General features: G+C 71.0%; 56 protein-coding genes and 1 pseudogene (1 of these 57 only partly in view). 32 read left to right on the top strand and 25 right to left on the bottom strand.

Annotation, left to right across the window (positions count from 1 at the left end; translation table 11 throughout):
• Positions 1–725, bottom strand: the 5' portion of a protein-coding gene (locus ACI2LY_RS07310; protein WP_404706289.1) for an arginine deiminase. 499 nt of this gene lie to the left of the window's left edge; only the first 725 of its 1224 coding nucleotides appear in the window; it begins with the start codon at positions 723–725; its stop codon lies beyond the left edge, outside the window.
• A 214-nt stretch (positions 726–939) separates the two neighbouring features.
• Here ACI2LY_RS07310 and ACI2LY_RS07315 point away from each other — a divergent pair, with 214 nt between their 5' ends.
• Positions 940–2307 (top strand): PhoX family protein, encoded by a 1368-nt coding sequence (locus tag ACI2LY_RS07315; RefSeq protein WP_404706290.1) that lies wholly within the window; start codon positions 940–942, stop codon positions 2305–2307.
• A gap of 25 nt (positions 2308–2332) precedes the next feature.
• Here the strand turns inward: ACI2LY_RS07315 and ACI2LY_RS07320 are convergent, their stop codons facing one another.
• The 7 genes from ACI2LY_RS07320 to ACI2LY_RS07350 all read right to left on the bottom strand — a co-directional run bounded on the left by ACI2LY_RS07320 (position 2333) and on the right by ACI2LY_RS07350 (position 10133).
• Positions 2333–4876, bottom strand: a complete 2544-nt coding sequence (locus ACI2LY_RS07320) for a polynucleotide kinase-phosphatase (RefSeq protein WP_404706291.1) — start codon at positions 4874–4876, stop codon at positions 2333–2335.
• A complete protein-coding gene (locus ACI2LY_RS07325; protein ID WP_404706292.1) occupies positions 4873–6348 on the bottom strand; it encodes a 3' terminal RNA ribose 2'-O-methyltransferase Hen1 in 1476 nt (491 codons plus the stop codon). The genes ACI2LY_RS07320 and ACI2LY_RS07325 overlap by 4 nt, the downstream gene beginning before the upstream one ends.
• Positions 6349–6443: 95 nt before the next feature.
• The gene (locus tag ACI2LY_RS07330; RefSeq protein ID WP_404706293.1) at positions 6444–7367 is read right to left on the bottom strand and encodes an LLM class F420-dependent oxidoreductase; all 924 of its coding nucleotides are present in this window, start codon (positions 7365–7367) and stop codon (positions 6444–6446) included.
• 91 nt (positions 7368–7458) lie between these two features.
• The gene (locus tag ACI2LY_RS07335; RefSeq protein WP_389002863.1) at positions 7459–7929 is read right to left on the bottom strand and encodes a DUF6099 family protein; all 471 of its coding nucleotides are present in this window, start codon (positions 7927–7929) and stop codon (positions 7459–7461) included.
• 174 nt (positions 7930–8103) lie between these two features.
• On the bottom strand, positions 8104–8448 hold the full coding sequence (locus ACI2LY_RS07340; protein ID WP_404706294.1) for a nucleotide pyrophosphohydrolase: 345 nt from the start codon (positions 8446–8448) through the stop codon (positions 8104–8106).
• Positions 8445–9611, bottom strand: coding sequence for an ATP-binding protein (locus ACI2LY_RS07345; RefSeq protein ID WP_404706295.1), 1167 nt, complete (start codon positions 9609–9611; stop codon positions 8445–8447). Before ACI2LY_RS07345 ends, ACI2LY_RS07340 begins: the two co-directional genes overlap by 4 nt.
• A gap of 138 nt (positions 9612–9749) precedes the next feature.
• A complete protein-coding gene (locus tag ACI2LY_RS07350) occupies positions 9750–10133 on the bottom strand; it encodes a cell division protein SepF (protein ID WP_393592327.1) in 384 nt (127 codons plus the stop codon).
• Between the two features lie 239 nt (positions 10134–10372).
• Here ACI2LY_RS07350 and ACI2LY_RS07355 point away from each other — a divergent pair, with 239 nt between their 5' ends.
• From ACI2LY_RS07355 to ACI2LY_RS07375, 5 genes are all read left to right on the top strand, one after another.
• Positions 10373–12178 carry a methylmalonyl-CoA mutase family protein gene (locus ACI2LY_RS07355; protein WP_404706296.1) on the top strand — a complete coding sequence of 602 codons (1806 nt, stop codon included), beginning with the start codon at positions 10373–10375 and terminating at the stop codon, positions 12176–12178.
• Positions 12178–14352, top strand: coding sequence for a methylmalonyl-CoA mutase (gene scpA, locus ACI2LY_RS07360; RefSeq protein ID WP_404706297.1), 2175 nt, complete (start codon positions 12178–12180; stop codon positions 14350–14352). The genes ACI2LY_RS07355 and scpA overlap by 1 nt, the downstream gene beginning before the upstream one ends.
• 7 nt (positions 14353–14359) lie before the next feature.
• The gene (meaB, locus tag ACI2LY_RS07365; RefSeq protein WP_404706298.1) at positions 14360–15355 is read left to right on the top strand and encodes a methylmalonyl Co-A mutase-associated GTPase MeaB; all 996 of its coding nucleotides are present in this window, start codon (positions 14360–14362) and stop codon (positions 15353–15355) included.
• Between the two features lie 88 nt (positions 15356–15443).
• A complete protein-coding gene (locus tag ACI2LY_RS07370) occupies positions 15444–16376 on the top strand; it encodes a DUF4232 domain-containing protein (protein WP_404706299.1) in 933 nt (310 codons plus the stop codon).
• The gene (locus tag ACI2LY_RS07375) at positions 16373–16885 is read left to right on the top strand and encodes an NUDIX hydrolase (protein WP_404706300.1); all 513 of its coding nucleotides are present in this window, start codon (positions 16373–16375) and stop codon (positions 16883–16885) included. Before ACI2LY_RS07370 ends, ACI2LY_RS07375 begins: the two co-directional genes overlap by 4 nt.
• A 14-nt stretch (positions 16886–16899) precedes the next feature.
• On the opposite strand, the gene ACI2LY_RS07380 is transcribed toward ACI2LY_RS07375, so the two are convergent.
• The gene (locus tag ACI2LY_RS07380; protein ID WP_389002890.1) at positions 16900–17247 is read right to left on the bottom strand and encodes an SCO4225 family membrane protein; all 348 of its coding nucleotides are present in this window, start codon (positions 17245–17247) and stop codon (positions 16900–16902) included.
• Between the two features lie 162 nt (positions 17248–17409).
• Between ACI2LY_RS07380 and ACI2LY_RS07385 the strand changes: the two genes are divergently transcribed.
• Positions 17410–18642, top strand: coding sequence for a cytochrome P450 (locus ACI2LY_RS07385; protein ID WP_404706301.1), 1233 nt, complete (start codon positions 17410–17412; stop codon positions 18640–18642).
• 79 nt (positions 18643–18721) lie between these two features.
• Here ACI2LY_RS07385 and ACI2LY_RS07390 read toward each other — a convergent pair whose 3' ends face one another.
• A complete protein-coding gene (locus ACI2LY_RS07390; RefSeq protein ID WP_404706302.1) occupies positions 18722–19486 on the bottom strand; it encodes a hypothetical protein in 765 nt (254 codons plus the stop codon).
• 183 nt (positions 19487–19669) lie between these two features.
• Positions 19670–20149: a diadenosine tetraphosphate hydrolase gene (locus tag ACI2LY_RS07395; protein ID WP_404706303.1), complete on the bottom strand. Its 480-nt coding sequence runs from the start codon at positions 20147–20149 to the stop codon at positions 19670–19672.
• A 744-nt stretch (positions 20150–20893) separates the two neighbouring features.
• Between ACI2LY_RS07395 and ACI2LY_RS07400 the strand changes: the two genes are divergently transcribed.
• From ACI2LY_RS07400 to ACI2LY_RS07440, 9 genes and pseudogenes are all read left to right on the top strand, one after another.
• Positions 20894–21388: a DNA-methyltransferase gene (locus ACI2LY_RS07400; RefSeq protein WP_404706304.1), complete on the top strand. Its 495-nt coding sequence runs from the start codon at positions 20894–20896 to the stop codon at positions 21386–21388.
• 309 nt (positions 21389–21697) lie between these two features.
• Positions 21698–22072: a PASTA domain-containing protein gene (locus ACI2LY_RS07405; protein WP_404706305.1), complete on the top strand. Its 375-nt coding sequence runs from the start codon at positions 21698–21700 to the stop codon at positions 22070–22072.
• 61 nt (positions 22073–22133) lie between these two features.
• Positions 22134–22316 carry a hypothetical protein gene (locus ACI2LY_RS07410; RefSeq protein ID WP_404706306.1) on the top strand — a complete coding sequence of 61 codons (183 nt, stop codon included), beginning with the start codon at positions 22134–22136 and terminating at the stop codon, positions 22314–22316.
• A gap of 1050 nt (positions 22317–23366) precedes the next feature.
• A complete protein-coding gene (locus ACI2LY_RS07415) occupies positions 23367–24047 on the top strand; it encodes a hypothetical protein (RefSeq protein WP_404706307.1) in 681 nt (226 codons plus the stop codon).
• Between the two features lie 852 nt (positions 24048–24899).
• On the top strand, positions 24900–25283 hold the full coding sequence (locus ACI2LY_RS07420; RefSeq protein WP_404706308.1) for a hypothetical protein: 384 nt from the start codon (positions 24900–24902) through the stop codon (positions 25281–25283).
• 403 nt (positions 25284–25686) lie between these two features.
• The gene (locus ACI2LY_RS07425; RefSeq protein WP_404706309.1) at positions 25687–25944 is read left to right on the top strand and encodes a MerR family transcriptional regulator; all 258 of its coding nucleotides are present in this window, start codon (positions 25687–25689) and stop codon (positions 25942–25944) included.
• A gap of 482 nt (positions 25945–26426) precedes the next feature.
• Entirely contained in the window at positions 26427–26597 is a 171-nt protein-coding gene (locus tag ACI2LY_RS07430; protein WP_404706310.1) for a hypothetical protein, read from the top strand.
• A gap of 11 nt (positions 26598–26608) precedes the next feature.
• The gene (locus tag ACI2LY_RS07435) at positions 26609–27034 is read left to right on the top strand and encodes a hypothetical protein (RefSeq protein ID WP_404706311.1); all 426 of its coding nucleotides are present in this window, start codon (positions 26609–26611) and stop codon (positions 27032–27034) included.
• Positions 27035–27658: 624 nt separating this feature from the next.
• Positions 27659–27838: pseudogene (locus ACI2LY_RS07440) on the top strand (VOC family protein); the annotation flags it as partial.
• 121 nt (positions 27839–27959) lie between these two features.
• On the opposite strand, the gene ACI2LY_RS07445 reads toward ACI2LY_RS07440, so the two are convergent.
• Positions 27960–28421, bottom strand: a complete 462-nt coding sequence (locus ACI2LY_RS07445; protein WP_404706312.1) for an ATP-binding protein — start codon at positions 28419–28421, stop codon at positions 27960–27962.
• Between the two features lie 147 nt (positions 28422–28568).
• Here ACI2LY_RS07445 and ACI2LY_RS07450 point away from each other — a divergent pair, with 147 nt between their 5' ends.
• Both ACI2LY_RS07450 and ACI2LY_RS07455 read left to right on the top strand, forming a co-directional pair.
• Positions 28569–29438 carry a helix-turn-helix domain-containing protein gene (locus ACI2LY_RS07450; RefSeq protein ID WP_404706313.1) on the top strand — a complete coding sequence of 290 codons (870 nt, stop codon included), beginning with the start codon at positions 28569–28571 and terminating at the stop codon, positions 29436–29438.
• Entirely contained in the window at positions 29435–29623 is a 189-nt protein-coding gene (locus tag ACI2LY_RS07455; protein WP_404706314.1) for a DUF397 domain-containing protein, read from the top strand. The genes ACI2LY_RS07450 and ACI2LY_RS07455 overlap by 4 nt, the downstream gene beginning before the upstream one ends.
• 75 nt (positions 29624–29698) lie before the next feature.
• On the opposite strand, the gene ACI2LY_RS07460 is transcribed toward ACI2LY_RS07455, so the two are convergent.
• Positions 29699–30634, bottom strand: coding sequence for an NADP-dependent oxidoreductase (locus ACI2LY_RS07460; protein WP_404706497.1), 936 nt, complete (start codon positions 30632–30634; stop codon positions 29699–29701).
• Between the two features lie 87 nt (positions 30635–30721).
• Here ACI2LY_RS07460 and ACI2LY_RS07465 point away from each other — a divergent pair, with 87 nt between their 5' ends.
• Both ACI2LY_RS07465 and ACI2LY_RS07470 read left to right on the top strand, forming a co-directional pair.
• Positions 30722–31693 carry a GlxA family transcriptional regulator gene (locus ACI2LY_RS07465; protein WP_404706315.1) on the top strand — a complete coding sequence of 324 codons (972 nt, stop codon included), beginning with the start codon at positions 30722–30724 and terminating at the stop codon, positions 31691–31693.
• Between the two features lie 160 nt (positions 31694–31853).
• Positions 31854–32549: a type 1 glutamine amidotransferase domain-containing protein gene (locus tag ACI2LY_RS07470; RefSeq protein ID WP_404706316.1), complete on the top strand. Its 696-nt coding sequence runs from the start codon at positions 31854–31856 to the stop codon at positions 32547–32549.
• A 9-nt stretch (positions 32550–32558) separates the two neighbouring features.
• Here ACI2LY_RS07470 and ACI2LY_RS07475 read toward each other — a convergent pair whose 3' ends face one another.
• Positions 32559–32951, bottom strand: a complete 393-nt coding sequence (locus ACI2LY_RS07475; RefSeq protein WP_350907724.1) for a nuclear transport factor 2 family protein — start codon at positions 32949–32951, stop codon at positions 32559–32561.
• A gap of 55 nt (positions 32952–33006) precedes the next feature.
• On the opposite strand from ACI2LY_RS07475, the gene ACI2LY_RS07480 reads away from it, so the two are divergent.
• Complete coding sequence (locus ACI2LY_RS07480; RefSeq protein WP_404706317.1) at positions 33007–33564, top strand: PadR family transcriptional regulator; 558 nt, start codon at positions 33007–33009, stop codon at positions 33562–33564.
• A complete protein-coding gene (locus ACI2LY_RS07485; protein ID WP_404706318.1) occupies positions 33561–34454 on the top strand; it encodes a LysR family transcriptional regulator in 894 nt (297 codons plus the stop codon). Before ACI2LY_RS07480 ends, ACI2LY_RS07485 begins: the two co-directional genes overlap by 4 nt.
• A 23-nt stretch (positions 34455–34477) precedes the next feature.
• On the opposite strand, the gene ACI2LY_RS07490 is transcribed toward ACI2LY_RS07485, so the two are convergent.
• Both ACI2LY_RS07490 and ACI2LY_RS07495 read right to left on the bottom strand, forming a co-directional pair.
• Entirely contained in the window at positions 34478–35512 is a 1035-nt protein-coding gene (locus ACI2LY_RS07490; protein ID WP_404706319.1) for a tetratricopeptide repeat protein, read from the bottom strand.
• A 137-nt stretch (positions 35513–35649) separates the two neighbouring features.
• Positions 35650–36096, bottom strand: a complete 447-nt coding sequence (locus ACI2LY_RS07495; protein ID WP_404706320.1) for an anthrone oxygenase family protein — start codon at positions 36094–36096, stop codon at positions 35650–35652.
• A gap of 90 nt (positions 36097–36186) precedes the next feature.
• Here ACI2LY_RS07495 and ACI2LY_RS07500 point away from each other — a divergent pair, with 90 nt between their 5' ends.
• The gene (locus tag ACI2LY_RS07500) at positions 36187–36765 is read left to right on the top strand and encodes a TetR/AcrR family transcriptional regulator (protein ID WP_404706321.1); all 579 of its coding nucleotides are present in this window, start codon (positions 36187–36189) and stop codon (positions 36763–36765) included.
• Between the two features lie 37 nt (positions 36766–36802).
• A complete protein-coding gene (locus ACI2LY_RS07505; protein WP_404706322.1) occupies positions 36803–37156 on the top strand; it encodes a VOC family protein in 354 nt (117 codons plus the stop codon).
• 25 nt (positions 37157–37181) lie between these two features.
• Here ACI2LY_RS07505 and ACI2LY_RS07510 read toward each other — a convergent pair whose 3' ends face one another.
• Together ACI2LY_RS07510 and ACI2LY_RS07515 are read right to left on the bottom strand one after the other, a co-directional pair.
• Positions 37182–38795 carry a cation acetate symporter gene (locus tag ACI2LY_RS07510; RefSeq protein ID WP_404706323.1) on the bottom strand — a complete coding sequence of 538 codons (1614 nt, stop codon included), beginning with the start codon at positions 38793–38795 and terminating at the stop codon, positions 37182–37184.
• Positions 38792–39187 carry a DUF485 domain-containing protein gene (locus ACI2LY_RS07515; protein WP_393911859.1) on the bottom strand — a complete coding sequence of 132 codons (396 nt, stop codon included), beginning with the start codon at positions 39185–39187 and terminating at the stop codon, positions 38792–38794. Before ACI2LY_RS07515 ends, ACI2LY_RS07510 begins: the two co-directional genes overlap by 4 nt.
• Before the next feature lie 177 nt (positions 39188–39364).
• On the opposite strand from ACI2LY_RS07515, the gene ACI2LY_RS07520 reads away from it, so the two are divergent.
• The 5 genes from ACI2LY_RS07520 (at position 39365) to ACI2LY_RS07540 (ending at position 44804) form a co-directional block, all read left to right on the top strand.
• Positions 39365–39847, top strand: a complete 483-nt coding sequence (locus tag ACI2LY_RS07520; RefSeq protein ID WP_393911860.1) for an RrF2 family transcriptional regulator — start codon at positions 39365–39367, stop codon at positions 39845–39847.
• 68 nt (positions 39848–39915) lie between these two features.
• Complete coding sequence (locus ACI2LY_RS07525; protein ID WP_404706324.1) at positions 39916–41139, top strand: NAD(P)/FAD-dependent oxidoreductase; 1224 nt, start codon at positions 39916–39918, stop codon at positions 41137–41139.
• Between the two features lie 281 nt (positions 41140–41420).
• On the top strand, positions 41421–42173 hold the full coding sequence (locus ACI2LY_RS07530; protein ID WP_404706325.1) for an ABC transporter ATP-binding protein: 753 nt from the start codon (positions 41421–41423) through the stop codon (positions 42171–42173).
• Between the two features lie 5 nt (positions 42174–42178).
• Positions 42179–43549 carry an FtsX-like permease family protein gene (locus tag ACI2LY_RS07535; RefSeq protein WP_404706498.1) on the top strand — a complete coding sequence of 457 codons (1371 nt, stop codon included), beginning with the start codon at positions 42179–42181 and terminating at the stop codon, positions 43547–43549.
• A complete protein-coding gene (locus ACI2LY_RS07540; protein WP_404706326.1) occupies positions 43536–44804 on the top strand; it encodes a sensor histidine kinase in 1269 nt (422 codons plus the stop codon). The genes ACI2LY_RS07535 and ACI2LY_RS07540 overlap by 14 nt, the downstream gene beginning before the upstream one ends.
• 24 nt (positions 44805–44828) lie before the next feature.
• Here the strand turns inward: ACI2LY_RS07540 and ACI2LY_RS07545 are convergent, their stop codons facing one another.
• The 6 genes from ACI2LY_RS07545 to ACI2LY_RS07570 all read right to left on the bottom strand — a co-directional run bounded on the left by ACI2LY_RS07545 (position 44829) and on the right by ACI2LY_RS07570 (position 50688).
• Positions 44829–45473, bottom strand: coding sequence for a response regulator (locus ACI2LY_RS07545; protein WP_404706327.1), 645 nt, complete (start codon positions 45471–45473; stop codon positions 44829–44831).
• Between the two features lie 23 nt (positions 45474–45496).
• Positions 45497–46189, bottom strand: coding sequence for a hypothetical protein (locus tag ACI2LY_RS07550; RefSeq protein ID WP_404706328.1), 693 nt, complete (start codon positions 46187–46189; stop codon positions 45497–45499).
• A 29-nt stretch (positions 46190–46218) separates the two neighbouring features.
• The gene (locus tag ACI2LY_RS07555; protein WP_404706329.1) at positions 46219–48579 is read right to left on the bottom strand and encodes a hypothetical protein; all 2361 of its coding nucleotides are present in this window, start codon (positions 48577–48579) and stop codon (positions 46219–46221) included.
• A gap of 20 nt (positions 48580–48599) precedes the next feature.
• Positions 48600–49028 (bottom strand): hypothetical protein, encoded by a 429-nt coding sequence (locus ACI2LY_RS07560; protein ID WP_404706330.1) that lies wholly within the window; start codon positions 49026–49028, stop codon positions 48600–48602.
• A gap of 119 nt (positions 49029–49147) precedes the next feature.
• The gene (locus ACI2LY_RS07565) at positions 49148–49864 is read right to left on the bottom strand and encodes a DUF4839 domain-containing protein (protein WP_404706331.1); all 717 of its coding nucleotides are present in this window, start codon (positions 49862–49864) and stop codon (positions 49148–49150) included.
• A gap of 377 nt (positions 49865–50241) precedes the next feature.
• Entirely contained in the window at positions 50242–50688 is a 447-nt protein-coding gene (locus ACI2LY_RS07570) for a hypothetical protein (protein WP_404706332.1), read from the bottom strand.
• 495 nt (positions 50689–51183) lie between these two features.
• Between ACI2LY_RS07570 and ACI2LY_RS07575 the strand changes: the two genes are divergently transcribed.
• The 3 genes from ACI2LY_RS07575 (at position 51184) to ACI2LY_RS07585 (ending at position 54358) form a co-directional block, all read left to right on the top strand.
• Positions 51184–52647, top strand: coding sequence for an MFS transporter (locus ACI2LY_RS07575; protein WP_404706333.1), 1464 nt, complete (start codon positions 51184–51186; stop codon positions 52645–52647).
• Positions 52648–52727: 80 nt separating this feature from the next.
• Positions 52728–53426 (top strand): hypothetical protein, encoded by a 699-nt coding sequence (locus ACI2LY_RS07580; protein WP_404706334.1) that lies wholly within the window; start codon positions 52728–52730, stop codon positions 53424–53426.
• 113 nt (positions 53427–53539) lie between these two features.
• On the top strand, positions 53540–54358 hold the full coding sequence (locus ACI2LY_RS07585) for a helix-turn-helix domain-containing protein (RefSeq protein ID WP_404706335.1): 819 nt from the start codon (positions 53540–53542) through the stop codon (positions 54356–54358).
• Between the two features lie 83 nt (positions 54359–54441).
• Here the strand turns inward: ACI2LY_RS07585 and ACI2LY_RS07590 are convergent, their stop codons facing one another.
• A complete protein-coding gene (locus ACI2LY_RS07590) occupies positions 54442–55770 on the bottom strand; it encodes a class I SAM-dependent RNA methyltransferase (RefSeq protein WP_404706336.1) in 1329 nt (442 codons plus the stop codon).
• Positions 55771–55863 lie beyond the last annotated feature (93 nt).

A 55863-nucleotide genomic window follows, 5' to 3' on the forward strand; every position in this document is an offset into this window, starting at 1 on the left:
TCCACGGCCTGCGGGGTGGTCCGCTCGCTCATCCCGATCAGCACGGCGCCGTTGCCGATCACCAGCACGTCGCCGCCCTCGATGGTGGAGGGGTAGTCGGCCTGGCCGCGCGACCAGATGTTGGGGTTCTCCTTGGTGAACAGCGGGTGGTGGCGGTAGATCGCCTCGAAGTGGACGGTCTCGCGCTGCCGGGCGGGCCAGCGCATGGCGTTGATGGAGACACCGTCGTAGATCCACGCCGAGGTGTCGCGGGTGAAGAGGTGGTTGGGCAGCGGGCCCAGCAGGAAGTCGTCCAGCTCCATGACGTGGAAGCGGACCGACGCGGGCTCGGGGTGGCCGGTCAGGAACTCCCGCTTGGTCATGCCGCCGACCAGCGCCTCGGCCAGCTCGCCGGGGGCCATCGCGTCGAAGGCGGTGCGCAGATGGTCGGTGGCGAGGGGGCCGTACTCCTTCTCGTCGAAGACCCGGTCCAGGACCAGGCTCCGGGCCTCCGGGACGGCCAGGGTCTCGGTGAGCAGGTCGCCGAAGAGGTGCACCTCGACCCCCCGGTCGCGCAGGACGTCGGCGAACCCGTCGTGCTCGGCGCGCGCCCGGCGCACCCACAGCACGTCGTCGAAGAGGAGGGCGTCCTTGTTGCTGGGGGTGAGGCGTTTGAGTTCGAGGTCCGGTCTGTGCAGGATCACCCGGCGCAGCCGCCCGGCCTCGGAGTCGACGTGGAATGCCATGCCTTCATCCTGGCCGCCCGCGCCCGTGTTCACGCGCCTTCCGACCGTTTCCGCGCCCCCTGTTTTCGTCGTGCCGACGAGAAGCGGGGGCGGTCCTGCGTGGCCCGTGCTCGGGGAGTGACCGGTGGCGCACGCGTGGTTCCCGTGGTCCGCGCCGGGTGGTACACACGGCGGACGCACATGTCCTGTCCGCCAGCAGGAAGGTCGCTCCCCCATGTCCGCTTCACGACGTCAGGTCCTCGCCTCCGCGAGCGCGGTGGGGGCGGGTATCGCCTTCACCGGAGCGTTGTCCGAGCTGTTCGCGGGCACCGCCGCCGCGCAGCCGCTGGGCCGCACCGGTTACGGCCCGCTCGTCCCCGACCCCGACGGCCTGCTCGATCTGCCCAAGGGGTTCCGCTACCGGGTGCTGTCCCGCGAGGGCGACCCCCTGCGCTCCGGTGAGGGCCCGGTGCCGTCCAACCACGACGGCATGGCCGCCTTCGCGGGCCGCGACGGCCGTACCCACCTCGTCCGCAACCACGAGAACCGCCCCACCGCCAAGATCCGCGTCCCGGCCGTCGAGGGCCTGACCTACGACCCGGAGGGGCACGGCGGCTGTACGGCGCTGACGCTGGACTCGCGCGACAGGGTCCTGTCCGAGCGGGTCGCCATCGCCGGTACCGCCGTCAACTGCGCGGGCGGCCGGACCCCTTGGGGCACCTGGCTGACTTGCGAGGAGACCGAGGACCGGGCGGGCGACAACGGCCACACCAAGGACCACGGCTTCATCTTCGAGGTCCACCCCACCGACCCGCACCGCACCGGCGCCGTCCCGCTGACCGCGATGGGCCGCTTCCAGCACGAGGCCATCGCCATCGACCCCCGGCGCGGTGTGGTCTACGAGACCGAGGACGCCTTCCTCAAGCCGTTCGGCCTGTTCTACCGGTTCCTGCCCGAGAAGCCGCTCGGCGGTGTCGGGTCGCTCCGCGCGGGCGGCCGTCTCCAGGCGATGCGGGTGCCGGGGGTGCCGGATCTGTCCACGGTCCAGGAGACGGGCGCGTCCTTCGACGGCGTCGAGTGGGTGGACGTCCCCGACCCGCTGGCCGCGACCACCCCGACCCGCCTCCAGGACTACGGCCCGCGCGGCATCACCCACGCCCAGAAGCTGGAGGGCTGCTACTGGGGCGGGTCCTGCGTGTACTTCGTGTCGTCCTTCGCCCACAGCGCGGAGGGCTCGGCCGCCGACCACTTCGGCCAGATCTGGCGGTACGACCCCGAGCGCCGCCGCCTCACCCTGGTGATCGTGTTCGGCCCGGACACCGACGTCCAGCTGCCCGGCGAGTCACCGGACAACATCTGCCTCGCCCCCAGCGGCGGCCTGATGGTGTGCGAGGACGGCAACGGCGCACAGCACGTCTTCGGCGTCACCCGCGGCGGCGAGGTGTACGCGATGGCACGCGGCCGCCAGAACCTCGGCACCCCCGAGGAGCCGGAGTGGGGCGAGTTCGCGGGCGTCACCTTCTCCCCCGACGGCGACACGATGTACGTCAACTGCTACACCCCGGGCACCACTTTCGCGGTGACCGGGCCCTGGCGGAGGTAGGCCCCCGCCAGGGTGAGCCGGTGGATCACAGGCGCGGGTCCACCGGCTCCGACTCCAGCGCGAGTACGCCGAACACCGCCTCGTGCACCCGCCACAGCGGTTCCCCGTCGGCGAGCCGGTCCAGGGCCTCCAGGCCGAGGGCGTACTCGCGCAGCGCCAGCGACCGCTTGTGGTTCAGGAACCGGTGGCGCAGCTTGGCCAGGTTGTCGGGGCGCGTGTACTCGGGTCCGTAGATGATCCGCAGGTACTCGCGGCCCCGGCACTTGATGCCCGGCTGCACCGGCCGTCCCTGTCCGTCGCGGACGAGCGCGCCGAGCGGTTTGACGACCATGCCCTCGCCGCCCCGGCCGGTCATCTCCAGCCACCAGTCGATGCCCGCCCGCACCGACTCCGGGTCGCCGGTGTCGACGTACAGGCGCCGGGTGGTCTGGAGCAGGCCGGACGCGTCGTGCTCCACCAGGCGGTCCAGCAGGGCGAGTTGCTCGTCATGCGGGAGTCCGGCGAGGCTGCGGCCGCGTACCGCGAGCAGCTGGAAGGGGGCGAGGCGGACGCCGTCCAGGCCGTCGGTGGTCCAGCAGTAGCGGCGGTAGGCGTCGGTGAACGCGGCCGCGTCGGCGGCGCGTTCACGCTGCCGGGCCAGGAGCGCGGACACGTCGGCGCCCCGGGCCCCGGCCGCCTCCAGCGCGGCGAGCGCGGGCGGGAACACGGCACCGGAGGCGGCGCCCACGGCGGCGTACTGGCGGCGCAGCAGCCCCTGCGACTTCAGCGACCACGGCATCAACTCGGCGTCCAGCAGCAGCCAGTCGGTGTCGAGCCGCTCCCACAGGTCCGCCTCGGTGACCGCCGCGCGGAGCCGCCCGAGGATCTCCTCGGTCACCGTGCCGTCGTCGAAGAACGGCCGTCCGGTACGGGTGTAGAGCGCGCCCGTGGGCCCCTCGCCCACGCCGAACCGCTTGGCGGCGGTCTCCGCGTCCCGGCAGACCAGGGCCACGGCCCGCGATCCCATGTGCTTCTCCTCGCACACGACCCGCTCGACGCCGTCCCGCGCGTACTGCGCGAACGCCTCGGCCGGGTGCTCCAGGTAGCCGTCCTCCCGGGAGGTGGGCGTCGGTGCCATGGTGGGCGGGAGGTACGGCAGCAGGCAGGGGTCGACCGCGAAGCGGCTCATGACCTCCAGGGCGGCGGCCGCGTTCTCCTCGCGCACCGCGACCCGGCCCAGGTACCGCGTGTCGACACCGCCGCGCCCGGTGACGTCGGCCAGGTCCAGCGGTCGTCCGTCCTGGCCGCCGGGCGCGTCGACGCGCAGCGGCCGGACCGGCTCGTACCAGGTCCGCTCGGCGGGGACGTCCACGATCTCGCGCTCCGGCCAGCGCAGCGCGGTCAGCTTGCCGCCGAAGACGGCGCCGGTGTCCAGGCAGATGGTGTTGTTGAGCCATGTGGCTTCCGGCACCGGAGTGTGGCCGTACACCACAGCCGCGCGGCCCCGGTAGTCCTCGGCCCACGGGTAGCGCACGGGCAGCCCGAACTCGTCGGTCTCGCCGGTGGTCTCGCCGTACAGGGCGTGCGAGCGGACGCGGCCGGAGGTGCGGCCGTGGTACTTCTCCGGCAGCCCGGCGTGGCAGACCACGAGGCGGCCGCCGTCCAGGACGTAGTGGCTGACCAGCCCGTCCAGGAAGCGTCGTACCTCGTCCTTGAACTCCTCGCTCTCGCCGTCCATCTGGGCCACGGTCTCGGCGAGGCCGTGGGTGTGCTGGACGGTGCGGCCCTTGAGGTAGCGGCCGAACTTGTTCTCGTGGTTGCCGGGCACGCACAGCGCGTTCCCGGACGCGACCATGCCCATCACACGCCGCAGCACGGCCGGGCTGTCCGGGCCCCGGTCGACCAGGTCGCCGACGAACACGGCGGTACGGCCCTCGGGGTGGACGCCGTCGGTGTAGTCCAACTTGGCGAGCAGCGACTCCAGTTCGGCGGAGCAGCCGTGGATGTCGCCAATGATGTCGAAGGGGCCGGTGAGGTGGGTGAGGTCGTTGTACCGCTTCTCGGTGACGACCGTGGCGCCCTCGACCTCGGCCACGCCGCGCAGCACATGCACCTTGCGGAAGCCCTCGCGTTCCAAGTGCCGTATGGAACGGCGCAGTTCGCGGGTGTGCCGCTGGATCACCCGGCGGGGCATGCCCGCACGGTCGGACCGGGCCGCGTTGCGCTCGGCGCACACCTCCTCGGGCACGTCCAGCACGATGGCGATGGGCAGCACGTCGTACTTCCTGGCCAGCTCGATCAGCTGCTTCCGGGCGTCCGGCTGGACGCTGGTGGCGTCGACGACCGTACGGCGTCCGGCGGCGAGGCGCTTGCCCGCGATGTAGTGCAGGACGTCGAAGGCGTCCTTGGTCGCGCTCTGGTCGTTCTCGTCGTCGGCGACCAGGCCCCGGCAGAAGTCGGAGGAGATCACCTCGGTGGGCGCGAAGTGCCTGCGGGCGAAGGTCGACTTGCCGGAGCCGGTGGCGCCGACGAGGACGACGAGGGAGAGGTCGGTGACGGGCAGCGCCCGCCCTGTGCTGGTCCCGGTCATGCGGCCTTCGCCTCCTTCTTGTCCTGCTCGGTGGTGTCGCGGTGGAAGACGGCCAGTTGGGTGGGCGGGCCGACCTCGGGGTCGTCGGGGCCGACGGGGCGGAAGTCGACGCGGTAGCCGTACCGTTCGGCGACGGCTGCCGCCCAGGTGCCGAACTCCGCGCGGGTCCACTCGAAGCGGTGGTCGCCGTGCCGTACGTGTCCGGCGGGCAGGGTCTCCCAGCGGACGTTGTACTCGACGTTCGGCGTGGTGACGAGGACGGTGCGCGGGCGGGCCGCGCCGAACACGGCGTACTCCAGCGCGGGCAGCCGGGGCAGGTCGAGGTGTTCGATCACCTCGCTGAGCACGGCCGCGTCGTAGCCGGTGAGCCGCTTGTCGGTGTAGGTGAGCGAGCCCTGGAGCAGTTGGACGCGGGACGCCTGCCGCTCGCCCATCCGGTCCAGGTGGAGACGGCGGGCGGCGATGGCGAGGGCGCGTGCGGACACGTCGACGCCGGTGATCTCGGTGAACCGCACGTCCCGCAGCAGCTCCCGCACGAGGTGGCCCTCGCCGCAGCCGAGGTCGAGCACGCGTGCGGCGCCCGCCTCGCGCAGCCCGGCGAGGATGGCCTCCCGGCGCTGGACCGCGAGCGGGGTGGGCCGGGGTTCGGCCTCGGCCTCCGCCTCGACGGCGTTGTCGATGTCCTCGACCTCGCTGTCGTCGGTCTCGGCGAGGCGCAGCAGCTCCAGCCGCTCCATCGCCTGCCGGGTCAGCGACCAGCGGCGGGAGAGGTAGCGGTTGGTGATCAGCCGCTGCTCGGGGTGGCCGGGCAGCCAGCCCTCACCGGCGCGCAGCAGCTTGTCGACCTCGTCGGGCGAGACCCAGTAGTGCTTGGCGTCGTCCAGCACCGGCAGCAGGACGTAGAGGTGGCGCAGCGCCTCGGCGAGGGTGAGCCGCTCCGACTCCAGCACCAGGCGGACGTAGCGGGAGTCGCCCCAGTCGGGGAACTCGGTGTCCAGGGCGACCGGTTCGGCGGTGACGTCCCAGCCGAGCGGGGCGAACAGGGCGCGCACCAGGTCCGGACCGCCCTTCGCGGCGACGGCGGGCACCTCGATACGCAGCGGCAGCGGGGCGGCGGCGCGCTCCGGGCGGGCCTTGCACACCCCGCGCAGGGCGGTGGAGAAGACGGAGCTGAGCGCCACGGCGAGGAGCGAGGAGGCCGCGTAGGGGCGGTCGTTGACGTACTGGCCGAGGGCGGCGTCGGGGGCACCGCCGCGGCCCTTGCCCTTGCCGCGCCGGATCAGCGCGATGGGATCGACCTCCAGCAGCAGCGCGGCCGTGCAGCGCTCCACCTCCGCCTCGGGGTAGAAGACGTGCGCGGTCCCGTGGGACGTGCTGAACGTCTGCGCGTTGCCGGGGTTCTTGTGCAGCAGGAACCCGAGGTCGGTGGCGGGGGTGGCGGCCGTGCCGCGTGTGGAGATCGTCAGGAACACATGTCCGAGTCTCGCGGTACGGAGGCCGCGTTGACCACCCGTTTTACGGAGTCGGGGCCCGCCTCGTGCTCGATGGCGGGCCCCGACTGCGGGCGTCAGGACAGTTGGGGCATGACCTCGGCGGAGATCAGCTCGAGCTGGTCCAGGTCGTCGAGGTCGAGCATCTGGAGGTAGACGCGCTCGGAGCCGACCTCCTGGAAGCGGCCGATCTTCTCGACCACCTCGGCCGGGGTGCCGGCCAGGCCGTTGGCCTTCAGCTCGTCGACCTCGCGGCCGATGACGGCGGCGCGACGGGCCACCTCGGCGTCGTCCCGGCCGACGCAGGCGACCAGGGCGTTGGAGTAGACGAGGGAGTCGGGGGCGCGCCCGGCCTCCTCGGCGGCGGCGCGGACCCGCCCGAACTGGCGCTCGGTGTCCTCCAGGGACGCGAAGGGGATGTTGAACTCGTCGGCGTAGCGGGCCGCGAGGCGCGGGGTGCGCTTGGCGCCGTGGCCGCCGATGAGCACCGGGATCTTGTGCTGCGCGGGCTTGGGCAGCGCGGGCGACTCGGTGAGGTCGTAGTAGGTGCCGTGGAAGTCGTAGGTCTTGTCGGCATCGGTGGCCCACAGGCCGGTGACGACCTCCAGCTGCTCCTCCAGGCGGGCGAACTTCTCCTTCGGGAAGGGGATGCCGTACGCCTTGTGCTCCTCCTCGAACCAGCCCGCGCCGAGGCCGAGTTCGACCCGGCCGCCGGACATCTGGTCGACCTGGGCGACCTGGATGGCGAGCACGCCGGGCAGCCGGAAGGTACCGGCGGTCATGAGGGTGCCGAGCCGGATGCGGCTGGTCTCGCGGGCGAGTCCGGCCAGCGTGATCCAGGCGTCGGTGGGTCCGGGCAGACCGCTCCCGCCGCCCATGCGCAGATAATGATCGGAGCGAAAGAAGGCGTCGAAGCCGAGATCCTCGGTGGCCTTCGCCACGGTGAGCAAGGTGTCGTAGGTGGCCCCCTGCTGGGGCTCGGTGAAGATACGAAGGTCCATGGCCTCCATCCTGCACGTCATCGGCCCGCCGGACCGCATCGGCACCACGGCCCCTCCCCGCCACCGCCCCCCTCCCCGCCACCGGCACCGCTCAGCCCGGCTCCCGCTCCGGCAGCAGCTCCTCCCTGGCCGCCAGCTTGCGCAGCATCTCCAGGACGCGGTCGCGGGACTCGTCCGCCGCGTCGATGGCCTCCATGCACTGCCAGTACACCGCCTCGTCGGACGCGGCGCTGGCTATGCCGACCAGGGCCATGCCCACCTCGCCGAGCAGCCCGCACAGGGACAGCAGGGTCCGGCGGGGGTCGGCCAGCTCGGTGAGCCGGGCGGCGAGCAGGTCCCCGGTGTCCAGCTCGGGGCGGTCCAGCACGCCGCAGCCCCGGCCCGCCAGCTCCATCAGCCCGAGCGCCTCCCCGCGCAGCTCGGGCGGCCCGGACACCGCCAGTCTGCTGCCGATCGCCTGCGACAGGGCCTGCGCCTGCCACACCTCCCTGAGCGTCCCCGGCGCGTCGGCACCCGCCACCAACGCCTCTCTGCCGATCTCGATGAGCCGTAACGCGTCCATCCGCCGCCCCGTCCCCGTCCGTCCGTTCGCCGCACACACGTCTTCACTACCCAGAGTGATGGCACTTGGGGCGAAAAGCCAGAGGAAGACGGAAATCTGTGGACAACAATTCGGAATCGGCAGGGAAATTGACTCCATAGAGTGATAGCGGAGTCCGTGAGTCCACCCGTCGGGTCAGGGCGCGTCGCCCGCTCCCGGCACCGGGAACCGCCCCTCGTTGCGCTCGATCTTCGCCGCCAGCGCGGCCAACGGGTCGACGCCCAGCACCTCGCACAGCTGGAGGAGGTAGGCGAGGACGTCGGCCACCTCGTCGGTGACGCGGTGCGCGGTGCCGGGGTCGTCCATGACGCGGGCCGACTCCTCGGGGGTCAACCACTGGAAGATCTCGACCAGTTCGGCGGCCTCCACGCTGAGCGCGGAGACGAGGTTCTTCGGGGTGTGGAACCGCTGCCAGTCGCGGGCGGCGGCGAACTCGGCCAGCCTGCGCTGGAGTCCGGCCAGATCGGGGTGTTCGGTCACGGCTCCAGGTGTACCACCGTGACGCCCGGTGTCCCGACGGCCCAGGCCGCGTCGCTGACCGCCCCCACCCAGCGAATATGGCCGCGCTCCCCCATCCGGGCCGCCGTGGCGAGGAGTTGGGACCGCTGGCCGGGGTCGAGGCAGCGGTCGAAACCGTCGGCGAGCACGGTGAGGGTGCGCAGCGCGTCCGGCACCTCCCCCGGCGCGTCCACGTCCAGCACCCCGGGCCCGGTCAGCAGCACCAGGGCCAGCGCGACGTAGCGCAGCTCGCCGTCGCCCAGCCGGGCCAGCTCGGTGCGGTGCCCGTCGCCCCGGTCGAGCAACGCCCGTACCGTGCCGTCCCGCAGCCGTTCGGCGGCCAGGTCGGCCACCGGGCCAGCGCACCCGGCGCGCACCACCTCGACCAGTCGGGCGTGCCGACGCCCGCACTCGGCCCGCGTACGGATCAGAACGTCGGCGAGGTTGTCGCAGCCGGGCAGCAGCCGCCCGGAGCCGGTGGGCACCGGGACCCGCATCCGGGCGGGCGCGGGGTCGCAGGGGAAGACGGAGCGCAGCGCGACGACCATCTGCTCGGCGGCGGCCAGCACCCGGCGCTGTCCGTCCGTCTTCCCGGCCACCCGCAGCGGCAGCAGGGTGGTGCCCAGCACGTCGTCGGGGAGCGGGGCGCGGGTCACCGGGGCGGCGCCCGCGGTGTGCCAGGCGGCCTGCACGGTCCGGCGTCCCGGGTCGCGCAGGGCGGTCTCCAGCAGGACGACCCCGCCCGCGCTGAGCCGCTCGCCCACGACGCGCAGCCGGGGTTCGGCCTGCACGGCCACGTCCAGCTGGACCGGGCCCTCGACGCCGTCCGCGGTGCAGCCGATCCGGAAGCCGCGCCGCCCCTCGGCGTCGGGCCGGGCCCGGTCGGGCACCCAGGCCGTCGGGTCCGGGAACACCTCGCCGAGTTCGGCCCCGCCGCCGAGCCGGGCGAGCGCCTCGTAGGCGGCGAGCGCGGTCGACTTTCCGGAGCCGCTCGGCCCGGCGAACAGGGTGACGGCGCCCAGCGGGAACGAGGCCCGGCGGTGTCCGGCGAACGCGGACAGCCGCAACTCGGTGATCCGGGCGCGCACGTCGTAGCCGTCGGGGAACGGGGCCGGAGGGGCGGTGGGGAGCGAGGTGACCGACATGAGCGGACCGTAGGACCGGCCGCGCGGGGCGAACCGTTTTCTCCCCGGACCTTCCTACGATCGGGCGACCGGTCCGGCCCCCGCCGCGCCACCCGCTCGGCCGAACCGTCTGAAGAACCTACGAGCGGGAAGCGCCGCTCAGCCGGACGCCTCCATGTCCATCAGTCCGCTGACCTCGGTGCCGGGCGGCGTGAGCAGGAAGACATTGCGGTCCACCCGGTGCATCCCGCTGCCCAGCCCGAACACCACGCCGGTACTGAAGTCCAGGACGCGCTTGGCGACATCGCCCTCCGCGCTGGACAGGTCCAGCAGCACCGGCACCCCCGACATCAGGGTCTCGGCGACGTCGCGCGCGTCCGCGAAGATGTTGACCCGCAGGACGACGAACCGGCGGCGCGCCTCGGTGTCCGCCTCCGGGAGCGCCCGGTGGCCGACCGCGGACGGCCACGCGTCCCGGCCTCGCAGCGGCACGACCTGGGCGAGCCCTTCCCACTGTTCATCGGTGACGTCGTAACGGCTCACCGGCTCCCCCTGACCTGACTCGCTTTCGATGCCTGCACCAGCCAATTCTTACGCCAAGTCACCCGTTCAGCCCAACAACGACACACTGTGCGACACAGCCCTGATCCGGCGTCCGGCCCATCTGCCGTGCACAGGGCGCCGGTAGGGCCCCCGGGAGGCCCGGATCACCATCGCAACGAGGGGAACGTCACAGGCCATCGTTCTGCTGTCACCTGAGCACCCTGTCCTAACATCCGAGCATGACGGTCCTGCCTGACGACGGGCTCCCCCTGGCCGCCGAGTTCCCTGACGCGACGCACGAGCAGTGGCAACGCCTGGTCGAGGGTGTACTGCGCAAGTCCGGCAAGGAAGTCTCGGGCGAGGCAGCTGAGGACGCCCTGTCCACGACGCTCGAGGACGGGCTGCGCACCCGGCCGCTGTACACCGCGCGCGACGCCGCGCCCGACCCCGGCCTGCCCGGCTTCGCGCCGTTCACCCGCGGCGGCCGCCCGGTGGGCAACACCCCCGGCGGCTGGGACGTACGGCAGCGGCACGCGGCCCTGTCCGACGGCTCGGTGCTGGCCGACCTGGAGAACGGCGTCACCTCGCTCTGGCTGGTGCTCGGCGAGGGCGGCTTCCCGGTCGCGGACCTCGGCCGGGCGCTGGACGGCGTCTACCTGGACCTCGCCCCCGTGGTCCTGGACGCGGGCGCCGACACCGAGGCGGCCGCGGACGCGCTGCTGAAGCTGTACGAGGAGCGGGGCATCGCCTCCGAGGACGTACGCGGCAGCCTGGGCGCCGACCCGCTGGGCCACGAGGCCCGCACCGGCACCCCGCTGGACTTCGCCCCCGTGGCCGCGCTCGCGGCCCGTGCCGCCGCGTACCCGGGGCTGCGCACGCTGACCGTGGACGCGCTGCCGTACCACGAGGCGGGCGGCTCGGCCGCGCAGGAGCTGGGCGCCTCGCTCGCCACCGCGGTGGCGTATCTGCGGGAGCTGACCGAGGCCGGGCTGAGCGCCGAACAGGCCGCCACTCAGCTGGAGTTCCGGTACGCGGCGACCGCCGACCAGTTCCTCACCATCGCCAAGCTCCGCGCGGCACGCCGCCTTTGGGCGCGAGTCGCCGAGGTGTGCGGGGCGCCGGGGGCGGGCGCGCAGGTCCAGCACGCGGTGACCTCGCCGGTGATGATGTCCCGACGCGACCCGTGGGTGAACATGCTGCGCACGACGGTCGCCACGCTGGCCGCCGGGGTGGGCGGCGCCGACTCCGTGACGGTGCTGCCGTTCGACCACGCGCTGGGCCTCCCCGACGCGTTCGCCCGCCGTATCGCCCGCAACACCTCCACGATCCTGGTCGAGGAGTCGCATCTGGCGCGGGTCGTCGACCCGGCGGGCGGCTCCTGGTACGTGGAGCAGCTGACCGACGAACTGGCGCACGCCGCCTGGGAGTTCTTCCGGTCGATCGAGCAGGAGGGCGGCCAGGCGGCCGTGTTGCGCTCCGGCCGACTCCGTGACGACCTCGCGCGCACCTGGGCGGAGCGGTCCGCGAAGCTCGCGAAGCGCCGTGAACCCATCACCGGGGTCAGCGAGTTCCCCTTCCTGGACGAGAAGCCGGTGCACCGCGAGCCCGCACCCGAGCCCGCGCCCGGCGGACTCCCGCGCGTGCGCCGGGACGAGGCGTACGAGGTGCTGCGGGCCCGCTCCGACGCCCACCTGGCGGCGACGGGCGCCCGCCCCCGGATCTTCCTCGCCACGCTCGGCCCGGCCGCCGAGCACACCGCCCGCGCCTCCTTCGCCGCCAACCTCTTCCAGGCGGGCGGCATCGAGCCGGTCATCGCCGGGAACTTCGAGGAGAGCGGCGCCGCCGAGGCCGTGCTCTGCTCCAGCGACGCCCGCTACGCCGAGGAGGCCGAGCAGGCCGCCGAAGCGCTCCGCGCGGCGGGCGCCCGGCAGGTGCACCTGGCGGGCCGCCCCGCCGAGTACGCGGGCGTCGACCGTTATGTCTTCGCGGGCTGCGACGCCGTCGCCGTACTGTCCGCGACCTTGGACCGAATCGGAGTGTCCTGATGGGAATCCCCGACTTCTCCGGCATCGAGCTGGGCACCCCGGCCGTCGACGGTGGCGCCGAGGAGTGGCGCGCCGCCGTCAAGCGGGACACCGGGGGCGCCGAGCCGCTGTGGGAGACCCCCGAGGGCATCGAGGTCAAGGCGCTGTACACCGGCCGTGACCTGGAGGGCCTGGACTTCCTGGACACGTATCCGGGCATGGCGCCGTACCTGCGCGGCCCCTACCCGACGATGTACGTGAACCAGCCCTGGACGATCCGGCAGTACGCGGGCTTCTCCACGGCCCAGGAGTCCAACGCGTTCTACCGGCGCAACCTCGCGGCCGGTCAGAAGGGCCTGTCGGTCGCCTTCGACCTGCCCACGCACCGGGGTTACGACAGCGACCACCCGCGCGTGACGGGCGACGTCGGCATGGCGGGCGTCGCCATCGACTCGATCCTCGACATGCGGCAGCTCTTCGACGGCATCCCGCTGGACAAGATGACCGTGTCGATGACGATGAACGGTGCGGTGCTGCCGGTGCTGGCGCTGTACATCGTGGCGGCGGAGGAGCAGGGCGTACCACCGGAGAAGCTGGCCGGGACCATTCAGAACGACATCCTCAAGGAGTTCATGGTCCGCAACACCTACATCTATCCGCCGAAGCCGTCGATGCGGATCATCTCCGACATCTTCGCGTACACCTCGCAGCGGATGCCGCGCTACAACTCCATCTCCATCTCCGGCTACCACATCCAAGAGGCCGGTGCCACGGCCGACTTGGAGCTGGCGTACACCCTCGCGGACGGTGTGGAGTACATCCGGGCGGGCCGGGAGGCGGGGCTGGACGTGGACGCGTTCGCGCCCCGGCTGTCGTTCTTCTGGGCGATCGGCATGAACTTCTTCATGGAGGTCGCCAAGCTGCGCGCGGCCCGGCTGCTGTGGGCCAAGCTGGTCAAGCAGTTCGACCCTCAGAACGCCAAGTCCCTGTCCCTGCGCACCCATTCGCAGACGTCGGGCTGGTCGCTGACCGCGCAGGACGTGTTCAACAACGTCACGCGCACCTGCGTGGAGGCGATGGCGGCGACCCAGGGCCACACCCAGTCGCTGCACACCAACGCCCTGGACGAGGCACTGGCGTTGCCCACCGACTTCTCCGCGCGGATCGCCCGCAACACCCAGCTGCTGATCCAGCAGGAGTCGGGCACCACGCGCGTCATCGACCCGTGGGGCGGCAGCGCGTACGTGGAGCGGCTGACGTACGACCTCGCGCGCAAGGCGTGGCAGCACATCCAGGAGGTCGAGGCGGCGGGCGGCATGGCGCAGGCCATCGACGCGGGCATCCCGAAGCTCCGGGTGGAGGAGGCGGCGGCGCGCACCCAGGCCCGGATCGACTCCGGGCGGCAGCCGGTGATCGGCGTCAACAAGTACCGCGTGGACACCGACGAGCAGATCGACGTGCTCAAGGTCGACAACTCCTCGGTGCGTACCCAGCAGATCGAGAAGCTGCGGCGGCTCCGCGCGGAGCGGGACGACACCGCGTGCCGGGACGCGCTGGACGCGCTGACCCGCGCGGCGGACGGCGAGGGCAACCTGCTGGAGCTGGCGGTGAACGCGGCCCGCGCCAAGGCGACGGTGGGCGAGATCTCGGACGCGCTGGAGAAGGTGTACGGCCGCCATGCGAGCCAGATCCGTACCATCTCCGGGGTGTACCGCAACGAAGCAGGCGAGTCCCCGTCGGTGGACCGCACCCGTGCCCTGGTGGACGCCTTCGAGGAGGCCGAGGGGCGCCGCCCGCGCATCCTGGTCGCCAAGATGGGCCAGGACGGGCACGACCGGGGCCAGAAGGTGATCGCCACCGCCTTCGCCGACCTCGGCTTCGACGTCGACGTCGGCCCGCTGTTCCAGACGCCGGACGAGGTCGCCCGGCAGGCGGTCGAGGCGGACGTGCACGTGGTCGGGGTGTCCTCGCTGGCCGCCGGTCACCTCACGCTGGTCCCGGCGCTGCGCGAGAAGCTGGCCGAGGAGGGGCGCGAGGACATCATGGTCGTGGTGGGCGGGGTGATCCCGCCGCAGGACGTGCCGACGCTGCTGGAGATGGGCGCCACGGCGGTGTTCCCGCCGGGCACGGTCATCCCGGACGCGGCGCACGACCTGGTGAAGCGGCTCGCGGCCGACCTCGGCCACGACCTCTGAGCCCGGCATGGCCGCGATCGATCTCGACACCTATGTGAAGGGCGTGCTGGACGGCAAGCGCGCCCTGGTGGCCCGCGCCATCACCCTGGTCGAGTCCACCCGCCCGCAACACCGCGCGCTGGCACAGGAGTTGCTGACCGAGCTGCTGCCGCACAGCGGGCGAGCGCGGCGGATCGGGGTGAGCGGGGTGCCGGGCGTGGGCAAGTCCACGTTCATCGACGCGTTCGGCACCATGCTGACCTCGCTCGGGCACCGCGTCGCGGTGCTCGCGGTGGACCCGTCCTCCACCCGCACCGGCGGCTCGATCCTGGGCGACAAGACCCGGATGGAGCGCCTCGCGGTGGACCCGCACGCGTTCGTCCGCCCCTCCCCCAGCGCGGGCACGCTGGGCGGGGTGGCGAAGGCGACCCGCGAGTCCATGGTGGTCATGGAGGCGGCCGGGTACGACGTGGTCCTGGTGGAGACGGTCGGCGTCGGCCAGTCGGAGACCGCGGTCGCCGACATGGTGGACTCCTTCCTGCTGCTCACCCTGGCCCGCACCGGCGACCAGCTCCAGGGCATCAAGAAGGGCGTGCTGGAGCTGGCCGACGTGATCGCCGTCAACAAGGCGGACGGCCCGCACGAGCGGGACGCGAAGGCGGCAGCACGTGAACTCGCGGGCGCGCTAAGGCTGATGCACGGTAAGGACGCCGTCTGGACCCCGCCCGTGCTGCACTGCAGCGCCCGCGAGACGAGCGGCCTGGACACGGTGTGGGAGCGCCTGGAGCAGCACCGCACCCTGCTGGACTCCACGGGCCGCCTCACCGCCAAACGGCGTGACCAGCAAGTGCGTTGGACCTGGTCGATGGTGCGCGACGAGCTGCTGGGCAGGCTGCACGCGGACCCCGAGGTCAGGCGGCTCGCACCGGACCTCGAACAGGAGGTCAGGGACGGCTCGTTGACGGCGACGCTGGCGGCGGACCGGATTCTGCGGGCGTTCGAGAAGCGGGACGGCACGCTGTGACAGCCCTGTGACCGGAGGAGTGGCTTCCACCACAGCCGGTGGGGGCCGCTCCTGATCGACTCACCGGATGCGCAGATCATTCGCAGGTATGGGCGTGCTCCTGGCTCTCGCCGGGTGCGGCACCGTCGAGCCCGGAGCGGGCGGGGGCGGGGTGCGCGCGGAGGCCCTGTGTCCATCGAAGGCCCCGCCCTACGGCGAGGTCCCTCGGGCCCGCCCCACGGACACCGCCGACGCCCCGCTCCCACCGGGCACGCCCAGCCCGGTGCCGTCCACCACGGGAACCGTCCGGGACGGGGTACGGATCACCCGCCTGTACGCCGGTGCGATCGACGAGGACGGCGCCTGCCGTTCGAGCTCGCTGACGGTGGAGTTCGAGGTGACCAACCCGGCCGCGCACGACATGACGTACACCATCGTCTTCGACGCCCGGGGCTACACCGGGGCGAGCCGGATCATGGGCCCGGTCGGCCCGGGCAGGACCGTACGCGGCAGGGTGGCGATGAGCCGGGGCCAGGGCGACCTCGCGGGCGGCACCAGCGTGTCGATCATGTCCGTGCGCAGTATCCCCAGCGCCGAGGCCCCGGCCCCCGGCGGCCCCTGCCCCGCCTCCGGTGTGCGCGTGTACGCCGACCAGGGGGACGCGGCGATGGGGCTGCGCGTGGTGGGCCTGCACCTGCAGAACTGCGGCACGAAGCCGTACACGGTCGAGGGCCGCCCCGAGCTGGAGATCATCGACGCCGATCACGAGCGGGTGCGGGGGATACGGATACTGCCCTCCGCCCAGGTCGCCCAGCTCGGCGGCCCGCCGGACGTGGTCCGGCCCGTCACCCTGCGCCCCGGCGAGCGCGCCCTGTCCGGCATCACCTGGCGCAACACGGTGCAGGCCGTCGGCGGCGCCGTGAACGCCCCCTACCTCCGCGTCCGCGCCAAGGCGGGCGCCGCGCCGGTGACGCTGACCCCGGAACTGGACCTCGGCACGACGGGCAGACTGGGGGTCGAGGCATGGCGGAAGGAGGAGTGACGCACCCTTCCGCCCGACAGGAAGGGGACGTGGTGGAGGACATCGCCTACGCCGACAAGGGGCGGCCCTCGCCGCACGCGCTCACCGGTGCCGGGGTCGCCGTGACCGACGCGGCGGGCCGGGTGCTGCTGGGCTGGTCGAAGAAGCGCGGGGTGTGGGAGCTGCCGGGCGGCAAGAACGACGCCGGGGAGGGCTTCGCGGAGGCGGCCGTGCGGGAGCTGGCGGAGGAGACGGGGCTACGGGCCGAGGCGGAGGACGCGCGGCTGCTGGCGCTGCTGATGGACTCCGTGCACGGCATCCCACGGGTCACGGCTGCGGTACGGGTGACCGCGTACAAGGGTGAACCGAGCGTGCGCGAGCCGGAGTTGATCGACCGCTGGGAGTGGCACGACCCGGCGACCCTGCCCCGGCCGCTGTTCACGCCGAGCGCGCATGTGATCGACACGGTGTGGCCGGGGTTGCTGACGGGGTTGCCGGTGGTGCATCGGTATCCGGTGGGGGGTTACTAGACGGCTCGGAGCTTTTAGGCGGCGGACCGGGTGCGGAACGCGCGTACCGCCATCCCGAGCAGCCCCGCGTTGACCAGCGCGCACAGCGTCACCCAGGCGGCGAAGAGCAGCGGGCTGAGCCAGTCCAGCGCGGGGTCCAGCTCGGGCGAGGGGGCGAGGTAGGCGACCGCACTGAAGGGGAGGGTGGCGCCGAAGGGCCAGATCGCGGCGAAGCCGGGGTCGGGCGTCAGGTAGACGGCGTACAGGAAGAACCCGAGCGCGGACCCGGCCACCACGAGGTAGCCGCGGGAGAGCCAGTTGTCGGTGGCGAGAGTCAGCCAGGCCCGAAGTCGGCCGGAACGGGGCCGTGTTGTGGATGCCATGCGCTTTCCCTTCCGCTGGGCGGGGTGGGGTACGGGTACCCAGGTGAGCGGCGCCTCAGACGGTGACGGTGCGCTCGCACGCACCGTTGCGCGAGCAGGAGCCGCACTCCTACGGTTGACCGTGGGGTGCCCCGCCTCCCCTCCCCCCACCTAGGAGCCCTCGTGCCCGAGCAGCCTCCCCTGGTCCTCGATCCCACCGGCGCCGATCATCACGCCGAGCACCGGGCGCTGCATGCCCGGGGCCCGGCCACGCAGGTGGACATCCTCGGGGTCACGGCCTGGTCGGTGAGCGACCCGGCCTTACTGAAATCCCTCCTGACCAGCCCGGACGTCTCGAAGGACCCCCGTGCCCACTGGCCTGCCTTCGCCGAGACGGCCCCGACCTGGCCGCTGGCGCTCTGGGTGGCGGTGACCAACATGTTCACGGCGTACGGCGGCGATCACCGCAGGTTGCGCCGCATGGTCGCCCCGGCGTTCAGCGCCCGCCGGATCGCGGCACTCCAGCCGGTGATCGAGTCGCTCGTGACGGACCTGCTGGACGCGCTGGCGGCCCGCCCTCCCGGCGAGACCGTGGACCTGCGCGAGCACCTCGCCTACCCCCTGCCCATCACGGTGATCAGCAGACTGATGGGCGTACCGGAGGTGCACACGCCGGAGTTCCGCGCGGCGGTGGACGGCGTCTTCGACACGACGCTGACCGTGGAGCAGGCGACGCAGAACACGAGGTCGCTGTACAAGTGGCTGGACGCGCTGATCGAAGCGAAGCGAGTGACTCCGGCCGACGACCTGACCTCCACCCTCCTCATGACCCGCGACGAGGAGGGCGCGGGCGACGCCCTCACCCACGAGGAACTGCGCGACACCCTGCTCCTGGTGATCAGCGCGGGCTACGAGACGACGGTGAACGTCATCGACCAGGCGATCACCACCCTCCTGACGACCCCCGCGCAACTGGCCCACGTCCGCGAGGGCCGCGCGAGCTGGAGTGACGTGGTCGAGGAAACCCTCCGCCACGAACCGGCCGTAAAACACCTCCCCCTCCGCTACGCGGTCCGCGACATCCCCCTCCCAGACGGCCGCCGCATCCTGGCCGGCGACCCGATCCTCGCCTCCTACGCGGCCGCCAACCGCCACCCGTCCTGGCACGGCCCGTCGGCCGACGACTTCGACGCGACCCGCCCGACCAAGGACCACCTGGCCTTCGGCCACGGAATCCACTTCTGCCTGGGCGCTCCGCTGGCTCGGCTGGAGGTGGGGACGGTGTTGCGGGGGTTGTTCGAACGGTTTCCGGGGGTGGAACTCGCGGTGCCGGTGACGGAGTTGCGGCCGGTGCCGTCACTGATCAGTAACGGGCACAGGGAGGTGCCGGTGCGGCTGAGGCGACGCCGGAGGTGAGTGGAGGGTCACGCCCCTTACAGCAGAGCCGAGCTGACACCTCGGCGCTCAGCAGCCATGAACCTGGCTCACCTCGCGGTCAGGCCCGTCTCCGCCATGCCCACACCGAGGCCGCACCCGCGGCGTAGGCCGTGATGGTGACGAGCCACGCGGCCGTGTCCGGGGCGGGCCAGCCCCACAGGGGGACGGACGCGCTGTCGACCGCCGCGATGAGCGCCACCGCGCCGCACGTGAGCGCCACGCTCCGGCGGATTTCCCACCCGTTCGCCCGCAGCGCCCAGCCGAGGCCATGGGCCGCCGCCAGCGCGAGCACGGCCGAGACGACGCGGGCGAGCCATGCTTCGCCGGAGGCGACCGCCTCGAGCACGAAGCCTGACAGGGCGGCGGCACCGGCCACCAGGATCGGCACGAGGAACGACCGGACGGTGCGCGGCAGGTCACCATGAGCGGCACCCGCCACGAGTGCGGCCCCCGCCAGTATCAGCACCGCGCCGCTCAGCCAGCTGGTCGGCCACAGCCCGGCGAAACCGTCCGGGTCGGGCTCGTGCGTGAGGAACGAGACCAGCAGCAGCACGGCCGACACCCCGCCCACCACCAGCACGGCCGCCCCGGTCCGGCCCCAGCGCCCAACGACCCAGGCCAGCGCGGCCAGTACGAGGACGAACAGGGCGGTGCCCCACCAGGTGTAGCCGGTGGTGAGGGTGTCCGAGCCGGGGCTCACCGGCACGTTGCTGCGCGGGTCCCACGACAGGAGCAGCAACTGAGCCGCGGCGACCAGGACAGCCGCGCCCGGCAACAGGACCGTGGGCAAGAGGCGGGGCGCGAAAGGAGCGGTGCCGTTCATATGGTGCTCCAGATGAGAGAGATGACGGGTCGAACTCGGCCGGGTCGGGCGGTAAGGCTGGCAGAAGAAGCTGTCGCCCCACTCGCGGACTCCGGCTCGAAGATCCTTTTGTAATGTCGTACCGCACCGGTCGCCGATACTGTCGACGCGTAACCGATTCGTGTCGCGGTGCTGCCGCAACAGTCAGGTCAGTGAGCGCAGTTGGTCCAGCTCGCTGCTGATCGCATCCCGCAGCACGTCATGCCGCGGACCGAGCCTGAAGCGCTCGTCGCTCCACCGGTCAGGCGGGTAGAGCCACACGGGCTTGCCCACCAGCTCGGCCGGCTCCCACTCGAACCGCGGCCAGACATGCGCATGCAAGAACGGGTCCGTGTTCCCCAGGATCTCCAGGTTGACCCGGCGGAAGGCCGGGTCCAGCCGCCGACAAGCACGCTCGACCGCTTCACCAAGCTGTTCCATGTCCGACAGGAACGACAGCCGCTTCGCCCTCGGCAGGTCCGACAGCCGCTGTACATCCGGCTCGTCAACGAGCAGAACCGAGTAGCCAGGCAGGAACTGAACGTCCCCGATCACCGCGAACCCCGCCGTCAACCGTCTCAGCACGGTCGGATTCCCGCCCCTCAGCGCAGTCCCGATCCGGTCCATCCGCCAGTCATCAGCCATGGCCAAAAGCTACATTCTGGTGATCAAGAACCACTTGCGCGCGACCCTCCTGGACCGTTCGACCACCTGGTCCACCACTCCGACTGCGAGGGCTACTACGTCCCCGTCGACTTCGACCACGTCATCGTCGACGAAACGGCGCCGGGCGGCTACCTGGGCTCCTCAGTGCGGCTGCTGGCGGAAACCCGTCGACTCGCTGAAGCCCTCGGCCTTCCGGAGGACCTCGATCCGGACTCGGAAGACGTCTTCGACGCCGCCGACGCCGAGGAGTCGGCCGCCGAGGGTGGCAGCGCTACGGCGTCGAGTCCTACGTATGCCTGCAGCTCCTCCACGCTGCGCAACTCTCGGTCTCCACCGGAGCAGCCATCGTCTTCACCTGAGAGGGGCAAGGTTGCCGCCGGGCCGTGCTGAAGCCGACCAAGGGGCGCCCTTGCAGCCCCGGACGGCAATCGCCACACGCACTTCAGAGGCAGCGAACTCGGCGCTCAGGTCGTAGACGCGATCCCCGGGCCGTGACCGCGGCGACCGCACGGTCTGATGACTGACGCGCGTGTCCATGCCAGGATCTTCCTCCCTCGCCGTACCGGTGGCGATCCCGTCTAGGCCGCCTGCCCCGTACGGACATCCCCCTACTGCCCCGCACCCACCCCACACTCCGCCCAAACCACCTTCCCCGGCCCCTCCCCCCTCACATGCCAGTCCCAGGCCGACGCCAGCCGGGAGCGCGGCACCAGCGGCAGCGCCGTGTCAGCTTGGGGTGCCGGGCCCCGCCCCGGCGCCGCCACCCTTGCCTTCACCGACTGGCGCCAGCTCCCCGCCACCAGCGACGCTCTCCAGGCCGCCGGCTACACCTGGCGCGGTGTCGCCGTCTGGCACAAGCCGATCGCTCGCCCCCAGCCCGGCCGCCTCCGCCAGGAGTGCGAGTTCATCGTCTGGGGCTCCAACGGCGCCATGGTCCCCGGCAACGACCCCGTCTTCCTTCCGGGGCACTCCACCGGGAGCCAGCCGCGCGGCCGCGCCCGGCTGCACATCACTCAGAAGCCCGAGGACGTCCTCCGTCAGCTCGTCCGTATCATTCCCGAGGGCGGGACCGTCCTCGACCCGTTCACCGGCAGCGGTACCACGGGGGCCGCCGCGCTGCTGGAGGGTCGGAACTTCATCGGCGTCGAGCAGTCCCGCACCTACGCGTCGACGAGCGAGGCCCGGCTCGCCGACTCTGCCCGGAAGTCCGTCGTGTAGCTCTCTCGGGTGAATCGTGGCGAAACGTTCCTGCATGGTTCGGGCCTCTGCCATTCTGAACACCCCTCACGGAGCCCAGTGTCCGGGAACCGTCACACCGGACACGGCGCAGGGGAGGGGATTTGGCCCCGACCACCCCGGCGACCAGCCGACGGACTCCGCAGCCCCCGAACGCGGAGTGCGTGCGCCCCCACCGTGCAGGGCCCGTGACAGCCGTCGCCCCCCCGGCAGCCGTCACGGGCCCTCACCACGCCCGAGAGGCGCCCGCGTGGCATGATTCCGCCCTCAACGCACCACGCCTGGGGGGCCATGCGCACCTACACCCTTGCCGCCTGCACGCTCGCCGCTCTCGCGGCCATAGCAGGCTGTTCCAGCAGCAACACAACGGCCACGGCCAGCAAACCGACGCACTCCTATGCCCCGGACAGCGCGTACGCCAAGTGCCGCGCCCAGCAATGGCCGCAGACCATGCCCGACGTCAGGGGGAAGACGTTCGATCCGCTCGGCGAAGACCTGCAGTGCTTCGAGAACCTTGAGGCCCTCGCCCCTGACGGCCACGACGTGCTGGACGACTACGCGCCGGACGTCCACGAGTGGACCGTCACCAGCAGCACACCGGCCCCTGGCGCCAAGGTTCAACTGACCACGCACATCACGTTGAAGCTCCGCGATCCGCGACCGTAACTCCTGAACTCCACGGCCACGCCACAAGCGTTCGCAAGCGCCTGCCACGATACTGAGCGGCATGCCCGAATTGCACCCGCGGTACCAGGCGCTCGCCGACGCGATCTCGGCCATCAGCATGCGCGTTCACCGCACCTCCTGGGCCTGGGGCATCGAGCACGAGGTCTGGCACCTTCGTGAGGGGTCCAGCGCTGGCTGGGATCTCGTTGGCGACGGAGACCTGCGCCCCATCCGGAAGCTGTAGAAACGGCCTTCCGAACGGCGCAGTGCTGGATCTATTGGGACCCCCATGCGGCTATCAGCGGCCCATCGGGCTGCCGCACTGGAAGACGATGTACCGGGAGTGGGTCACGCGGCGCAGCCAAGCGTTGGCGGTCGGGATGGCCCAACTCATCGAGGCGCTCCAGACCCATGCCTCCTCTGCGCAGCATGCCGCCGAGGAGGCCGCCCTCGCCTTCCCCGCGCCGACCGCAGTCCGGAAGTCCCCGTCGGCGGCACTGCACCGGGCGCGCGCACAACGGGCGCTCCTCGATGACCTCCTGGCTGAGCCGCACCACATCGACGACGAGCGCACCCAGTTCACTGGCCTCCGCCACCGACCCCGATGAGGTCGCAGACGATGCCCAGGGAAGCATCTGCGGGTGCGGCCGGGACGAGCGCGTCTTCCGGCGCCTGCTGCTCCTCGCCCAAGCGAGCGGCGTAGGCCACCTGACGCCGAAAGGAGCGGCGCAGCCGTGACGGAGCACAAGACCCTGACCGTCCGCCTGGTCCTCGAGGACCACTGGCCGGCGCGCGAGCAGGACCTCAGCCGCGGGGCCTCAGCGAGGGACTCGATGGTCTCTGCTGTCGCCCAGGGGGGCCCGCTACCTGAGCGGCTGGCAGGTGGCGTACTGCCGGTACCTCGAGCAGTTCGTGAACCAGCAGCTCCGGGACGAACTGGAGCGGGCGGAGAGGAACGCCGCGCTCGAGGCGTACCAGCGCCTCGCTGCCGGGCGCGGAGCCTCGCGGGCAACCGCCGACACCCTTCTGAGCATGGTGCAGAAGTTGCGGGGCGACCTCCTGGTGCGTCGCGTCGGTCGGCATCCGCTCAGTCCTGGAGGAGCTGAGACTTAAAGCCGTTCATTTTGCGCCACATACTCCTCGGGTGAAGAGGACTGCCGGGTTCCGCAATACGAGCCTTTCCTCAATTCTCCCTCAAAGAATATCGAACCTCATTGATGGCCCTCCGCCGACAGGTAGTGTCCATGTCATCCGATCGCCAAGGGGCGATCCATCAGAACGGGGTTCCATAAACATGGCACATGCACCGAGAATTGTACTTGCGTTGACGTGTCTGGCGCTCACAGCGGGGATGGCGGTCTCCGATCCTGCGGTTGCCGACGAACCGAGCCCGGCCGCGACCGAAACCGTCGAGACCGCGCCCCCGCCGCAGCCGGAGGAGACGGACCTCGTAGAGGAACCTGCTCCCAGCGACTCGCCCGTGGCCGATCCGTCCGACCCGGAACCCCACTTCCCGACCTCGAAGCCGAGCGACACTCCGGACGCCTCGACCTGCTCAGACGGCTACCGCTACTACGCCACCTCAAAGGACAAGGATTACCACAAGGGCGTCGGGGTGGAGCAGGCTAACTGGAACGGCACCTCCCGCATCGCAAAATCTACGTTCACCTCTGAGGTCACTGGAAAGGTGGGCGTAGCCTACTCAGGTGAATTCAAGGTGAGCGGAAACGTCGCCGTCCTGGCCATCGAAGGCAAGTTCGGCGTCAACGTTTCGGTCGAACTCACTGCGAAACTCGGTAACACTATCGCCGTGGATACCCCACCGAAGAAAACCACCTACGCCCGATACGGCGTTTACCGGCTCAAGTCATACGGATACAACCAGTACGTCTACCTCAACTGCACGCGCGGCGCGAAGAAGAACGTCACCATCTACACCCCGCACCGCGTCGGCTGGGCCCTGTGGGAAAAGTGAGAGCACTACGGCAGGCTTGGGTGCCCTTGGTGTTGGTCACGACTGCCTGCACCTCCTCACCGGACACCGGCGCATCGTCCACGGCTTCCAGTGCGTCTTCCGGTCCGGCCGTCGTGCGACAGACTCAAAGGATTACGCCGCCACAGCTGGACTCGGGTCTCGGCGAGGTGCTGGCTGGCAGGCGGTCTGCTACACGAGGTAACGCAACCTTCGGATACTCCGGTGGCGCCCGGGGCAAGGCACTCATTATTGCTGTGAGCTGCAACGGGGCCGGCACAGTGAAAGTGGCCGTGCCGGTGGTACACGTATCGTTCCCGCTTGAGTGCACCGGTTCCGAGCCGACTGTCACCTATAACCAGCTCAAGATGGATGCTGCATACAAGCCCGGCACTGTCTCGGTCGTGGGACCTTCGACGGTCACCTGGTCCGTGACCGTCGGTCGCGGCGAAGCCGCGCAGCCAGAGTCCCCGCAAACGAGCTGAGGCATGCGCTGTGTGGGGGGGGAGGGTCATCGCCCCCCACAGCGTCGGAACTCCAGCGTCTCGCGATGATCGGGTAGACCGAGCGCGACCGGCTCCGGGAGGCGCGGCCCACCTGCATCCGATGCCAGGTACGCCTCGTAAGCCATGGCTCGGATGCACCAGCACTGCTCTGCGACCACTGTGCCCGATAGCGCCACGAATGCACTAAGCGCGATGATTCCTTGCTTCCTGTCTAACGCCTGATGCATGATCAGGGCGTCCGACCGTGTCACGCGTTCGGCGCTTCGCAGTGGACGGTCCCGCCTCTCCCGGTAGGCGGGACCGTTCGCGTTTTCCGCCCCTGTGCTCCCGCTCAGCCCAGGGAGACTCCATGCCCAGTCCCACCCCCTGTCTCGGGCCCTGCAACACGGCATGGCGCCGGGCCGAGCACCTCCTCGCCAACACAGGCACCTCGCACGACATCCCGGCCGCCCGGGGCGCCCCGGTCCACCGCCTCGGCTGCGTCGAGCGCGTCCGCCGGCACCTGGAGGAGCTCCCCGAGCTCCTAGTGGCCGTCTCCCTCGAGCCGCTGCACGGCCAGCGCGGCACGCCAACCGCCACGACGAACAGCGCGCCCACGGACACCACGCCCCGGCCGGGCCAGGCCGCCCGGCTGCTCACCGACCTCATCGTCGGTGACATCGCCGAGACCGCCGACGTCGTGCGCGTCCACTTCGGTCTCGGCGACGGGGACGCACAGGAGGCCGGTCCGTGACCGGTCCGCGACCCGCTTCACCCGCCGGGGCAAAGCGCCCGAGACGAAAAGTTTCGCCCCCTGCAGGCGCTGGGGCGGCCCGTGGCTCGCCGAGTCCCGCGATCTCCGCCTCGTCAACGACGAGCCCTACATCGAGTGCCAGGACCCCTACTGCCGCGCCCTGCTCACCCACGCCGAGTACGCCCGGTACGTGAAGACCCTCGGCGCCGAGACCGTCGCCGCCGCGCGGCTCGCCTCAGCCGAGGACCACTCGGATGGCACACCCGAGAAACCCGCTGCTTGACGTGCTGCGTATCACGCGTGTTGCTGAGCGCGGATCAGTGTGTCCACGTCCAGGAGGGCCCCACGACGTTTCGTGGGGCCTTTTCTCATGCCCGGAAACCCCGCTGCGGAGGTGGCTCTCATGACCCTCACCGGTGACCCCAGCACCACCCTGTGGACCACCCAGGAGGCCGCCAACGCAGCCCGGGTCGAGGCCAACACGGTCCGGAACTGGCGGTATCGCCGCCACCTGAAGCAGGCGCGGACGGACAAGGGACGGCCGATCTCCAACGCGGCCGGGCAACCCCTCTACCGCGCCATCGACGTGATCCGCGCCGAGACGGCCACCCGCGACCGCGACCGCCGCGTCTACCGCGTACCGGCCCCAGCCACCCACTGAAACCGAGCCGCCCCACACCGACCTCCGCCTGCCGCACACCAGCAGCAGCGGAGCCAGACCGTCACCGGGCAGCGCCGAGGGTCGCCGCCCGGCGGCGGTCCACCACCAACTCCGCTGCCCGGCGCACGCGCCTGGGGCGGGCGCTGCGAGCCTTCATGGGACGGGCTCGCACCGCTGGGCAGCGGAAACCACCCCTCGCGTCGGTCTCCGGCTCGAGGACACACAGTGTCGGACACCCGGTGCGGGCCAGCCGGTGTCCGAGGAGCCCGCGGCGGTGACTCTCCTCGGACACCACGGCCCCCAGGCACGACACTCGGGTACCCGCGAGGGCCCGTACCCGGTCCGGCGTCACGTGCTCCGCCGGACCGGTCAACTCCCGCGCGTCCGACCGTGGCGCTCACGGTCGGGCGCGTGGGCCAACCTTCCACTCGCGCCCTGTCTCGGGGGCGGATGCTCTTCCGCCCCACCGAAGGGCCATGCCGGTGACCGACCTTCACGTCGTGCCTCTCGACGACGTCGTCGCGCACGACACGAGCGTCTCCGGTGAGTGCGTGTGCGGCCCGACGGATCAGCCGGTGAAACGCGAGGACGGTTCCGTCACCTGGGTCGCCGTGCACCACAGCCTCGACGGCCGCGAGACCAGGGCCCACTGACCGGAGGCACCGTGCAGGAGCACACCGTCAGCCAGCTCCTCTCGGGCCCCCGCGCAAGAATGTGGGTCTACATCGAGGGCAACCAGCACGGCCGGTACATCGAGTGCTGCGCCGAGGCGGCCGCCCCCGTCATGCAGGCCCCGCACGGCAGCCGAGCGGCCAGCCCGCACTGGCAGGACATCGGCCACGCCACGGCCGCCGACGCCTACGCGCACATGCGGACCGTTCGCCTCGACCGGCTGATCCTCTCCAGCGGCTTCTCCGGCTGGTCCAGCTGCACGGCCCCCGTCTCGGGCGGCATGTGCGGCGAGCCGACGAACCAGGCCGCCGCGTTGCCCAAGTTGCTGCTCTACCAGCCGCTGTGCGACCGCCACCGCAACCGGGAGACCGTGGAATCCATGTGGAACGGCCCCGGCGACTGGGTCGGCCTCTACTGACCCCATCCCCCCCGTAACGGACTTGGAGACGTGATGCCCGAGACCGTCGGCCCCGTGCTCCGCCTGGGACGCCGCCCTCGCCCTCCTCCAGGAGGGCCTGCACGTGCACTACGTCGCCGACGGGGAGAACCGCTGCCTCAGCGGCAAGTCCCCCCGCCCCTCATCTGACCGTCGGGCGACCCCAGTGCGGCCTGTCACGCAGACGATCCTCCACGACGATCCGTCCGGCCGTCCCGGGAACTGCCTCCAGGCCGCCACCGCCTCGCTCCTCGACCTCCCGCTCGACGACGTCCCCCACTTCGCCGAGTACGACGACTGGCTGGAGCGCCTCGTCGCGTTCTGCCACTCCCACGGCTACACCCTCCAGATCCAGCCCGTCACCGAGTACTGCGCGTACGGCATGGCCTGGGGGCCCGCCGAGCGCGGCCAGCGGCACGCCGTGGGCCGACGGACGCCTGGCCCACGACCCGCACCCCTCGCGCGCCGGCCTCCTCGCCGTCACCGAACTCCTCGTCCTCGTCCCGCACCAGCCGAAAGGACCCGGCCATGCCCCAGCCCGGTAACCAGCCGCACAAGCTCTGGCCCCCACCCACACCCACGCTCGGCGAGCTGGTCTTCTACACCCTCGACGCGCGGGCCGGTATCGGGCTCCTGGGTGAGGAGCGCCTTGCCACACTTGAGGCCGAGTGCGCACGACTGGTCGCGCTCGGCGCGGTACATGTGCGAACGATGCGTGCCGACGGCGACAACGAGTCCTGCATTGTGATGCAGGACCTTGAGGGCAACGAGTTCTGCCTCGACTGAGCCTCCTCCGAGACCGCGAGGCGGGGAACCGCCCGTGAGAGCGAGGCCCCGCGAGCGCGGGGCTTCGTCGGGCGCGCGGACCGTACTGGCGTTCGCGGAGCCGTCCCGTAGCGACACCCCCCTACCGACCTGCGCCAACCCCACACTCCGCCCAAACCGTCTTCCCCGGCCCCTCCCCCCTCACATGCCAGTCCCAAGCCGACGCCAGCCGGGACACCAGGACCAGCCCCCTCCCTCCGTCCCCCAGCCCAGGCTCCTCCAACTCCCCCGGCCGGGGCGGCACACGCTCGCCGCGCGTGTCGGAGACCTCGATTCGTGCCGTCCGCGCGGGTGAGCCCGTCAGGGACAGTCGGACGTGGAAATCCCGCCCCGCCACATGCCCGTGCCGTACCGCGTTGGCCGCCAACTCGGCTGTGATCAGGACGATGTTGTCGTGGGACTCGGTGCCGTACGGGATGCCCCATTCCTCGAGGCGGACCCCGACCAGGCGTCGGGCGAGGCGGGCGCCGCGCGGGGTGGACGTGAAACGCATGGCGAAGTCGGTCGCCAAGTGATCCGTGGGACTGCCGAGGTTGCTCATCATGCACACCACGGTCCTCCCGGTGGCGTAGCGTGACCAGCGGTGACGCACTGACGCGACCCCCTTGTACGCGCGGTGCCTACGCCGGTACGAGCAGCACGGCGTGACGGCGCCCCTCTACGGGCGTTGATCCGGGGAGGCGGTGGTGTGATGACTGAGAACGAGACCAACCCCAAGTACGGCGACGGCGCCGACGACAGTGGTCCGCGTACGGCGGACAAGACCGCGCAGGGCGTGGTCATCGCATTCGGACAGACCATGAAGACCCTGCGCCTACGAGCCGGGATGGACCGCGAGGAACTCGGCAGGCGACTCGGATACTCGGCCGCCACCATCGCCTCCTTCGAGCAGGGGCGCCGCATTCCGCCACCCCGCGCGATCGACCGAGCCGACCAAGTGGTCGATGCCGGGGGCCTGTTGACGCTCTGGAAGGAGGAGGTGGAGCGGGCACAGTATCCGCCGTTCTTCCAGGGCATGGCCCAGCTGGAGAAGCAGGCGATGGAACTGCTCTCCTACGACACCCTCGTCGTCAAAGGGCTGCTCCAGACCGAGGAGTACATGCGGGCACTCCTCGGCATGTGGCGTCCGCCCCTCGACGACGAGACGATCGAGCAACGAGTGACAGCTCGCCTTGCTCGGCAGGACATCTTCGACCGACGTCCCACGCCACTGCTCAGCTTCGTGATGGACGAGTCGGTTCTGAGGCACCAATATGGCGGAAAGGGCGTGCTGCGAGGCCAGCTGGAGCACTTGCTCCTCATGGGTCAGCGACGCAACGTCGAGATCCAAGTGATGCCGATCGAGTGCGACGACAACGCGGGAGTGGACGGGGCTTTCACCGTCGTCACCCGCAAGGACCACAAGCGGTTCCTCTATGTGGAAGCGCAAGTGACCAGCGCGTTGGAGACCGATCCTGAGCAGGTGGGCCTCGCCGCCGCCCGCTATGGGATCATCCGTTCGCAGGCTCTCGCACCGCGAAAGTCGCTGGAGTTGATCGAGAGGTTGCTGGGAGAGCTATGAACAACACTGAGCCCCTCGCCTGGTTCAAGAGCAGCTACAGCGGAACCCAGGGAGGTGACTGCGTAGAGGTCGCCCTCACCCTCGACACCGTCCACATCCGCGACTCCAAAGCCTCCGTCGGCCCCACCCTCCACCTCTCCCCCACCGCATGGACCAACTTCCTCACAGCCGACCAGTACATCTGACATCTGTACGCGCGAAGAGCGCGAAGAGCCCTGCCCCTCCCCACGAGCGGAACGGCAGGGCTCACCCACATCTGCTCAGGACCCGACGGTCAGCACCAACTTCCCGGTGACCCGCCCCGTCTCCCCCACCGCATGCGCCTTCGCCGCCTCCGCCAGCGGAAACACCCCCTCCACATGCGCCCGCAGCGCACCCGAGGACGCCAGCTCGGCAACCGCCCGCATCCCCGCCTGATCCGCCTCCACGAGCAGCGTCTCCACCCGCACCCCCCGAGCCTCAGCCTTGGCCGACTCCTCCGGATCGGTACCCGGCAGCAGCGACACCAGCACACCCCCCGGCCGCAGCACCTCCAGCGAACGCACCCGCGTATCACCGGAGATGGTGTCCAGGACCACGTCCACGTCCCCCACGACGTCCCTGAAGTCGACGGAGCGGTAGTCGATCACCTCGTCCGCCCCGAGCGACCGCAGGAACTGATGCTTCGGCTCGCTCGCCGTCCCGATGACGTACGCACCAAGGGACTTGGCGATCTGGACGGCGAGGTGACCGACGCCTCCAGCGGCCGCGTGTACCAACACCCGCTGGCCGGGACGGACTTGCGCCGTGTCCACCAGCGCCTGGTACGCCGTCAGAGCGGCGAGCGGCAGCGCGCCCGCCTGGACGTGGTCGATGGCGGACGGCTTGTGGGTGAAGGCGCGGGCCGGGCCGGTCACGTACTCCGCGTGGGCGCCGACGCCGTACGGGTAGGGCAGCATGCCGAAGACCTCGTCGCCGGGCTTGAAGAGGGTCACGCCGTAGCCGACCGCTTCGACGACGCCGGAGACGTCCCAGCCGAGGACGAGGGGGAGACGGTCGAGGAAGAGGCCCCCGGTGCGGTGCTTCCAGTCGGTCGGGTTGAGACCGGCGGCGCGGACCGAGACCAGGATCTCGCTGGGGCCGGGCTTCGGGCGCGGCAGCTCGGTCTCCTTCAGGACCTCCGGGGTGCCGTACTCGTCCTGGCTGATGGCGCGCATGGTGGGGTGATTCGTCATACGTCCAGGTTCACCCGAGGCACGCCGACGTACCATGGCATGAATGCCATCTTTCAACGGGATCGTGCCATGACCGTCAACACCACGACCGCTCCGCACCGCGTCGTCGTCCTCGCCCTGGACGGGGTCTACCCCTTCGAGCTGGGCATCCCCAGCCGGGTCTTCGGCAGTGCCGGGGGACGGTACGAGGTGCTGACCTGCTCGGTCGACGGCGGGCCCGTCGCCACGAACTCCGACTTCTCGGTCACGGTCGGGCACGGGCCGGAGGTGCTGGCGACGGCGGACACCGTCGTGCTCGCGCCGTTCGACGTCTCCCTGGTCCGCCGCGGCCTGCCGCCGAAGCTGGACGCGGCGCTCGCGGCCGTGCCGTCCGGCACCCGGATTGTCTCCATCTGCACCGGCGCCTTCGTGCTGGCCGCCGCCGGGCGGCTCGACGGCCGTCGCGCCACCACCCACTGGGCGCTCGTGGACACCTTCCGGGCCTGGTTCCCGGCGGTGGATCTCGACCCGGACGTGCTGTTCGTGGACGACGGCGACCTCCTCACCTCGGCGGGGGCGGCCTCCGGGGTCGACGTGTGCCTGCACGTCGTACGCCAGGACCATGGCGCGGCCGTCGCGAACGACGTGGCCCGCGCGTGCGTCGTACCGCCGTGGCGGGACGGCGGGCAGGCGCAGTACATCCAGCAGCCGGTGCCCGAGGAGTCCGCCAACGACACCTCGGCGACCCGGCAGTGGGCGCTGGAGCGGCTGCACGAGCCGCTGTCGCTGACCGAGCTGGCCGGGCACGCCCGGATGAGCCTGCGCACCTTCGCGCGGCGGTTCAACGAGGAGGTCGGCACGAGTCCGGGGCGCTGGCTGACCCAGCAGCGCGTCGCCCGCGCGCGGCACCTGCTGGAGACCACCGACCTCGCCGTGGACGACCTCGCCGCCCAGGTCGGCTTCGCCACCGGGACCTCGCTGCGCGAGCACCTGCACGCGGCGATCGGGGTGACCCCGCTGGCGTACCGGCGGACGTTCCGCGGAGCCGGGGTGGTGGAGTAGGCGTCGCCGCAGGTCAGGGGGGTGGGAGTTATTCCCGTACGAGCCATCGGGCTGCCGATACCGGACATCGGCCGCTTCATTGGTGCGGCTCCGGGCACCGGTCTACGGTCAAGTGGGGGAGCTGGTGCTCCCCCGACCTCAGACTGCTTGGAGAGACCTCATGTCGAAGATCCTTTTCGTGGTGACCGGCGCCGACCACTGGACGCTGGCCGACGGCACCCAGCACCCGACCGGTTTCTGGGCGGAGGAGGCCGTGGCGCCGTACGAGGCGTTCAAGAAGGCCGGTGACGAGGTCGTCGTGGCCACGCCGGGCGGGGTCGTCCCGACCGTCGACAAGGGCAGCCTCGCGCCGGAGGTCAACGGTGGCCAGGAGGGCGCCGACCGGATCGCCGCCGCGCTGGAGGCCGCGCCCGAGTTCAAGCACCCGGTCCGGCTGGAGGACGTGGACCTCGACGACTACGACGCCGTCTTCTACCCCGGCGGCCACGGTCCCATGGAGGACCTCGCCGTGGACGCCACCTCCGGCAAGCTGCTGGTCGACGCCCTCGACTCCGGCAAGCCGCTCGCCGTGGTCTGCCACGCCCCGGCTGCGCTGCTCGCGGCGACCCGGCCGGACGGCACCAACGCCTTCGCGGGCTACCAGGTCACCGGGTTCTCCAACGCCGAGGAAGCGCAGGCCGGATTCGCCGACAAGGCCAAGTGGCTGCTGGAGACGCGGCTCGGCGAGGCGGGCGTCGACGTGCAGGTGGGCGAGCCGTGGGCGCCGAAGATCGTGATCGACCGGAACCTGATCACCGGGCAGAACCCGGCTTCCTCCGCCCCGCTGGCGGAGGAGGTCCTGAAGCGCCTGGGCTGAGCCGTCTTCTCAGGCGCCGGCGGCCTCGCGGCTGATGCGCTCGAACTGCGCGCCCATCGCCTCGGACAGCGCCTGAGCCGCCGAGAGGGGGCGGACCATGACGGTGAAGTCGTCGATCCGCCCCTCCTCGTCGAAGTGCAGGAAGTCGCAGCCCTGGATCTCCCGGCCGTCGACGGTGGCAGTGAAGACGAAGGCGTGGTCCCGTCCGTCCGGGTTGGCGATCTCCTTCACGTACCGGAAGTCCTCGAACACCCGCAGCACGCCGCGCAGGATCGCGGCGGTGATCGGCTTGCCCGCGTACGGCTTGAAGGCGACGGGGCTGGTGAAGACGACGTCCTCGGCGAGGAGTGCCTCGATGGCGTCGGCGTCGCGGTTCTCCACGGCGGCACGGAAGGGATGCACAGGGTGCTCCTTACTCAACAAGTTGAATAGGTGTGTTGGAGAGTAGAGTGAGGAGGTGACCCTGCGCAATGCGGTGATGGCCACCCTCCTGGAGGGCGAGGCGTCCGGCTACGACCTGGCCAAGGGCTTCAACGCCTCGGTGGCCAACTTCTGGACGGCCACACCCCAGCAGCTCTACCGCGAGCTGGACCGGATGGAGCGCGAGGGTCTCGTCACCGCGCGCCTGATCCGCCAGGACCGCCGCCCCGACAAACGCCTCTTCACCCTCACCGACGCGGGCCACGACGCCCTGCGCGCCTACCTCGCCGATCCCCTCGGCCGCCCCACCGCCATCCGCGACGGCCTCCTGGTCAAGGTCCAGTGCGCGGACATCGGCGAACTCACCGCCGTACGCGCCGACATCGCCGCCCGCATGGAGTGGGCCCGCGCCAAGCTCACCGGCTACGAGCGGCTGCGCGAACGGCTGTTGGGCGGGCGTACGGAGGATCGGTACCTGGCCGAGGCGGAGCGGGTGGGCCCGTACCTCACCCTGCTGCGGGGCATCTCCTTCGAGCAGGAGAACCTGCGGTGGGGGGAGTTGGCGCTGCGCGTCCTCGAGGCGCGCTCCTCGTGAGCTCCCCCGACCTGAACCTGCTGCGGACGTTCCTCGCGGTGTACCGCTCCGGGTCCTTCACGGCCGCGGCGGGGCTGCTGGGGCTCTCCCAGTCCACGGTGACGACACAGATCCGTTCGCTGGAACGGGAATTGGCGCGCACTCTCTTCGAGCGTCTGCCGCGCGGGGTCGCACCGACACCGGTGGCCCACGACCTGGCGTCCCGCGTGGCGGCCCCGCTGGACGCGCTCGCCACGGCGACGGGTGCGGCGCCCGCCGACCGACCGGCCCCCGTCCACCTGGCGGGCCCGGCCGAACTCCTCTCCGCGCGGGTCCTGCCCGCCCTGGCCCCGCTGCTGGCGGCGGGGGTTCGCCTACGCGTCACACCGGGCCTGACGGACCCCCTCCTGGACGAACTCCGTTCCGGCCGCCATGACTTGGTGATCGCTACGTACCGCCCTCGCGGGCGGACGCTCACGGCGGTGCCGCTGATGGACGAGGAGTTCGTCCTCGTGGCGTCCCCGGCATGGGCGGACGGGCTCACCGAACGCCTGGCGGCGGAAGGCCCGTCCGCTCTCCACCCCGTCCCCCTGATCACCTACGCCGAAGACCTCCCCATCGCCCGCCGCTACTGGCGCCACGTCTTCCACACCCGCCTCAACTGCCCGGCGGCGGTCACGGTCCCGGACCTACGGGCCGTGAAGTCGGCGGTCGTGTCCGGCGCGGGCTTCTCGGTCCTCCCCCGCTACCTGTGCGAACCAGAACTGACATCCGGCGCCCTGGTCCCGCTGCACACCCCGGACGACCCACCGCTGAACACCGGCTATCTGGTCCAACGGCCGGGGCATCCGGCCAACTTGGATGTGACCAGGGTGCGGGAGGTGTTGTTGGAGGCGGGGCGTGGGTGGTGAGGGCGTCCCACGCCCCGTCCTGATCAGGAAGTGCCGGAACGGCTCTCCTCCGCCAGCTCCCGCAGCTCCGCCATGTCCTCATCGTCCAGGTCGAGTTCGGCCGCCGCGGTGAGGAGCGCGTCGATCTCGTCGCCCCGGTCCTGGTCCGCGAGGAACTGGGCGTAGTAGACGTAGGCGGTCTCGTCCTGGTGGGCGAGGGCTTCGCGGTAGTGGCGGTCGGCCTGGGCCCACTGCTCCAACTCCTCGTGGAGCAGGGCGAGGTTGAGGTAGGCGTTGGTCTCGCCGTCCTCCTTGGCGGCGGCCTCGTAGTGGCGTACGGCCTCCTCGGGGGAGCCGGTCTCGGCGAGGTGGAGGGCGTAGGCGAAGTGGGCGCCGGTGATCTCCTCCGCGAGGGCCTCGCGGAGGTGGACGCGGGCCGACTCCAGTTCGCCCAGGGCGTGTTCGGTCTCGCCGAGCACGGCCAGCACGGAGCGGTGCCCGGCGTCCAGCGCCCGCCTCAGCCAGGGCAGCGCCTCCTCGTACCGCTCCTCGTCGGCGAGGAGCCGTCCGAGGTTCCCGGCGGCCATGTCGTCGCCCCGCTCGGTCGCCCGGCTCAGCAACTCGACTGCCTCGTCCAGCCGTTCGTCGTCCTCGCTGAGGAAGGCGCCGTAGTCGTTGAGCGCGCGGGGGTGGTCGTCGGCGAGTGCGCGCCGGTAGTACTCCTCGGCCTGCTCCCGGTCGCCCAGTTCGTCGGCCAGGATCGAGGCGATCATCAGGGTGACGTCACGCCCGCCGTCGGCCGCCGCCCGGAGCGCCGCCAACGCCTCCTTGGGCCGCTCGAGTTCGACGAGCAGTTCGGCCAGGGCCTCGTAGGCGGCGGCGTTGCCCGCCCTGGCGGCGGCCTCGATGGTGTTGAGCGCGGCGCCGATGTCCGCCCACTCCGAGATGAGGTCGAAGACCCGCTCCGCCACCTCGTCGTCCGGGCGGTTCCAGGCCCGCAGATAGAGGGTGAGGGCGGCGGCGTGGTCACCGGCCGCGAGGCGCTGCTCGGCTTCGACGGCCAGGTTGCTTTCTGTCATGGGGACATCTTCTCGAACTGACGAACGGACGTTCACCGGCACCCCAGGGCGAACGGCTCCACCTCAGGACGCCCACCGATGCCGACCGGGGCGCGGGAGCTGGAGAGCAGAACCCCCCGGGTCAGCACCCCGGAGGCTCAGGCGAGGGCGGTGACCAGCAGGGTGAAGGCGGCGATGATGACGGCGACGCGGGCATAGTGGAGGCCGTCCCAACGGCCCAGCTGCTCCTTCCAGTCCTCGGGCAGCGTCTCGGTGGTCCACGCCTTGCTCCGGTTGTTGATCGGGACGAGCAGCGCGACCGACATGATCACGCTCACGATCAGCAGCGCGGCGCCGATGACGACGAGGACGGCGCCCTGGTGGTGCCATCCGGCGATGGCCCAGACCGCGCTCAGGACGAGCGAGCCGATGTACCAGAACGGCATCACGGCGCCGAGCATCCGGGCGCCGTGGACGCGGCCGCGCAGGCCGTTGTCGCCGGGAAGTCCGCCGAGGATCGGATTGAGGACGAAGGCGACGGCGAACTCCACCCCCACCATCAGACCGACGACCACGGTGGTGAAGACCTCGAGTGCGTTGAGCATGGTGACCCTCCCAGGATCTAGCACTGCTAGATAGTGATTCAACGCTAGCGCTGCCACTGCTCGATTGTCTAGCAGTGCTAGGATCGGAGCATGTCGGTACAGGAACGCAAGGAGCGCGAGCGGGCGGGCCGCGAGCGTCTGATCGTGGCGACGGCCCGTGAACTCGCCGAGCAGCAGGGCTGGGACGCGGTCACCACCCGTCGGCTCGCCGAGCGCATCGAGTACAGCCAGCCCGTGCTCTACAGCCATTTCCGCGGCAAGCGCGAGATCATCGGTGCCGTCGCCCTCGAAGGGGCCGCCGAGATGGCGGCGGCGCTGCGGGCCGCGACCTCCGCCGCGGACGGCCCGCGCGCCCGGGTCACCGCCCTCGCCCGCGCCTACCTCGACTTCGCCGAGCACAACCCCGCGGTCTACGACGCGATGTTCCAGCTCGACGGCGGCCTGGCGTTCGCGCACGAGGACACCCCGGAGCCGCTGAAGGACGCCTTCGCCGCGCTGCTGGACTGCCTCGGCGAGGTCGCCGGGGACGGCGTCCACCCGGCCCTGTTCACCGAGGTGTTCTGGGCGGCGCTGCACGGCCTGACCACCCTCACGCGCGCGGGCCGACTGCCACCGGGGGACGCCGAGCGACGGGTCGGGCTGCTGGTGGACCGGCTCGCCATGCTCTGACGCGCGGCTCACGATGCTCTGCTGGCAGGATGCCCGTATGGAACATGTACTGGGAATCGGCGGCTACTTCATGCGCGCCGCCGACCCGGCGGCCCTGACCGCCTGGTACCGCGACTGCCTGGGCCTGGACACCGACGAGCACGGCCTGTGGCGTCAGGACACCGGGCCGACGGTGTTCGCGGCGTTCGAGTCCGGCACCGACTACTTCGGCTCCCCCGCCCAGCGGACCATGCTCAACTTCCGCGTCCGCGACCTGGACGCGATGCTCGCGCAGCTGCGCGCCAAGGGCGCCGACGTGTCCGACGACGTGCAGAGCATGGACGGCGTCGGCCGCTTCGGCTGGGTCACCGACCCCGAGGGCAACCGGGTCGAACTCTGGCAGCCCGCCTGACCGCGCGGCCGGGCGGGCCCCGGCCTCAGGTCCGGTCCCGTACCGGTGGGCCCGTCAGCAGCTGGTGTTCGACGGATTCGTAGCGGCCGCGTTCCCGGTCGGCGGTTTTCCTGCCGGACAGCAGCGTGCCGAGCCAGCCCGCGAGGAAGCCCGCGGGGATGGAGGCCAGGGCGGGTGTGTTGTACGGGAACCAGTCGAAGTCGGCCTCGGGGAAGGCGGACAGGGGGCTTCCGGACACGAGGGTGGTGCCCGGGGTGAGGGCCAGGACGGTGAGGGAGCCGACGATGAGCGTGGCGAGGAGCCCCGCTCGGGAGTAACGGCGCCAGAAGAGGGTGAAGAGCAGCGCGGGCGCGATCGCCGAGGCACCGAGGGTGAAGGAGAGCGTCGCCAGGGGCTGGAGGCTGCGGTGCTGGGCGAGGGCCGCCACCAGGATGACGGGGATACCGACCAGCAGGGCGCAGGCGCGGGCGAGGGTGAGTTCGCGCGCCGGTGCCAGTGGGGTGGGGCGGGAGGCCGTCAGGTCGTGGGCGAGGGCGTTGGCACAGGCGAGCGTCATGCTCGCCACGGAGGCGAGCAGCGTGAGGAAAACGGCCGTGGTGACGGTGGCGAAGAGCAGGCTCTCGGAGCGGGAGAGGCCGGTGCCGAACGCGGCGCGGGCGCCGAGCAGATAGGCGGTGGTGCCGTGCGGGTCGGCCCCGGCGATGCGCGTGCGGCCGAGGAGGGCGGTGGCCCCGGTGCAGATCACCACCAGCATCACGATGAACAGGGTGACCGAGGAGACCGCCCAGGACATGGCCCGGCGGACCTGGCGCGGCGTTCCGGCGGTGTACATGCGCATCGTGACGTGCGGCAGGCAGGCGGCGCCCAGCACGATGGCGCACTGGGTGCTCGCCATGTCGAGCGCGGGGTGCGGGCTGCTGGAGTACTGCAGTCCCCAGCGCAGGTAGGCCGGACCGGCGCCGCTCTCGTGGGCCGCGGTGCGGAACAGCGCCCCGGTGCTCCAGCCGAAGGTGTGCAGGATCAGTCCGCTGACGACGAGTCCGGAGGCGAGGAGCATCACCGTCTTGAAGATCTGGACGAGCGCGGTGCCGCGCATCCCGCCGAGGGCGGCGTAGCTGATCATGAGGATTCCGGCTCCGACCACGCAGCCGTTCTTCATGGCGGGTTCGGTGAACCCCAGGACGTAGGCCAGGAGTTCACCCACCCCGGCGAGCTGGACGACCATCATCGGGACGAGCGCGACGAGGGTGACGGCGCAGGCCGTGACGCGGACGCTCCGGGCGGGGTGGCGGTGGCCGAGGACGTCGCCCATGGTGTAGCGGCCGGTGTTGTGGAGCGGCTCGGCGAGCAGGAACATCAGCAGGAGCAGGGACAGTACGGCGCTGAGGGCGAGGACCACCCCGTCGTAGCCGCACAGCGCGATGATGCCGCCGATGGTGAGCACGGTGGCGGCGGAGATGTAGTCCCCGGCGATGGCGAGTCCGTTGCGCAGGGGCGAGAGGGAGCGGTAGCCGGTGTAGAACTCGGCCAGGTCGTCCGCGTCGGGGCCGGTGAGCACACAGAGCAGCAGGGTCAGCGCGACGACGGAGCAGAAGGCGGCCAGGGACCAGGACTGCGCGGGACCGCTGAACTCCGTCACCGGCCTCCTTCCCGGTGCGCGGGCGCCGGGTACGACTGGCGGGCGCGGCGGGCCAGCGGGTCGACGAGTCGGTGGGCGGTGACCTCGTAGAGCAGGACGGCCAGCCAGGTGACGGGAATCTGGGCGAGAGCCAGCAGGAGGCCGGTGGGCAGGCCGCCGGGTCCGGGACGGGTCATGAGCCAGGGGGCCTTGACCGTCAGGGTGAGGAACACGGCGAAGTAGCCCAGCGCGGCGAGGGACGCCACGCGCCGCTGCCAGCGGTAGGCGCGGCGCAGCATGCGCAGGGTGCGGTGCGGTCCGGAGCGGCGGGCGGGCGGTTCCGGCTGCCCGTGGCCCGTGGACCAGCTGGGTTCGCGGCGGCCGGAAGGTAACTCGGGGCTGTCGTAGGACATGGGGGATCTCCTGGCGGGGGCCTGGCCCGGAAAGAGACGGACCGCGTGCGCGGGTCGAGTTACTGGCGGGTGTGCATATGTCGGCCGACAAGGACACCTACCCCTGCCGCTATGTCGACATGTCTTCGCACCGCTCCCGCTTTGACTCACCCGAACCTGGATACGTATGGTCCAGGTATGCGGTTGAGCCGAGGAGTCGAGTGGGCCGTGCACACGCTGCTGAACCTGGCGTGGGCGGGCGGCGACGAGCCGGTGGCGGTGGCCACCCTCGCCGCGGGCCACGACCTGCCGCGCGCCTACCTCAACAAGCAGCTCCAGTTGCTGGTCAAGGCCGGTCTGCTGGAGTCGGTGCCGGGCGCCCGCGGGGGCTTCCGGCCCGCGCGGGACCTCGCGTCGATCACGCTCCTCGACGTGGTCGACGCCGTCGAGGGCCGCGAGCCGCTCTTCCGGTGCGGTGAGATCCGGCGGTGCGGAACCGTCGGGGAGTGCACGGTGAGCGATTTCAGCACGGCGTGCGCGGTCAAGGCGTCGATGGACCGGGCGGAACACGCCTGGCGCGAGGCGCTGGCCGCGCAGACGCTGGCGGACGTACGCCTCCGGGCGGACGCGCACGCCCCCGCGATGGACACGGCGGTACGCCGGGCGTTCCGGCTGGACTGAACAGGAACGAACAGGAATCGATCAGGGCGAGGCTCCTGCCGCGCCCTTTTTTTGGAAGGTGAATCTGGATGAAAAATATCCTGGTTATCGGTGGCGGCTTCGCGGGCGTATGGAGCGCCCTCGGCGCGGTCCGCACGGCGCGGGAGAACGGCACCGATCCCGCCGACATTCAGGTGACCCTGGTGAGCAGCGGCGACGACCTGGTGATCCGCCCCCGGCTGTACGAGGCCGACCCCGAGAGCATGCGGGTGTCGCTGGACCGGGTCCTCGGCCCGGTGGGCGTGCGGCGCGTGGCCGCCACGGTCACCGCCATCGACACCGAGGACCGGAGCGTGGTCGCCCTCGGACGGGACGCGCGCGAGATCGTCCTGCCGTACGACCGTCTGGTGCTCGCCGCGGGCAGCCAGGTCGTACGCCCCGAACTGCTCGGTGCCGAGCACCTGTTGGACGTCGACACCATGGGCGCCGCCGCCCGTCTCGACCACCACCTGAAGCGTGCCGCCGAACAGGCAGCCTTCGAGGGGCAGTTCACGGTGGTGGTCGTCGGAGCCGGTTTCACCGGCCTGGAGATCGCCACCGAGCTGACCGAGCGGCTGCGTGAACTGGCGCCTGTGGAAAGGCAGGACGAGGTACGCGTCGTCCTCGTGGAGCGCGCGGACGTCGTGGGCCCGGAGCTGGGTGCGGGACCGCGGCCGCACATCGACGCCGTCCTGGCCGAACTCGGCGTGGAACCGCGCCTCGGCGTGACCCTCGACGAGGTCCGGGAGCGGTCGGTCACCCTGTCCGACGGAGAGGTCGTCCCCACGGCCGCCACGGTCTGGACGGCCGGTATGCGGGCCAGCGACCTCACCGCCCTGGTGCCCGGCGAGCGGGACCGCCTCGGCCGACTGCTGGTCGACGACCACCTGCGCGTCCAGGGCGTCCCCGGTGTCTACGCGGCGGGCGACACCGCCGCCGCCCGCGCCGAGGACGACCACATGGTGACGCAGAGCTGCCAGCACGCCGTGCCGCTGGGCAAGTTCGCCGGGCGCAACGTGGCCGCCGACCTGCTCGGCCTCGACCTCGTCCCGTTCGCCCCCGACCCGTACGTCACCTGCCTCGACCTCGGCCCCGCCGGAGCGGTGCTGACCTCGGGCTGGGACCGTACGGTGCAGCTCACCGGGCAGGAGGCCAAGGAGCTGAAGCAGCGGATCAACAGCGAGTGGATCTACCCGCCGGTGGACGACCCCGAGAAGATCATCCGGGCCGCCGACCACCGCACCACCTGGCCCACGGCCGAGACCACGGCCTGACCCCCACGGGCCCCGGAGCCACCGCCCGGTCCACCACGGACCGGGCGGTGGCGCTCGCCGGACAGCTGCGGCCCGGACAACTGCTCGGCCACCCTCCGCGGTTCTGCCGCCCGTGGGAGTCCTGGTGCTGGTCTGCACGCTGCCCGCCTAGGGCCGGTCGAGGAGCGAGCCTGTGTGCCCGCGGGGACCCGAGGCCGCCGCGGCCCGGTTCGGTTTTCCGAACCCCTGACTCGGGGGCTGGCACGATCGATCGCCGTGCCGGGTCCGCCGAGGATGACGGCATGGCTGAGACGACGACAAAGACCGGCACCGGAATCGCCGCGCGGGCGGAGGACCTGCACCGTGAGTACGGGCGCGGCGCCGCGGATGTGCATGCGCTGCGCGGGGTGTCGGTGGCCCTCGCGGCCGGGACGTTCACCGCGGTGATGGGGCCCTCGGGCTCCGGCAAGACCACCCTGCTGCACTGCCTCGCGGGGATGGACCGGCCCACCCGGGGCTCCGTCTGGTGGGGCGGCACCGAGATCTCCCGGCTGCCCGAGCGGCGGCTGGCGGAGCTGCGGCGCGACCGGGTCGGGTTCGTCTTCCAGGCGTTCAACCTGATGCCCGCGATGACGGTCGCGCAGAACGTCGAACTCCCCGGCCGACTGGCCGGGAAGCGGCCCGACCGGGACAGGGTGACGGTCGCGCTGGACCGGGTCGGCCTGACCGGACGTGCGCGGCACCGGCCGGGACAGCTGTCCGGCGGCCAGCAGCAACGAGTCGCGATCGCACGGGCGTTGGTCTCCCGCCCCGAGGTGCTCTTCGCCGACGAGCCGACCGGTGCGCTCGACCGGACCACCGGGCACGAGATCCTCGCCCTGCTGCGCGCCGGGGTGGACCGCGACGGCCGGACCTGCGTGATGGTGACCCACGACCCGGTCGCCGCCGGATACGCGGACCGGGTGCTGCTGCTCGCCGACGGCCTGGTGGTGGACGAACTCGTACGACCGTCCGCCGCCCAGGTCGGCGAGCGCCTGAGCCGACTCGGCGGGTGACCACGATGCTCCTGATCGCCCTGGGACAGCTGCGCCGCCGTCCGGCCGCCTTCGCCGGTCTGGCCGTCGCGCTCCTCCTCGCCATCGCCACGCTGACGCTGTTCGGCTCCCTGTTCGCCGCCGAGGTCACCACACCCGCCTCCGCTCGGAAGGCGAGCGCGGGACCCGGGCTGATGGTGATCGCCGGTGCCTTCGGTGAGATCGCCGTCCTGGTGACGTTCTTCGTCGTGGTCAACGCGCTGGGTTTCGCGCTCCGCCAGCAGCACAAGGAACTGGCGCTGCTGCGCACCATCGCGGCGACGCCCCGTCAGACCCGGCGGCTGGCCCGTGCCCAGGTCGTCACGACCACCCTGCTGACGGCTGTACCGGGCTGGGTCGCCGGGGTGGCCACGGCCCGGCGCTTCCTCGCCGGGCTCCAGCGGCTGGGGGCGGCCGCGCCGGAGGTCCGGGTGCCGGTGACACCGCTGCCGATGCTGGTCGCGCTGGCCGCCGTGCTCGCCGTCGGCCTGATGGCCTCGGCCGTGGCGGCCCGGAAGATCTCCCGTATCGCACCCGCCGCGGCCCTCACCGCGAGCTCCACCGAGCACGGACGGACCGGCGCACCACGCCTCCTCGCCGGAATCGGCGTACTGGTCGGCGGAGCCCTGCTGCTGCGACTGACCGCGACACGGCCGCCGGAACAGGTGGACAAGGCCGGACAGGCGGCGTTGCTCGGTTCGCTGGTGCTGCTGATCGCCGTCGCCCTGACGGGCCCGTTCGCGGTCCGCGTCCTCATCACCGCGCTGGGGGCGCCGGTACGGGCGCTGGCACCCGGTGCGGGATGGCTGGCCGACGCCAACCTGCGCGGGTACGCGCGGCGACTGTCCTCCGCCGTGGTGCCCGTGGCACTGCTCGTGGGACTGACGGGCACCATGCTGGTCATGACAAGCACCGCCGGGCACGCCGCGAACGCGACGGCGACGAGCGTCACCTCCGCGACGGACGTCTGGCTACGGCAGGCCGAGTTGACGCTCCTGGCCTGCTTCGCCGCCGTCTCCACCCTCAACACCCTGGTCGCCGCGACCGCTGAACGGCGCCGCGAGTTCGCGCTGCTGCGACTGGTCGGCGCCACCCGGCCACAGCTCCTGCGCATGCTGACCGTGGAGGCGGTGCTGACCACGGTGGTGGGCGTCCTGCTCGGCGCCACGGTCGCGGGCGCCGCGTCAGCCGCGTTCAGCGTGGCGGTGACCGGCTCACCGATGCCGTCCGTCCCGGCGGTCACCTGCGGGTACGTCGTCGCGGGTGCGGCACTGCTGACCGTCCCGGCCATCCTGGCCACGGGCCTGCGCGCGGTCAACGGCCCGGCGGCGGAGCTGGTAGGGGGTGGGCGTGACTGAGTACAGCGGTGGGACCGTTGGCGGAGACGCGGCCGAGCGGCGCCGATACCTGTCCGTCCGGGGCGGCGACTGGGCCTTCGCCGTCATCGGGCTGCCACTCGCCCTGCTGGGCGGCGCCTACGCGCTCGCCGTCCTGTACGCGGGGACGCTGCTCTCGCTGACCGTGCTCGGTCTGCCGTTCGTGGTCGCCGCGCTGCTGGGCACGCGAGGCTTGGGCGCGGTGCATCGGTGGCTGGTCGGCCGGTTGCTGGGCGAGCGGGTCGAGGCACCGGCGAGGCTGCCGCGCTCGGCGGGCGTGCTGGCCCGGGGCCGAATCGTGCTGACCGATCCGGTCGCCTGGCGGACACTGCTCTATCTGGTGCTGCGGCTGCCGCTCGGGGTGCTCGGGTTCGTCACCGCCGTGGTGCTTCCGCTCGGCTGCGCCTGGCTGATCGGCTTCCCCCTTTGGAGCCGTCTGCTGCAGCCGGACGCGCGGCCGACCGGCTGGCTGAACGCCTCCTCCGTGGTGCTGGGCCTGCTTCTCCTGTCCGCGCTGCCCGGCGCGATCCGGTCACTGAGCGGGGCGAACAGACGCCTCGCACGGCCGCTCCTCGGCCCGGCCCGTGCCCAACAGCGCGTCCGGGAGCTGGAGACCGCCCGCGCCACCCTGCTGTCGGACAACACCGACCAGTTCCGCCGCCTGGAGCGCGACCTGCACGACGGCACCCAGGCCCGACTAGTCGCCCTGGCCATCACTCTCTCGCTGGCCGACGACGCGCTCTCCTCCCCCGCCGGGCCCGATCCACGGCGGCTGCGGACCCTGGTGGACCGCGCCCGCACCCAGACCGACGACACCGTCACCGAACTGCGGCGACTCACCCGAGGCATCCACCCGGTGGCGCTGGACGGCGGTCTCGACGAGGCACTGCCGACCCTCACCGCCACCTCGCCGGTACCGGTCACCGTCCACCTGGACCTACGGGAACGCCCGCACCCGGCGGTCGCACGCGCCCTCTACTTCTGCGCCGCCGAACTCCTCACCAACATCGCCCGGCACAGCGGCGCCCGGTCGGCCGACCTCACGGCAAGCTCGGGGGACGGCCGTATCCGTCTGATGGTGCGCGACGACGGCCGCGGCGACGCGACACTCGGCACCGGCACCGGTCTGACTGGCCTCGCCGAGCGGCTCGCGGCGGTGGACGGCGTCCTGCGCGTGGACAGCCCACCCGGCGGCCCCACCGTCGTGACCGCCGAACTGCCGACGCGACTGGTCTGATTCACCCCGCCGCTCAGCCACCGCTCAGCCACCGCTCTCCGCCAGATAGGCCAGGACGGCCTTCACCCGCCGGTTGTCGGTATGGGTCGCCCGCAGCCCGAACTTCCCGAAGACAGCGGCGACATGCTTCTCCACCGCCCGCTCCGACACCACCAACTGCGCGGCGATGGAGCGATTGGAACGCCCCTGCGCCATCAGCTCCAGCACCTCACGCTCACGCGCCGTCAGAGTGTCCACCCTGCTCCGCCGACCACCCCGCATCATGAGGGTGACCACCTCAGGATCGAGCGCCACACCCCCTTCGGCGACCCGGCGCAACGCGTCCACGAACTCCGAGGTCCGGGCGACACGTTCCTTCAACAAATACCCGACCCCCGTCGCACCCCCAGCCAACAGCCGCTCGGCCCAAGCCGTCTCGACATGCTGGGAGAAGACCAGAATCCCCACCTCGGGCACCCTCGCCCGAATCTCGACAGCGGCGCGAATGCCGTCGTCGGTGTACGTCGGCGGCATCCGAATATCCACCACGGCCACGTCAGGCCGGTGCGCGACCACCCCGGCAAGCAGCTCTTCCGCCGTCCCAGCGGTAGCCACCACCTCGCACCCCCGAGCCCCAAGAAGCTCGACCATCCCGTCCCGCAACACGACAGAATCCTCGGCCAACACCACACGCAGACGGCTAGCCGCCACGGCTACGCGGGGTCCAATACGGGCTTCGCGGGGAGCCCGCCGTTGTTCTCGCAGCGCAGTTCCTTGGCCATGGCGAGGGAGTAGGAATGGGCGACGGTGGCGTAGGCGTTCTTCAACCCCTCTACGTTGTCCTGGGGGTCCTTCGGCATGCCGCCGCGCTCCACGCCGATCACGATGTGCGCCGGTCCCGACACACCGACCAGCTTGTCGCTCTGACAAGCGAAAAAGACGTAAGCCTGCTCAGTCCCTGCGAGGGTCTCCTCTCCCATCTTCAACACGGAGAATTTCGGGGCCGCCGGCTCATCCGAAGGAGCGTTCTGTGCCAGCCCCCAGGTGATCACCAGCTTGAAATGCGGCGTGCCGATGGGCGTGAAGATGCGACAGGCGTTCGTGTCATCAGTAGAGGAGGTCGGGTACGCAAAGGCGAGGTCCGAAGCGGACTGCGCAACGGTGTACTCCTTCGACGACGCCTCGAAGCGCGACGCCCCCGTGATCACTTTCAGTGCCTTGGACGCGTCGGCGGAAATGGCGTTGCCGCCGCAGAGCTGTGTCCCCGCTACGACCTTGTAGTCCTTCGGGAGACCGCCCTTGCCCTCGTCCCCCCCACACCCACTGGCCCCGAGAAGCAATGAACCGACCACAGCCGCGGAAAGCAGCCCCCCGCGCACCGACCTACGACTGATCACTGTCCGCATCCTCACGTATCCTCGGCCGCCCACCGGCATCAGCCGGTCTCCGGGTCATTGCCCTGCTGGTTTTCGCGGTCGTTTCCGATCCCGTAGCCGAGCAGCATCGATTCGCGCAGGTCCTGCGCGAACGGGTCCTTCTTGGGCTCCGTGACATAGCGGGAGAGGAAGTCCTTCATCGGAGCCTCGGCCATGCCTTCACCGGCGGAGTAGATCGCGTCCTTCTGGTCGTCGGTGAGATCCTCCAGCTTCTCCTTGTGCTCATCCACCGAGTTGTCGGCGGCATCGCCGACCACCTGGCCGATGAACTGTTCCGCAGCCCCGCTCGCCGTGTCCGTCGCCAGCGGAATCAGCACCGCGGCCGCTCCCACCGCCGCGGTCGCGGGCAGGAAGGCGACGCCCGCCGCGAGGCCCGCCGTGGCGCCGAACTCGACCCAGCCCGCCCGTGCGGCGACCGCCTTCTCGTAGTCCTCATGGGTCTTGAGGTTGGTCGCCTCCACCTGGTCGGCCCGCGACTGGTCGAGCATGCCCTGTACCTCGGCGCCCCTGAGCACGGTCGCCCTGGCCATGGCCTGGACCTCATCGGTGATCTTCCCGTCCGGGCCCACCGTCCCCTCCAGCGCGCTCCGGGTATAGACCTGCTCCGCCGCGGACAGCGTCGCGTAGGCATCCGGATGCTGCCCCATGGTGCTGAGGAAGCCGCGTACGACGCTCCGCCCGTTCCCGTCCACGGTGTCCAGGAAGCTGAGATGCGCGTCCGGATTCCTGCCCGGCGCGAACACACTGTCCGGATCGTTCTTGTCCAACGCCCAGTTGATGTCGTCGATGTAGCCCGCGCCCATGACGCCCAGGCTGTCGGCCATCGCCTCGTGGTGTTCCTTGAGCAGCCCCGGGTCCGAGGCGTACTTCTCCATGACCTTCTGCATGATCGCGACGTTGTCCGCGTCCCGCACCACATGGGAGTCCGGGTGCCCGGCGGGGTAGCCGAGCGTCGCCGCCTCCAGGGCGTGGCCGAGGGCGTCGGGCATGTGGTCGAGCGCCGCCTTGGACTCCTTCGGGTCGGTCGAGTTGGTGTCGGGGAAGGACTCCCACTTCTCGTTGCTGAAGAAGTCGAGGTAGTTGTCGATCTTCCCGCTGTCCTTGTCCTTCCCGAGGTCGGCCGTGGCGCCATGGTTGACCGTGCCGTCCTCGTTGTACGCGGTCGGGGCGTCGGTGAAGAACTTCTTCGCCGCCTCCGGGCTGTTGCCGAGCGCCTCGAGCATGGCGGTGGCCGGGTCGTAGCCGGCCCCGTCCACGCCGGAGGGGTTGTACGGGTTCTTCAGCCAGCCGTTCACCACCTTGTTGTCAGCGAACATGTACGGGTCCTTGGCATGCAGTTGCGCTACGTGTTCGGCGATCGGATTGAGGAACTTCGCGTCGTAGTTCCCGTTCCGCATGATCCCGCCGAGGAGCTGGTAGCCGAACGGCCCGTTGTAGTCGTGCTTGGCCAGCGGAATGCGCTCCGTGCCCAACTTGCGCAGTTCCGGACCCCACTTGTCGGTGAATTCCTTGTCGTGGGAGGCGGTGGCCAGGTTGAGGCCGAGGTTCTTCTGGAGCTCTTGGACGTCCTTGAGGCGCTCCTTGTCGACCTTGCTGTAGTCGTTCGTGTCCGTGGCGAGCTGACCGAAGAACGCGAGTGACTTCTCGGGACCGAGTTTCCCGTAGAAGTCCTTGGCGAACTCCTTCGACGAACTGTTGTCCTTCAGCAACTCGTTGAGCTGCTGGAGTTCGGCGTGGGTGAGGTCACGGCCCTTGGCCGCGAGTGCGGCGGCGCGGGCGGCCTCCTCCTGGTCCAGCTTCGTGTATGTCGGGGCGCTGAAGTCCTTGCGGTCGGTGACGTTGGCATCGAGGGCGTTCTTGAGGGCGAGATCGGTGTCGTTGCAGTTGTCGACGATGAGGTCGATCCGCTTCTGCCACGACTCGATGTTCTTCCTCTCCTGCCCGACGAGGTCGATGTAGTCAGGGTCGTGCCGCGCCAAGTGCTGTTCGGACAACGGATTCCGGGCCGTGACCTTGCCCTGGCCGTCCACGCGGATGCCGGCCGCGGGCCCTTCGTGGTCCCGGATGTCGATCAGGTCGTCCCTGGCCTTCTTGATGGCCGCGTGACCATCTTCGAGGACCAGCTTCACACCCCTGGCCTCGGCCGCGGCGTCCGTGAACTCCTTGACCGTCTTGCCGATGAACGCCTTGGTGACCCCGGCGTTGACGCCGTCCCAGTCGGCCTTGTCCGCCTTCGCCTTCATTCCGTGGGCGGCGTCGGCGGCGAGCTCGTCCAGCTTGCCCGCCATCTCCGCCCAGTCGTCGGCGGCAGCCTTCAACTGCTTCACCGGGGCGTGGATGATGTCCTCGTACTTCAGCATGTCGCGCGCTCCCCCGAGCCCTACTTCAGGTAATCCGTGAGTGCGGAAATCTGCGTCAACTGCCCCTCGATCTTCACCTCGTCCTGGGCATGTCGGGCCTTGCTGTAATCGAGGTGATTCGAAATCTGCGCGCAGGAATCCAGCAGCGTCTTCATATGCGTCTGCCAGAAGTCATGCACCTTCAGCACGGCCGAACCACTCACGAAGTTCCCGCTGGTCAGCGCCGTCGCCGCGTCGAACGTGGAGGCACGGGCGATATCGCCCTTCGTCGTCAACTGACCCAGCAGGTCATACGCGTCATTTCCGATGGCACCGAGGTCGTCCCGATTGACCACAAGGTCGTACCCGCCACCACCTCCGCCACCTTCGGCCGGAACGCTGTTGATCTGCATGGCGGATCGCTTGGCAGCCGTCGCCCGCGATTCGGCCCATTCCTGCTCGAACGTCACGAATTCCCCCAGGTCCATCCGGCAAGGCCAGACCACCATATCGGCGCGACCACCGCCCCGATCAACCTTCTTTTATGATCATTCGCCGCATAGAGCGAAAGGAAGGCAGCCCATTTCGACTACCGGGTCTCCGTAGAGACCGGGGCGAGGCGGAAGAGGCACTGGACCGGGTTGTACTCCACCACCTCGGCGACGAAGCGGAACTTGTCGCCCACCGCAACGCTGGCAGGGACGTCCTTGCCGGTCAGGTTCAGGTCGCCGGTGCTGAAGTCCTCGTACTTGAAGTTCGGGCCATCCGTCGTCTGCGACCCCTCGTCGCCCGGGCCGAGCAGGAAGTCGTAGCGCGTCCGGTAGTCCCCGTGGGGTGCCATGTACCTGATGGACCCGTCGAAGGCGATCGTCCGCCCCGCGTACTTGGCCGCGAAGTCCACGTTCGGCTCGTCACACGGGTCAGCCTTCAACAACGCTGCGAACTCACGGTTGTTCTGCGCCGTGATCACCTCAGCGGCAGTCGGCTCGTCTGCGGGCGGCGTAGCGGAGGGCTTGTCGCTGCCGACCGTCGAACCGGCCGACGCCCCCTTCTCCTCGTCCCCGTCGCCGAGCGCGACACCCGTGCCGATGACGGCGGCCAGAACCACGAGGACGGCAGCCCCCGCCCCGATCAGCCGCCACGGCACTGGGGGCTTCGGCCGACGGAAGTTGAGGGTGGTGCGAAGCTTGCCCGGGAGCTGCTCCACCAGCTCCCATCCGTCCTTCTGCATCTTCGAGATCATCAGACCATCGGCGCCACGAACCGTCCGCACGAGCTTGTACTCGTACTTGACCTCATCAGCCATGCGGCCCACGCCCCCCTGAAACGAACTGGTCCTACCAACTGGGCGTGAGCATAGATGACTTCGCGAGTGACTCGGGGGCATGAAGTGTCGGCTCATCACCGGGCCCGCGACGCTCCGCGAGCCGTACTGACGGAACGGGACATCTACTGGCCTTCTCCAGGAAACAGTCGCAACTCGTCCGGCTCATACCTGAGTTGATAAGCGCGGACGCTACTGCCGTTCATGCGGTAGACCGTGATGCTCGACAGGAACTGCTGCTTGATGTCCAGGGTGCGTTGCCGCTCCTTCTCCTCGATCCCGCTGATCCACACCTCAATGTGCTCCGGCAGCTTGAAGGCCAGACGATAAGCGTCCTCGTCCTCTCGCGGGGGCCGGAGTCAGTTGCCGCTCTCAGCCACTCGCGCGGTCGACGGAGCGATGTCAGCGATGCATGTCGCGGCGACGTAGCCGCAGAACATCACGCCGATGATGCCGATCACCGCGTCCGGTCCCCAGGATTCCCGAGTCAGCATCACCACCCACCAGAACGCCACCACCGCCTGACTGAGCCCCAGCACGGCCAGCCAGACCACGCGCAGGAACCGCGGCGCCCGCGCACGGACTTTGTCCAGCCCCAGTAGCAGGGCTCCGCCCACCACACCGGATAGGCCCGCGACCGCGACCACGTCTGCGAGAACGCGATCGGAGACCGACACCGCATTGTGATCGATCTCTGCCTCAAGGCTTGAGTACGCGAATGTGAAGAAAACGAAAAGGAGTAGCCGATAGGCGAACTCCAGGAGCAGCAGCACTGCAGCGACCCGACGGTTCAGTAGACGGTTCACCAGGTTCCTCTCACGCACTGCTCTTCGCGAGCTTGCCGCTCTTGATATCCCACAGGCTGCCTTGTCCCATCTTCCGGCCACCCGCGTGCGCGCTTGCGCACGGTACTCACCAGGGCAGCGTCCAGGAGGCCGAGTTCGCCCTCGTCCACCTCGAACCAGTCGTCGTTCACGGCCGGATATTACGGCGTGGCCGAGAGCGCCGTAGGTCCAGTCCAGACCATCGAGTCTCGCACCCGGCAGGCGGTCACACCGATTGCGCCTGAGGTCAGTCGGCTACGACCCAGCCGACGCCCTCGACGAATCTCCCCGCAATAAACAGCCCATAGCTGTCCTGGACAATCGCTGGAATGCCGGGCCGACCCCGTTGATTACCTGGCAGGTAATTGACCCCTCTGATCACCGGACGAGATTGTGGCCGGGCACTCGGACACCTGTCTGCCCAGCCGCGGGCGAGCCGCGTTTCACACGTCCTGTGATCGATCGGGAGTAAGAAGAATGACCACCGAGACCAACCGCAGCCCCGCCGCGCCGCCACCGCCCGCACCGACGGGCGGGAGTGCGGCCTTACCGCACCGGCTGATCCTGCCGACCGTGCTGGCCGGGGTCTTCATCACCACCCTCGACTTCTTCATCGTCAACGTCGCCATTCCCTCCCTGCAGACCGACCTGAAGGCGACCGCGTCCGCCATCGAATGGGTGGTCGCCGGATTCGGCCTGGCCTACGGCGTGGGCCTGATCACCGGCGGCCGTCTGGGCGACCTGTACGGCCGCCGCAGGATGTTCCTACTGGGCCTCGGGCTGTTCACCGTCGCCTCGCTGCTCTGCGGCATCGCCGAGTCGGGCGGCTTCCTGGTCTTCTCGCGGGTGCTCCAGGGCCTCGCGGCCGCGCTGCTCGCGCCCCAGGTACTGGCGCTGCTGGGCACGATCTTCACCGGTGCCGCACGGCTCAAGGTCTTCGCCGGTTACGGCCTGGCCATGGGACTCGCGGCCGTGTTCGGCCAGCTCATCGGCGGTCTGCTGATCGAGGCGGACATCGCGGGCTGGGGCTGGCGGTCCTGCTTCCTGGTGAACCTGCCGCTCTGCCTGACCATCATGGCGCTGACGGTGAAGGTCGTGCCCGAGGCACGGGCCGAGGGACGGCCCAAGCTGGACCTCCTCGGCGTCGTCGTGGTCACCCTGGCCCTGGTCGCCCTGGTCCTGCCGCTGATCGAGGGCCGCGAGGCTGGCTGGCCACTGTGGACTTGGCTTTCTCTAGGCGCGTTCGTCGTGCTGACCGCGGCGTTCGTGGCCATCGAGCGCGCGATCGCCCGGAAGGGCGGTTCCCCGCTGGTGAACATCGCCATGTTCGGCGACCGCGCCTTCACCGTGGGCCTCGCCTGCCAGCTGGTGTTCTGGATGGGCCAGGCGTCCTTCTTCCTGGTGCTCGCCCTGTACATGCAGGCAGGGCGGGGCCTGACCGCCCTGGAGGCGGGCCTGCTCTTCGCCGCCATCGGCGCGGGGTACATGTACACCTCGATGAACGCCACCAAGTTCGCCGCGAAGCTCGGAGGCCAGGTGCTGGCCGTCGGCGCTCTGCTGATGGGCGCGGGTCTGGTGATCCTCGGGATCACGGTCGCCCGGCTCGGCGACGGCGGCAGCATCGCCTGGCTGATCCCCGGCCTGGTCATCGACGGCGCGGGCATGGGTCTGGCGGTCGCCCCGCTCGCCTCCACGGTGCTCGCCCGGGTCAGCCCGCAGTACGCGGGCTCGGCCTCCGGCGTGCTCACCACCGGTCTGCAGATCGGCAACTCGATCGGCGTCGCGGTGATCGGCGTGATCTTCTACGACGCGCTGGGCGACGCCCCCGACCCGTCGGCCTACGCCCACGCGTTCGACATGGGGATCGTCTTCCTCGTCGCGGTCGCCGCCGCCCTGGCCCTCCTGGTCCAGGCGCTGCCCAAGACGAACGACGGCAAGTGAACCACCCCCGGTCAACTCCCGGGGCGGCGAAACCCCCGCGCCGCCCCAAGCTTTCCCCCGCCGAAGGAGAGAGTGCGCACGTGAGTGCCAAGGAACTGCTGGACCGTTACGTCGCCGTCTGGAACGAGCCCGACCCCGCCGTCCGGCGGACCGCGGTCGCCGCGCTGTGGACGCCGGACGGGCTGCACCACACGCAGACCCGCCGCTTCCAGGGCACCGAGGACCTGGTAGCCCGAGTGACCGAGGCCCACGACCAGTTCGTGACCGGCCAGGGACTGCGCTTCCGGACCGGCGGCGAGCCGGTCGGCCACCACGGCGCGCTGGCCTTCAACTGGGTGATGACCCCGGGCGACAGCGAGAACGTGCTCGCCGTCGGCTTCGACGTGGTGCTGCTGGACACGGACGGCCGGATCACCACCGACTACCAGTTCAACGAGCCACCGGCCGCGGATGCCGGGCTCGACGCCCAGGCCGACCGGTACCTGACCGCGGTGGCGGCCGGGGGCGAGGCGCTGCGTAAGGAGGTCGCCGACCTCTACCTGCCCGGCGCGGTCCTGGTCGACGAGAACGGCGTGCACGAGGGCGTGGAGGCCGTGGCCGCCGCGCTGGAGGCAGGCGGGGCGCGGCACCGCACGGGCAGCGCCTCGGCACAGCACGACGCCTTCCGCCACCCGTGGCGCGCGGAGTCGGGCGAGACCGGTGTGGACCTGCTGCTGCGCGACGCCCAGGGCCTGGTGCGTGCGCACTACCGTTTCCCCGGGGCGGGCGGGCGGGCCTGAGACACCCCGCCCGCGGCGTGGCAAGGACGCGGCGAGCAGGGTCTCCGCGGTTGTGCCTGACACCGAGGGTGATGCAGGGTGATGAGATGACCGAGGTGCGGGAAAGTCCGCAAGTGTCCCGTCCGGTAGGCGAGTTGGTGCGCCGGTGGCGGGAACACCGGGGCTACAGCCAGCTCGCCCTGGCGAGCCGGGCCGAGATCTCCGCCCGTCATCTCAGCTTCCTGGAGACCGGGCGGTCCAGGCCCAGCCGGGACATGGTGCTGCGGCTGGGCCGCCACCTCGACCTGGCGTTGCGCGAGCAGAACCAGCTGCTGCTGGCGGCCGGCTACGCGCCCGCCTACACGGACTCCCCTCTGGACATCGCCGATATGCTCCCGGTGCGTGACGCCCTCCGCCAGATCCTGACGGGCCACGAGCCCTTCCCCGCCCTCGTGGTGGACCGCAACTGGAACGTCGTGCTCAGCAACAGCGGCTTCCGGCTCTTCGCCGAGGGGGCCGCGCCCGAGCTGCTGCACCCCCCGGTCAACGCGCTCCGGCTGGCCCTGCACCCCGAGGGCATGCAGCCGAGGATCGCCAACTTCCCCGAATGGCGCGACCAGTTGCTCCAGCGGCTCCAGCGGCGCGTCGAGCTGACCGCCGAGCCGGGGCTCACCGAGCTGTACCGGGAACTACTCGGCTACTCGAGCGGCAGCGAGCCGGACCCCCGGCCCCACACCGACCACACCGACCTCACACTGCCGCTGCGCCTGCGGTACCGGGACGCGGAGCTGTCACTGATCTGCACCATCGCCACCTTCGGCATGCCGCTGGACGTGACCGTCGCGGAGCTGGCCGTGGAGGCGTTCCTGCCTGCGGACGAGGCCACCGGCGAGCTGCTCAGGAGCCTGCACACCGCCGCTCCCGCCGAGCAGGACCCGGCGGGAGCGGCGTAGAACGCGGGCGGGACGGTCAGTCCGCCCCGCCGGGGGCGGTAGCGAGCATGGCGCACATCCCGCGCACCCACTGAACCCGCAGGTCAGGCGTCCTTCTTCACCGGCTCCAGAATCGCCACGCACTCCACATGATGCGTCATCGGGAACAGATCGAACGCCCGCAGCGTCCGCACCCGGTACCCCTTCTCCCGGAAGTACCCCAGATCCCGCGCCAGCGCAGCCGGATCGCATGCCACGTAAGCGATACGACGCGCGCCCAGCGCGGTGATGTGCTCCACCGTCTTCTTGCCCGCGCCCGCGCGCGGCGGGTCGAGGACGATGAGGTCGACCTCGGTGATCCCGGTGCGGGGCAGGACGGACTCGACCTTGCCCTGCTCGATGCGCACGCGCGGGAAGTCCGCGAGGTTGTGACGCGCGTCCTCCACCGCCCGCTTGCCGGACTCGATGCCGAGGACCGCGCCCTTCTCGCCGAGGCGGTCGGCGAGGGCGCCCGCGAAGAGGCCGACGCCGCAGTACAAATCCAACGCCATCTCGCCCTTGCGCGGGAGGAGGCCCTGCATGACCGCCTTGACCAGCGTGTCGGCCGCCTTCGGGTGGACCTGCCAGAAGCCGCCGCTGCCGACGCGGTACGTGTGGTCGTCGGCCCGCTCGCGCACGAACGCGCGGCCGTGGACGCGGTGGACGCCGCCGTCCTTCTCGTCCACGCGCATGACCGAGGCAGGCTTGTCCAGCTCGACGAGCGGCAGCCGGGCGCCGGGGCGGGGCTCCAGGATGACCATGCGGTCCTGCGAGCCCGTCGCGGCGATCGCGTCGACGGAGGCCATGCCCGACCAGTCCCGGTCCTCGATGCCGAGTTCGCTGACACCGGGCGCGGCGATCATGCAGTGGTCGATCGGCTCGACCTCGTGCGAGCGGTGGCGGCGCAGGCCCGCGTTGCCGTCCGCGTCGACCGCGTACTGCACGCGCGTGCGCCACTGCGGGACCTGGCCCGCGGGCAGCTTGTCGCCCTCGGCCGGCATGACGGTGCCGTCCCAGCCCGCCTCCTCCGGGGTGAGGCCCGCGAGCCGCTGGAGCTGCTCCGCGATGACCTCGCCCTTCAGGCGGCGCTGCGCGCCCGGCTTGGCGTGCTGCCAGTCGCAGCCGCCGCACTTGCCGGGGCCCGCGAAGGGGCACGGCGCCTCGACGCGGTCCTTGGACGCGTCCAGGATCTCCACGGCGTCGGCGCGCAGGAAGCGCGCGCCCTCCTCGCCCTCGGTCACCCGGGCCACGACCCGCTCCCCCGGCAGCGTGTGCCGGACGAACAGCACCTGGCCCTCGGCGGTACGGGCGATGCAGTGGCCGCCGTGGGCGACGGGGCCGATCTCGACCTCGTACTCCTCGCCCACCAGAGACTTCTTCTGTTCTGCCTGCATGGTGGGGTGACTCCAAGATCGGGGAGGGAGGGGCGGCCCCCCGAAGAGAGGCCCGCGCGGACAACAGCCGACCAGTCTACGGGGTCCCGCGCA

This window comes from Streptomyces sp. NPDC002176 (genome assembly GCF_044903645.1).
Classification (GTDB): Bacteria; Actinomycetota; Actinomycetes; order Streptomycetales; family Streptomycetaceae; genus Streptomyces.

Coding starts and splice junctions, on each gene's coding strand:
- ACI2LY_RS07315 (WP_404706290.1), top strand. CDS start 940: ATGTCCGCTTCACGACGTCAGGTCCTCGCCTCCGCGAGCGCGGTGGGG.
- ACI2LY_RS07320 (WP_404706291.1), bottom strand. CDS start 4,876: ATGACCGGGACCAGCACAGGGCGGGCGCTGCCCGTCACCGACCTCTCC.
- ACI2LY_RS07330 (WP_404706293.1), bottom strand. CDS start 7,367: ATGGACCTTCGTATCTTCACCGAGCCCCAGCAGGGGGCCACCTACGAC.
- ACI2LY_RS07335 (WP_389002863.1), bottom strand. CDS start 7,929: ATGGACGCGTTACGGCTCATCGAGATCGGCAGAGAGGCGTTGGTGGCG.
- ACI2LY_RS07345 (WP_404706295.1), bottom strand. CDS start 9,611: ATGTCGGTCACCTCGCTCCCCACCGCCCCTCCGGCCCCGTTCCCCGAC.
- ACI2LY_RS07355 (WP_404706296.1), top strand. CDS start 10,373: ATGACGGTCCTGCCTGACGACGGGCTCCCCCTGGCCGCCGAGTTCCCT.
- scpA (WP_404706297.1), top strand. CDS start 12,178: ATGGGAATCCCCGACTTCTCCGGCATCGAGCTGGGCACCCCGGCCGTC.
- meaB (WP_404706298.1), top strand. CDS start 14,360: ATGGCCGCGATCGATCTCGACACCTATGTGAAGGGCGTGCTGGACGGC.
- ACI2LY_RS07370 (WP_404706299.1), top strand. CDS start 15,444: ATGGGCGTGCTCCTGGCTCTCGCCGGGTGCGGCACCGTCGAGCCCGGA.
- ACI2LY_RS07380 (WP_389002890.1), bottom strand. CDS start 17,247: ATGGCATCCACAACACGGCCCCGTTCCGGCCGACTTCGGGCCTGGCTG.
- ACI2LY_RS07390 (WP_404706302.1), bottom strand. CDS start 19,486: ATGAACGGCACCGCTCCTTTCGCGCCCCGCCTCTTGCCCACGGTCCTG.
- ACI2LY_RS07395 (WP_404706303.1), bottom strand. CDS start 20,149: ATGGCTGATGACTGGCGGATGGACCGGATCGGGACTGCGCTGAGGGGC.
- ACI2LY_RS07405 (WP_404706305.1), top strand. CDS start 21,698: ATGCGCACCTACACCCTTGCCGCCTGCACGCTCGCCGCTCTCGCGGCC.
- ACI2LY_RS07410 (WP_404706306.1), top strand. CDS start 22,134: ATGCCCGAATTGCACCCGCGGTACCAGGCGCTCGCCGACGCGATCTCG.
- ACI2LY_RS07415 (WP_404706307.1), top strand. CDS start 23,367: ATGGCACATGCACCGAGAATTGTACTTGCGTTGACGTGTCTGGCGCTC.
- ACI2LY_RS07420 (WP_404706308.1), top strand. CDS start 24,900: ATGCCCAGTCCCACCCCCTGTCTCGGGCCCTGCAACACGGCATGGCGC.
- ACI2LY_RS07425 (WP_404706309.1), top strand. CDS start 25,687: ATGACCCTCACCGGTGACCCCAGCACCACCCTGTGGACCACCCAGGAG.
- ACI2LY_RS07445 (WP_404706312.1), bottom strand. CDS start 28,421: ATGATGAGCAACCTCGGCAGTCCCACGGATCACTTGGCGACCGACTTC.
- ACI2LY_RS07450 (WP_404706313.1), top strand. CDS start 28,569: ATGACTGAGAACGAGACCAACCCCAAGTACGGCGACGGCGCCGACGAC.
- ACI2LY_RS07455 (WP_404706314.1), top strand. CDS start 29,435: ATGAACAACACTGAGCCCCTCGCCTGGTTCAAGAGCAGCTACAGCGGA.
- ACI2LY_RS07460 (WP_404706497.1), bottom strand. CDS start 30,634: ATGCGCGCCATCAGCCAGGACGAGTACGGCACCCCGGAGGTCCTGAAG.
- ACI2LY_RS07465 (WP_404706315.1), top strand. CDS start 30,722: ATGACCGTCAACACCACGACCGCTCCGCACCGCGTCGTCGTCCTCGCC.
- ACI2LY_RS07470 (WP_404706316.1), top strand. CDS start 31,854: ATGTCGAAGATCCTTTTCGTGGTGACCGGCGCCGACCACTGGACGCTG.
- ACI2LY_RS07490 (WP_404706319.1), bottom strand. CDS start 35,512: ATGACAGAAAGCAACCTGGCCGTCGAAGCCGAGCAGCGCCTCGCGGCC.
- ACI2LY_RS07495 (WP_404706320.1), bottom strand. CDS start 36,096: ATGCTCAACGCACTCGAGGTCTTCACCACCGTGGTCGTCGGTCTGATG.
- ACI2LY_RS07500 (WP_404706321.1), top strand. CDS start 36,187: ATGTCGGTACAGGAACGCAAGGAGCGCGAGCGGGCGGGCCGCGAGCGT.
- ACI2LY_RS07505 (WP_404706322.1), top strand. CDS start 36,803: ATGGAACATGTACTGGGAATCGGCGGCTACTTCATGCGCGCCGCCGAC.
- ACI2LY_RS07515 (WP_393911859.1), bottom strand. CDS start 39,187: ATGTCCTACGACAGCCCCGAGTTACCTTCCGGCCGCCGCGAACCCAGC.
- ACI2LY_RS07520 (WP_393911860.1), top strand. CDS start 39,365: ATGCGGTTGAGCCGAGGAGTCGAGTGGGCCGTGCACACGCTGCTGAAC.
- ACI2LY_RS07525 (WP_404706324.1), top strand. CDS start 39,916: ATGAAAAATATCCTGGTTATCGGTGGCGGCTTCGCGGGCGTATGGAGC.
- ACI2LY_RS07530 (WP_404706325.1), top strand. CDS start 41,421: ATGGCTGAGACGACGACAAAGACCGGCACCGGAATCGCCGCGCGGGCG.
- ACI2LY_RS07535 (WP_404706498.1), top strand. CDS start 42,179: ATGCTCCTGATCGCCCTGGGACAGCTGCGCCGCCGTCCGGCCGCCTTC.
- ACI2LY_RS07550 (WP_404706328.1), bottom strand. CDS start 46,189: ATGCGGACAGTGATCAGTCGTAGGTCGGTGCGCGGGGGGCTGCTTTCC.
- ACI2LY_RS07555 (WP_404706329.1), bottom strand. CDS start 48,579: ATGCTGAAGTACGAGGACATCATCCACGCCCCGGTGAAGCAGTTGAAG.
- ACI2LY_RS07565 (WP_404706331.1), bottom strand. CDS start 49,864: ATGGCTGATGAGGTCAAGTACGAGTACAAGCTCGTGCGGACGGTTCGT.
- ACI2LY_RS07575 (WP_404706333.1), top strand. CDS start 51,184: ATGACCACCGAGACCAACCGCAGCCCCGCCGCGCCGCCACCGCCCGCA.
- ACI2LY_RS07590 (WP_404706336.1), bottom strand. CDS start 55,770: ATGCAGGCAGAACAGAAGAAGTCTCTGGTGGGCGAGGAGTACGAGGTC.